The sequence below is a fragment of the Streptomyces sp. NPDC048566 genome (assembly GCF_043199735.1).
GTDB lineage: Bacteria > Actinomycetota > Actinomycetes > Streptomycetales > Streptomycetaceae > Streptomyces.
In genome coordinates this window covers 55,210-111,026 of the sequence record NZ_JBICWL010000008.1, presented here as the reverse complement: position 1 = coordinate 111,026, position 55,817 = coordinate 55,210, and the positions used below count along the sequence as shown (strand labels likewise).

General features: G+C 73.3%; 44 protein-coding genes and 4 pseudogenes. 22 read left to right on the top strand and 26 right to left on the bottom strand.

Annotated elements, in window-relative coordinates; genetic code table 11:
• The first annotated feature begins 199 nt into the window (after positions 1-199).
• The 3 genes from ACGFS9_RS15825 to ACGFS9_RS15815 all read left to right on the top strand — a co-directional run bounded on the left by ACGFS9_RS15825 (position 200) and on the right by ACGFS9_RS15815 (position 2,659).
• Positions 200-925: a TetR/AcrR family transcriptional regulator gene (locus tag ACGFS9_RS15825; protein WP_393253626.1), complete on the top strand. Its 726-nt coding sequence runs from the start codon at positions 200-202 to the stop codon at positions 923-925.
• A gap of 10 nt (positions 926-935) precedes the next feature.
• Positions 936-1,256: a hypothetical protein gene (locus ACGFS9_RS15820; protein WP_393253624.1), complete on the top strand. Its 321-nt coding sequence runs from the start codon at positions 936-938 to the stop codon at positions 1,254-1,256.
• Between the two features lie 110 nt (positions 1,257-1,366).
• The gene (locus tag ACGFS9_RS15815; RefSeq protein WP_393253623.1) at positions 1,367-2,659 is read left to right on the top strand and encodes an NlpC/P60 family protein; all 1,293 of its coding nucleotides are present in this window, start codon (positions 1,367-1,369) and stop codon (positions 2,657-2,659) included.
• A 178-nt stretch (positions 2,660-2,837) separates the two neighbouring features.
• Here the strand turns inward: ACGFS9_RS15815 and ACGFS9_RS15810 are convergent, their stop codons facing one another.
• From ACGFS9_RS15810 to ACGFS9_RS15780, 7 genes are all read right to left on the bottom strand, one after another.
• Positions 2,838-3,386 (bottom strand): hypothetical protein, encoded by a 549-nt coding sequence (locus tag ACGFS9_RS15810; RefSeq protein WP_393253622.1) that lies wholly within the window; start codon positions 3,384-3,386, stop codon positions 2,838-2,840.
• Positions 3,377-3,943, bottom strand: a complete 567-nt coding sequence (locus ACGFS9_RS15805; protein ID WP_393253620.1) for a thioredoxin family protein — start codon at positions 3,941-3,943, stop codon at positions 3,377-3,379. Before ACGFS9_RS15805 ends, ACGFS9_RS15810 begins: the two co-directional genes overlap by 10 nt.
• 428 nt (positions 3,944-4,371) lie before the next feature.
• On the bottom strand, positions 4,372-5,625 hold the full coding sequence (locus ACGFS9_RS15800) for a styrene monooxygenase/indole monooxygenase family protein (protein WP_393253619.1): 1,254 nt from the start codon (positions 5,623-5,625) through the stop codon (positions 4,372-4,374).
• Between the two features lie 30 nt (positions 5,626-5,655).
• Complete coding sequence (locus ACGFS9_RS15795; protein ID WP_393253618.1) at positions 5,656-6,294, bottom strand: ATP/GTP-binding protein; 639 nt, start codon at positions 6,292-6,294, stop codon at positions 5,656-5,658.
• The gene (locus ACGFS9_RS15790) at positions 6,275-6,685 is read right to left on the bottom strand and encodes a DUF742 domain-containing protein (RefSeq protein ID WP_393253617.1); all 411 of its coding nucleotides are present in this window, start codon (positions 6,683-6,685) and stop codon (positions 6,275-6,277) included. Before ACGFS9_RS15790 ends, ACGFS9_RS15795 begins: the two co-directional genes overlap by 20 nt.
• Positions 6,682-7,185, bottom strand: coding sequence for a roadblock/LC7 domain-containing protein (locus ACGFS9_RS15785; protein ID WP_393253615.1), 504 nt, complete (start codon positions 7,183-7,185; stop codon positions 6,682-6,684). Before ACGFS9_RS15785 ends, ACGFS9_RS15790 begins: the two co-directional genes overlap by 4 nt.
• Complete coding sequence (locus tag ACGFS9_RS15780) at positions 7,182-10,262, bottom strand: nitrate- and nitrite sensing domain-containing protein (RefSeq protein WP_393253613.1); 3,081 nt, start codon at positions 10,260-10,262, stop codon at positions 7,182-7,184. The genes ACGFS9_RS15785 and ACGFS9_RS15780 overlap by 4 nt, the downstream gene beginning before the upstream one ends.
• 358 nt (positions 10,263-10,620) lie before the next feature.
• On the opposite strand from ACGFS9_RS15780, the gene ACGFS9_RS15775 reads away from it, so the two are divergent.
• The gene (locus ACGFS9_RS15775; protein ID WP_393253612.1) at positions 10,621-11,406 is read left to right on the top strand and encodes a protein phosphatase 2C domain-containing protein; all 786 of its coding nucleotides are present in this window, start codon (positions 10,621-10,623) and stop codon (positions 11,404-11,406) included.
• Positions 11,407-11,434: 28 nt separating this feature from the next.
• Here the strand turns inward: ACGFS9_RS15775 and ACGFS9_RS15770 are convergent, their stop codons facing one another.
• Positions 11,435-11,953 carry a MarR family winged helix-turn-helix transcriptional regulator gene (locus tag ACGFS9_RS15770; protein WP_393253611.1) on the bottom strand — a complete coding sequence of 173 codons (519 nt, stop codon included), beginning with the start codon at positions 11,951-11,953 and terminating at the stop codon, positions 11,435-11,437.
• Positions 11,954-12,232: 279 nt separating this feature from the next.
• On the opposite strand from ACGFS9_RS15770, the gene ACGFS9_RS15765 reads away from it, so the two are divergent.
• Complete coding sequence (locus ACGFS9_RS15765) at positions 12,233-13,057, top strand: lysozyme (protein WP_393253610.1); 825 nt, start codon at positions 12,233-12,235, stop codon at positions 13,055-13,057.
• Between the two features lie 114 nt (positions 13,058-13,171).
• Here the strand turns inward: ACGFS9_RS15765 and lon are convergent, their stop codons facing one another.
• Complete coding sequence (lon, locus tag ACGFS9_RS15760) at positions 13,172-15,586, bottom strand: endopeptidase La (RefSeq protein ID WP_393253609.1); 2,415 nt, start codon at positions 15,584-15,586, stop codon at positions 13,172-13,174.
• A gap of 434 nt (positions 15,587-16,020) precedes the next feature.
• Positions 16,021-17,007: a rhomboid-like protein gene (locus ACGFS9_RS15755; protein ID WP_393253607.1), complete on the bottom strand. Its 987-nt coding sequence runs from the start codon at positions 17,005-17,007 to the stop codon at positions 16,021-16,023.
• A 261-nt stretch (positions 17,008-17,268) separates the two neighbouring features.
• On the opposite strand from ACGFS9_RS15755, the gene ACGFS9_RS15750 reads away from it, so the two are divergent.
• The 4 genes from ACGFS9_RS15750 to ACGFS9_RS15735 all read left to right on the top strand — a co-directional run bounded on the left by ACGFS9_RS15750 (position 17,269) and on the right by ACGFS9_RS15735 (position 24,080).
• Positions 17,269-17,946, top strand: coding sequence for a spermidine synthase (locus ACGFS9_RS15750; RefSeq protein ID WP_393253606.1), 678 nt, complete (start codon positions 17,269-17,271; stop codon positions 17,944-17,946).
• A 112-nt stretch (positions 17,947-18,058) separates the two neighbouring features.
• Positions 18,059-18,796, top strand: a complete 738-nt coding sequence (locus tag ACGFS9_RS15745) for a response regulator transcription factor (protein WP_393253604.1) — start codon at positions 18,059-18,061, stop codon at positions 18,794-18,796.
• A 70-nt stretch (positions 18,797-18,866) separates the two neighbouring features.
• Positions 18,867-19,979: an ATP-binding protein gene (locus tag ACGFS9_RS15740; protein ID WP_393253603.1), complete on the top strand. Its 1,113-nt coding sequence runs from the start codon at positions 18,867-18,869 to the stop codon at positions 19,977-19,979.
• 282 nt (positions 19,980-20,261) lie between these two features.
• Positions 20,262-24,080 carry a multifunctional oxoglutarate decarboxylase/oxoglutarate dehydrogenase thiamine pyrophosphate-binding subunit/dihydrolipoyllysine-residue succinyltransferase subunit gene (locus ACGFS9_RS15735; protein ID WP_393253602.1) on the top strand — a complete coding sequence of 1,273 codons (3,819 nt, stop codon included), beginning with the start codon at positions 20,262-20,264 and terminating at the stop codon, positions 24,078-24,080.
• Between the two features lie 128 nt (positions 24,081-24,208).
• Here ACGFS9_RS15735 and fxsT read toward each other — a convergent pair whose 3' ends face one another.
• From fxsT to ACGFS9_RS15695, 8 genes and pseudogenes are all read right to left on the bottom strand, one after another.
• Positions 24,209-27,220 (bottom strand): FxSxx-COOH system tetratricopeptide repeat protein, encoded by a 3,012-nt coding sequence (fxsT, locus tag ACGFS9_RS15730; protein ID WP_393253601.1) that lies wholly within the window; start codon positions 27,218-27,220, stop codon positions 24,209-24,211.
• 196 nt (positions 27,221-27,416) lie between these two features.
• Positions 27,417-29,102, bottom strand: coding sequence for an aKG-HExxH-type peptide beta-hydroxylase (locus ACGFS9_RS15725; protein ID WP_393253600.1), 1,686 nt, complete (start codon positions 29,100-29,102; stop codon positions 27,417-27,419).
• Between the two features lie 539 nt (positions 29,103-29,641).
• Positions 29,642-30,736 (bottom strand): annotated as a pseudogene (locus ACGFS9_RS15720) (FxsB family cyclophane-forming radical SAM/SPASM peptide maturase); the annotation flags it as partial.
• A gap of 454 nt (positions 30,737-31,190) precedes the next feature.
• Positions 31,191-31,421, bottom strand: a complete 231-nt coding sequence (gene fxsA / locus ACGFS9_RS15715; RefSeq protein ID WP_393253599.1) for an FxSxx-COOH cyclophane-containing RiPP peptide — start codon at positions 31,419-31,421, stop codon at positions 31,191-31,193.
• A 59-nt stretch (positions 31,422-31,480) separates the two neighbouring features.
• On the bottom strand, positions 31,481-34,798 hold the full coding sequence (locus ACGFS9_RS15710; RefSeq protein ID WP_393253598.1) for an SAV_2336 N-terminal domain-related protein: 3,318 nt from the start codon (positions 34,796-34,798) through the stop codon (positions 31,481-31,483).
• 7 nt (positions 34,799-34,805) lie between these two features.
• Complete coding sequence (locus tag ACGFS9_RS15705; protein ID WP_393253597.1) at positions 34,806-35,834, bottom strand: AAA family ATPase; 1,029 nt, start codon at positions 35,832-35,834, stop codon at positions 34,806-34,808.
• Positions 35,835-35,993: 159 nt separating this feature from the next.
• Positions 35,994-38,039: a trypsin-like peptidase domain-containing protein gene (locus ACGFS9_RS15700; protein WP_393253596.1), complete on the bottom strand. Its 2,046-nt coding sequence runs from the start codon at positions 38,037-38,039 to the stop codon at positions 35,994-35,996.
• Between the two features lie 68 nt (positions 38,040-38,107).
• Positions 38,108-38,554 (bottom strand): CU044_2847 family protein, encoded by a 447-nt coding sequence (locus ACGFS9_RS15695; RefSeq protein ID WP_393253788.1) that lies wholly within the window; start codon positions 38,552-38,554, stop codon positions 38,108-38,110.
• A 161-nt stretch (positions 38,555-38,715) separates the two neighbouring features.
• Between ACGFS9_RS15695 and ACGFS9_RS15690 the strand changes: the two genes are divergently transcribed.
• Positions 38,716-38,901 carry a DUF6104 family protein gene (locus ACGFS9_RS15690; RefSeq protein WP_037620917.1) on the top strand — a complete coding sequence of 62 codons (186 nt, stop codon included), beginning with the start codon at positions 38,716-38,718 and terminating at the stop codon, positions 38,899-38,901.
• A 204-nt stretch (positions 38,902-39,105) separates the two neighbouring features.
• Here ACGFS9_RS15690 and ACGFS9_RS15685 read toward each other — a convergent pair whose 3' ends face one another.
• Positions 39,106-39,972: a hypothetical protein gene (locus ACGFS9_RS15685; RefSeq protein WP_393253595.1), complete on the bottom strand. Its 867-nt coding sequence runs from the start codon at positions 39,970-39,972 to the stop codon at positions 39,106-39,108.
• A 163-nt stretch (positions 39,973-40,135) separates the two neighbouring features.
• Between ACGFS9_RS15685 and ACGFS9_RS15680 the strand changes: the two genes are divergently transcribed.
• Together ACGFS9_RS15680 and ACGFS9_RS15675 are read left to right on the top strand one after the other, a co-directional pair.
• A complete protein-coding gene (locus tag ACGFS9_RS15680) occupies positions 40,136-41,149 on the top strand; it encodes a DUF4097 domain-containing protein (protein WP_393253594.1) in 1,014 nt (337 codons plus the stop codon).
• 1 nt (position 41,150) lies between these two features.
• Positions 41,151-42,200 carry a helix-turn-helix transcriptional regulator gene (locus tag ACGFS9_RS15675; protein WP_393253593.1) on the top strand — a complete coding sequence of 350 codons (1,050 nt, stop codon included), beginning with the start codon at positions 41,151-41,153 and terminating at the stop codon, positions 42,198-42,200.
• Positions 42,201-42,303: 103 nt separating this feature from the next.
• Here the strand turns inward: ACGFS9_RS15675 and ACGFS9_RS15670 are convergent, their stop codons facing one another.
• The 4 genes from ACGFS9_RS15670 to ACGFS9_RS15655 form a co-directional block, all read right to left on the bottom strand.
• Positions 42,304-42,876, bottom strand: coding sequence for a Clp protease N-terminal domain-containing protein (locus tag ACGFS9_RS15670; protein ID WP_393253592.1), 573 nt, complete (start codon positions 42,874-42,876; stop codon positions 42,304-42,306).
• Positions 42,876-43,085 carry a helix-turn-helix domain-containing protein gene (locus ACGFS9_RS15665; protein ID WP_148010429.1) on the bottom strand — a complete coding sequence of 70 codons (210 nt, stop codon included), beginning with the start codon at positions 43,083-43,085 and terminating at the stop codon, positions 42,876-42,878. The genes ACGFS9_RS15670 and ACGFS9_RS15665 overlap by 1 nt, the downstream gene beginning before the upstream one ends.
• 174 nt (positions 43,086-43,259) lie before the next feature.
• Positions 43,260-44,225 carry a zinc-binding dehydrogenase gene (locus ACGFS9_RS15660; RefSeq protein ID WP_393253590.1) on the bottom strand — a complete coding sequence of 322 codons (966 nt, stop codon included), beginning with the start codon at positions 44,223-44,225 and terminating at the stop codon, positions 43,260-43,262.
• Between the two features lie 505 nt (positions 44,226-44,730).
• Positions 44,731-45,954 carry an NADP-dependent malic enzyme gene (locus ACGFS9_RS15655; protein WP_393253588.1) on the bottom strand — a complete coding sequence of 408 codons (1,224 nt, stop codon included), beginning with the start codon at positions 45,952-45,954 and terminating at the stop codon, positions 44,731-44,733.
• A 539-nt stretch (positions 45,955-46,493) separates the two neighbouring features.
• Between ACGFS9_RS15655 and ACGFS9_RS15650 the strand changes: the two genes are divergently transcribed.
• From ACGFS9_RS15650 to ACGFS9_RS15640, 3 genes are read left to right on the top strand one after another with little or no spacing between them, the layout of a single operon-like run.
• Positions 46,494-47,456: an ABC transporter substrate-binding protein gene (locus tag ACGFS9_RS15650; RefSeq protein ID WP_393253587.1), complete on the top strand. Its 963-nt coding sequence runs from the start codon at positions 46,494-46,496 to the stop codon at positions 47,454-47,456.
• A gap of 33 nt (positions 47,457-47,489) precedes the next feature.
• Entirely contained in the window at positions 47,490-48,419 is a 930-nt protein-coding gene (locus ACGFS9_RS15645; protein WP_393253586.1) for an amino acid ABC transporter permease, read from the top strand.
• A complete protein-coding gene (locus ACGFS9_RS15640) occupies positions 48,416-49,213 on the top strand; it encodes an amino acid ABC transporter ATP-binding protein (protein ID WP_393253585.1) in 798 nt (265 codons plus the stop codon). Before ACGFS9_RS15645 ends, ACGFS9_RS15640 begins: the two co-directional genes overlap by 4 nt.
• Before the next feature lie 113 nt (positions 49,214-49,326).
• Here ACGFS9_RS15640 and ACGFS9_RS15635 read toward each other — a convergent pair whose 3' ends face one another.
• Entirely contained in the window at positions 49,327-50,085 is a 759-nt protein-coding gene (locus tag ACGFS9_RS15635) for a class I SAM-dependent methyltransferase (protein ID WP_393253583.1), read from the bottom strand.
• 100 nt (positions 50,086-50,185) lie between these two features.
• Between ACGFS9_RS15635 and ACGFS9_RS15630 the strand changes: the two genes are divergently transcribed.
• Positions 50,186-50,815 (top strand): CGNR zinc finger domain-containing protein, encoded by a 630-nt coding sequence (locus ACGFS9_RS15630; RefSeq protein ID WP_393253581.1) that lies wholly within the window; start codon positions 50,186-50,188, stop codon positions 50,813-50,815.
• Here ACGFS9_RS15630 and sodX read toward each other — a convergent pair.
• The gene (sodX, locus tag ACGFS9_RS15625; RefSeq protein ID WP_164372014.1) at positions 50,719-51,150 is read right to left on the bottom strand and encodes a nickel-type superoxide dismutase maturation protease; all 432 of its coding nucleotides are present in this window, start codon (positions 51,148-51,150) and stop codon (positions 50,719-50,721) included. The two genes, ACGFS9_RS15630 and sodX, sit on opposite strands and share 97 nt — an antisense overlap.
• 145 nt (positions 51,151-51,295) lie before the next feature.
• Between sodX and sodN the strand changes: the two genes are divergently transcribed.
• Complete coding sequence (gene sodN, locus ACGFS9_RS15620) at positions 51,296-51,691, top strand: superoxide dismutase, Ni (RefSeq protein ID WP_393253580.1); 396 nt, start codon at positions 51,296-51,298, stop codon at positions 51,689-51,691.
• A 7-nt stretch (positions 51,692-51,698) separates the two neighbouring features.
• Here the strand turns inward: sodN and ACGFS9_RS15615 are convergent.
• Positions 51,699-52,626: pseudogene (locus tag ACGFS9_RS15615) on the bottom strand (tyrosine-type recombinase/integrase); the annotation flags it as partial.
• A gap of 1 nt (position 52,627) precedes the next feature.
• Between ACGFS9_RS15615 and ACGFS9_RS15610 the strand changes: the two are divergent.
• The 5 genes and pseudogenes from ACGFS9_RS15610 to ACGFS9_RS15590 all read left to right on the top strand — a co-directional run.
• Positions 52,628-52,907 (top strand): annotated as a pseudogene (locus ACGFS9_RS15610) (DNA mismatch repair protein MutT); the annotation flags it as partial.
• Between the two features lie 648 nt (positions 52,908-53,555).
• The gene (locus ACGFS9_RS15605; protein WP_393253578.1) at positions 53,556-54,092 is read left to right on the top strand and encodes a hypothetical protein; all 537 of its coding nucleotides are present in this window, start codon (positions 53,556-53,558) and stop codon (positions 54,090-54,092) included.
• Positions 54,093-54,182: 90 nt separating this feature from the next.
• A complete protein-coding gene (locus ACGFS9_RS15600) occupies positions 54,183-54,974 on the top strand; it encodes a NucA/NucB deoxyribonuclease domain-containing protein (RefSeq protein WP_393253576.1) in 792 nt (263 codons plus the stop codon).
• Between the two features lie 18 nt (positions 54,975-54,992).
• A complete protein-coding gene (locus ACGFS9_RS15595; protein WP_393253575.1) occupies positions 54,993-55,520 on the top strand; it encodes a hypothetical protein in 528 nt (175 codons plus the stop codon).
• A 115-nt stretch (positions 55,521-55,635) separates the two neighbouring features.
• Positions 55,636-55,713 (top strand): annotated as a pseudogene (locus ACGFS9_RS15590) (superoxide dismutase); the annotation flags it as partial.
• Positions 55,714-55,817 lie beyond the last annotated feature (104 nt).

Below are 55,817 nucleotides of genomic sequence, written 5' to 3'. Positions count from 1 at the left end.
TGGGGGGGGGGCGGGGGGCCGGCCGCCGGCTGGGTAAGGCCTCCGGCCGGCGGGGCCGCCCGGGCCCCCCGGGGGGCGCGGGCCGCCGGCCGCCCCCCCCCCCCCCCCCCCGCCGCCCGGCGGACCGCGGCGGGAGGCGGTCCGCCCCGCGCGCCGCCGTCACGGCGAGGCCGCGGGCGGTCCGGTTACGCTGCCCGACATGACCTCGCAGGCCTCCACTCCCGCGTACCGCCGGCTCAGCGTCGAGGAACGGCGCAGCCAGCTCCTCGACGCCGCGCTCTCCCTCTTCGCCCAGCGGGTGCCGGAGGAGGTCTCGCTGGACGACGTGGCGGAGGCGGCCGGCGTGTCCCGGCCGCTGGTGTACCGCTACTTCCCCGGCGGCAAACAGCAGTTGTACGAGGCCGCGCTGCGCTCCGCCGCGGACGAGCTGAAGCAGTGCTTCGCCGAACCCCCCGAGGGCCCGCTGACCGAGCGCCTCTCGCACGCCCTGGACCGCTACCTCGCCTTCGTGGACCAGCACGACGCCGGGTTCAGCGCGCTGCTCCAGGGCGGCAGCGTCATCGAGACCTCCCGCACCACGGCCATCGTCGACGGGGTCCGCCGGGCGGCGGCGGACCACATCCTCGACCACCTCGCGGTGCGGACCCCCGGCCCCCGGCTGCGGATGACCGTGCGGATGTGGATCACGGCGGTGGAGGCGGCCTCGCTGATCTGGCTCGACGAGGGCAAGGAACCGCCGCTGGACGAGCTGCGGGACTGGCTCGTCGAGCAGTTCGTGGCCGTGCTCGCGACGAGCGCGGGCCGCGACCCGCAGACCGCGGCGGTGGTCCGCGCCTCGCTGTCGATGGAGCGCCCCGACGGCGTCGTGGGCACGCTGGTGAGCCGGGTGCTGCCCGTTGTCGGGGACGCGGCGCACCTGCTGTGACACTGGTCCGGTGAAGAGCGAAGACACCCCCTTTGTCGGCGGCCCGCTGGACGGCCGCGTGCTGCCCGTGCTGCTCGGGATCACCGGCCACCCGCCCAAGACGTACCGCGTCCCCGTGCCCGCTCCGGACGGCGGACCGCCCACCGTGCTCGTGTACCGGCGGGTCCAGGCGGCGACCGGCAAGCGGCTCGGCCTGCACAAGGGATGGACGTACGAGTACGACCCCGCGGACGACGGTTCGGGCCCCCGGTTCGCCCTCCCCTGGTCCGCGCGCAGGCACAAGCGAGGCGGCGCGGGCGGCGACACGCCGGGCGGCAACGCCGACGAGTGACCTTCTTGCGCCGAAGCGGCCACCCGGCGCGCGCCCGGGAGGCGTCCGCCCGATCCTGCCGGTGCGAGAGGGGCGGTGGACGGGCCGCCCCGGGCACCGGAGGTGATGACGTGTCAGGACGGCTTCTGCGTCTGGTCTGCACGGCGGCGGTGGCGGCCGGCGCCCTGCTCGCGCCGTCCCCCGCGGCGGCCCTCCCCGAGCCGGGCCCCACGAGCGGAGCCGCGACCGGGGCCGCCGACGGCGCGCCCGGCCCCGCGGCGGACGAGGCCCCCCGCACCGGCGCCGAGGCCGGCACCCCCACGGCCACGGAATCGGACACCGGCACCGGCACCGGCACCGGCACCGGCACCGAGGAAGGCTCCGGGCGGTCGGCGGCCTCGCTGCTGACGGAGCTTCAGCGGCTGTACCGGGAGGCCGAGAAGGCCACCGAGGCGTACAACGGCACGGCCGAGAAGCTGAAGGAGCAGCGCGCGGAGACCGACCGGCTCGACGCCCGCCTCGCCGCGGCCCGCCTCTCGCTGCACGACAGCCGCGGCGCGGCCGGCCGGCTGGCCCGCCAGCAGTACCAGAGCAGCGGGGAGATCTCCTCCTACGTACGGTTGCTGCTGGCCCGCGATCCGCAGCACGCCCTGGACCAGGGCCATGTCATCGGGCAGTTGTCGCTGGAGCGGGCGGAGACCGTGCAGCGCGTCGCCGGGGGCGAGAAGCGGATCGACGTGCTGGCGCGGGCCGCCCGCAAGGCGCTGGACGGCCGGCTCTCGCTCGCCGAGCGGCAGCGCAAGGAGCGGGACGCGGTCCGGGAGCGCCTGGACGCCGTGCAGCGACTGCTCGCCTCGCTGACCGAGGACCAGCTCGCCGAGCTGGACCGGGCGGAGCGCGCCGGGACGGCCGCGGCGCAGCGGACGCTCATGGCCTCCGGGGCGCTCGACGACGACCGCGCCCCCACGGCGGCGGGCGAGCGGGCGGTGCGCTACGCCGTGGAGCAGATCGGCAAGCCCTACGTGTGGGGCGCCGAGGGGCCGGCGGCCTACGACTGCTCGGGGCTCACCTCGCGGGCCTGGGACCGGGCGGGACGAGCGGTCCCCCGGACCAGCCAGGAGCAGTGGGCCGAGCTGCGCCGCGTCCCCCTCGACGAACTGCGCCCGGGGGACCTGGTGGTGTACTTCCCCGAGGCCACACACGTCGCGCTGTACCTGGGCGGCGGGATGGTGGTGCAGGCGCCCAGGCCCGGCGCGCGGGTCAAGGTCTCCCCCGTCGCGGCCAACCCGCTGCTGGGCGCGGTCCGCCCGGACCCGGGCGGGGAGCCCCTGCGGCACTGGACACCGCCGAGGCTCCCCGGGAACGCCGCGGAGGGAGACGACGAGGGCTACGCCGCGCCGGCCCCGGCCAGCGAGGCGAGGTAGGCGCCCGTCGTCTCCGGGTCGCGATCCGGCACCCGCCCGCCGCTGTCATCGCACGCGGCGCAGCCGTCCATGGGGGGCGGCACCCCGCCGAGGCCCGTCCCACCCGCACCGTCACACCACTCCGCTCCCCTCTCCCAGCCCCCTGAGCGGCCGAGAACGGAGACGTACCGCCGGACCGCTAACTCGCAGGTCCCAGCGACAGGGTTACGGCGCGGTCGTGTACGGGAGGCAGACATCCCGCGCGTTCGCTGCATGCGCCGTACGTGAGGAGCACCCGCGCGCGGTCCTTCCCTCCGACGCGGCGTACGGGCAACTCGAGGACGACCCGTCCGTCCTCGTACACCGGCAGCCGAACGTCGAGGCCCGCAGGGCGGAGCACCCGCCGCTCGGCGTCGGTGGTCGCCGGGCCTGCGGCCCGCAACGCCGCCTCGGCACGGATACGGGTCGGGATGCCGATCCCGTCGACACCGCCGTCGGGAAGGTCGAGGCTGTACAGGTGGAAGCCCGCCTGCCGGGGCCGCAGGTCCGCGAGGACCCGCAGGCCGTCGCCTCGGGATTCGACCCGCACCGAGACCACCACGCCGCCGGCGGAGAACGAAGCGGCGTCCACCACGGCGTCGCTCGTCCCCGTTCCGGCGCAGCCCGCAAGCATTGCAGCAGCCAGGGCCAGGACCGCCCCGCGGTGCGCACGGCGGGTGCGGAGCCCGGGGCGGACGGCTATGTCCATCGCTTCAGGAACTCCTGGACCTGGTCCGCCGACATCGTGCGCGCGTTGGCGAACTCGCCCTTGTTCGTGGCCACCTTGGCCCGGCCGGAAGCGGGGTCGAGAACGACCAGGGCCGGTATGCCGCTCGTACGCAGGTCCACATAGCGTGCGGCGACGTCCAGATTGTGGTCGAAGTTGCCGACGTCCACCCTCACCACGTGGTAGTCGGCCAGCAACGCGGACGGCCCGGACTCCTTGAAACGGGCGCCCAGGACGCGGCAGTCCATGCACCAGTCGGCGCCGAAGTCGACGAGCACCGGGCGACCGTCCTTCTTCGCCGACTTGAGAGCGGCCGCGATGTCGGCGGCAGCGTCCGCCTTCGGGTCGTACTCGGGCTCGGCCTTCGCGGAGGAGGTGGTCGTCGAGGACGAGTCCGGTTCCGCCGACTTCTTGGCGGGCTTGGCGGCGACGGAGGCGGGGGCCGTGTGGGACGCGGTGGCCGTGCTGCCACAACCGGTGAGTGCCGGCGAGGCCATTGCGGTCAGTGCCAGCATCGCGGTGAACAGGGGACGTCTCACGTGGCTCCTCGCCGTCTCTTCCATCCGAGCCCGCGGCACAGGTGGGCGACCGCGATCCACACGCGGCCGCCTTCGGTGCTTCGGGGGTTCTGCCGGGCAATGGCAGATGTGCCCAGAGCTTTTCATACGACCGGGTCCGTTCGGCAGGCGCCGGGGATGATCTCCGGCCGGGCCGGGGCGGCGCCGTGTCCGGCTTCCGTCCTGCCCTTCCCGGGGGGGTGCCGCATTCGGCTGCGCCGTCGCAGGGCCGCAGACGGTCGGACGGAACGCGCCGAGATCCTGGGCCCGGTCCCGGTACGGAACCTCGGCGTTGGCGCTGTTCCGCCCGCAACCGGCTGCTCGGGATCTGACGCCGAGCCGCCTGTGGGCCGCCCGGGGGCGGCCCACGTCGACAGGTACCGACAGTCCGGCCGCGGGCCGGAGCGAGGTCAGGCGCCCGCGACCGACTCCAGGTACGCGCCCGTCTTCTCCGGGTCGAAGAAGAAGTTCTCGAAGTCGGCCGGGTTGTCGAAGCCGTTGGCGAAGCGGTCCGCGACCGGCTGGAGTTCGCCGGCGGCGCCGATGAGGTTGAGGACGTGCTCCGGCGGGACGCCGAGCATGGCGTTGGTCCACTTGGTGACGTGCCGGGCGGTGTCCCAGTAGCGGTCGAAGGTCGCCCGCATCCACTCCTCGTCGAAGGGCTTGTCGCCGCGTTCGACGATCGAGGAGAGGTAGGCGGCGGCGCACTTGGCGGCCGAGTTCGACCCCTGGCCGGTGATCGGGTCGTTGGCCACGACGACGTCGGCGACACCGAGGACCAGGCCGCCGCCGGGGAGGCGGCCGATCGGGTTGCGCACCGTCGGGGCGTACCGCCCGGACAGCGTGCCGCCCGCGTCGGTGAGTTCGACACCGGTGGCCCGCGCGTACTCCCAGGGCGTGAAGCGCTCCATGAGCTCCAGGGTGAGCGCGAGGTGCTGGCCCGGGTCCTTGACGCCGTTGAAGACGTCGAGCGGACCGCCCGGGATTCCCTCCCAGAAGAGGATGTCGGCGCGCCCCGAGGTGGTGAGGGTCGGCATGACGAACAGTTCGCCGACGCCCGGCACCAGGTTGCAGCGCACCGCGTCGACGTCCGGGTGCTCGGGGCGCGGGCCCAGGCCGTGCACGTAGGAGACCGCGAGGGCGCGCTGCGGCTCGGTGTACGGCGAGCGGGACGCGTCACGGCCGAACATCGAGACGAGTTCGCCCTTGCCGGCCGAGACCAGGACGAGGTCGTAGGCGCGGGAGAAGTAGTCGAGGTCGGAGACCGCCGCGCCGTGGATGACGAGCTGGCCGCCGCGCTGGGCGAACGTCTCCATCCACCCGGCCATCTTGACCCGCTGGTCGACCGACTGGGCGTACCCGTCGAGCCTGCCGACCCAGTCGACGGCGCGCTGGGAGGGGCCGGGGTCGAAGGAGCCGGGGGCGGCGACCGAGACGCCGAGGCCCTCGATGCGCGGGGCCTGGGACTCCCAGAAGTTCAGCTGGAGATCGCGTTCGTGCTGGAGTGCCGTGTCGAACATGCACTGGGTCGACATGACCCGGCCGGTACGGATCTCGTCGGCCGTCCGGTTCGACATCAGGGTGACCTCGTATCCCTGCGACTGGAGGCCGAGGGCGAGCTGGAGTCCGGACTGGCCGGCTCCGACGACGAGTATCTTCCGCATGCGGGTGTTTCTCCTACGGCCTAGGCGTCCCTATTCGGGGCTTGCTTCCAGCGCGTGGCCGACGAGGGCCAGCAAGGTCTCCACGACGGAGATCCGGCGACGCGCGTCCATGATCATGACAGGTATGTGCGGGGGCACGGTGAGGGCCTCCCGCACGTCCTCCGGCTCGAACCGCTCGCTGCCGTCGAAGTGGTTGACCGCGACGACGTAGGGCAGCCCGCAGCTCTCGAAGTAGTCGAGTGCCGGGAAGCAGTCCGACAGGCGGCGGGTGTCGGCGAGGACCACCGCGCCGATCGCACCGCGCACCAGGTCGTCCCACATGAACCAGAACCGCTGCTGGCCCGGCGTCCCGAAGAGGTAGAGCACCAGGTCGTCGTCGAGCGTGATGCGGCCGAAGTCCATGGCCACGGTGGTGGTCACCTTGTCCGGCGTCCCGGTGAGGTCGTCGGTGTCCTCGCTGGCCCGGGTCATCAGCGCCTCCGTCTGGAGGGGCGTGATCTCCGAGACGGAGGTGACCATGGTGGTCTTGCCGACGCCGAAGCCGCCCGCCACCACGATCTTGGTGGCGATCGGCGCACGGGTGCGGTCGGTCTGCCAGGCCTGGAGGTTCTCCTCCTCGTCGGGGAGGGAGACGACGCCAGGTGCGGCGTCAGAGACGACGGAGTCCACTCAGCACCCTTTCCAGCAGGGCGCGGTCCGGCTGCCCCGGCCCGTGCCCCGTTCCGTACACGCGGATCTTTCCCTGGTCCGCCAGGTCGCTCAGCAGCACACGGACCACACCGAGCGGCATGCTGAGGAGGGCGGCGATCTCGGCCACCGTGCGCATCCGCCGGCAGAGTTCGACGATGGCCCGCATCTCGGGCATCACCCGGTGGGTGAGGGAGCCGTTCGTCAGCTCCCTGCGCTCCTCCGGGGCGTCCAGCGCGGCCACGAAGGTCTCCACGAGGAGCACGTGCCCGAAGCGGGTCCGCCCGCCGGTGAGCGAGTAGGGACGGACCCGGGCGGGTTTGCGGTCGCCGCCGCGCACGGGAAGCCTGGAGACGCTGTTCGACACGGTCATCGGGCACTCCCGAGCGCTTCGGCCTCGAGGGACTGCCGGAGCTCGGTGCGCAGCTCGGGGGTCAGGACGTGTCCGGCGCGGCCGACGAAGAGCGCCATGTGGTACGCCACCACGCTCATGTCGCAGTCCGGGGAGCCGTGGACGCCGAGGAGCGAGCCGTCGCTGATCGACATGACGAACAGGCTTCCCTCGTCCATCGCGACCATCGTCTGCTTGACCCCGCCGCCGTCCATCAGCTTGGCGGCCCCGATGGTGAGGCTGCCGATGCCGGAGACGATGGTGGCGAGGTCGGCCGCCGACCCCTTGGGGCCGGCGGGCCTGGTGGTGTCCGCCGTCCGGACCTCGGCGTGGCGGCCGGGGTCGGAGGACAGCAGCAGCAGGCCGTCGGAGGAGACGACCGCGACCGATTGGAGGCCCGGCACCTCCTCGACGAGATTCGTCAGCAGCCAGTGCAGGTTGCGGGCTTCACTGCTCAAGCCGAAGGTACTGGGCGCGGTCAACTGCTTGCCTCCTCGACGGTGCCCCCCGATGCTTCTACGTCCTGTTCGGTGCGCGGACGCCCGATGGGCGTGGATTCGGCGGGCGCGGGTGCCGTGGGCGCGGGTGACGACGGGGTCCCGCCCGTGGGGGCGGGCGTGCGGTGCGTCCCGTCGGCGATCTCGGCCTCGACGTCCCGGCGGCCCTCGACCGCACCCCGGTGGAATCCGCCGAGCCTGCGCCGCAGGGCGTCGGCGTCGACGCCGCCCGCCCGGGGGCGCGGGGGCGCGGCGGGTGCGGAGATTCTCGGCGTCCGCTTGGGCAGCCCCTTGTCGGTGAGCCGGGGGCGCTCATCGGGGGCACGTTCGTGGCGGTCGGGGCCGATGGCGTACGTGTCGCCGGCGGGCCGCTCGGACTCCGCGGAGCCGGCCGGTCCGGACGCGGGGCGGGAGGCGGCCTCGGACCCGGCGGAGGCGGGGCCGGCCGGGGCGGTCGCGGCGGGGCCTGCCGGGTCGCGCCGGGGCAGCGGCTCACCGGCGGCGGCACCGGCCTGCGGGGCGGCGGGGCGGGCGTCCGGCCCGGCGGCGGGGCGGGGCCCGTCGGCGGCCGGGCCGGTCTCCTCGTCGGCGGGGTGCGGTGCCGGCGCGACCAGGTCCGGGAGCAGCAGCTCCATCGTGGTCTCGGGCGCGGTCTCCGGGAGCGGGTCCACGGCGGGCCGGGGCTCGCGGGGCGCCGGGATGACCGGGGCCGGGGCATCGGCCGCGGGGGCGGCCACCGGGGCGGGCTCGCCGTCCGCGGCGGGCTCTCCGGCGTCCCGTACGGCGGCCTGGGCCGCGGTGATCAGCGGGTCCTCGCCGGCGGCGGGCGGTGTCGCCGCCTGGTGCGAACGGCCGCGCAGGACATTGGAGTTGGCCTCCGCGTCGGCGCCGGGCAGGGCCACCGAGGGGACGGCACCCGCGAGCCGCGCGGCGGGCGCCGGCACGGTGGACGAGGGGGCGGGGGCCAGCAGGGACTTGGGCAGGACGACCACGGCGGCCACTCCGCCCTGCTTCTGCTCGCGCAGCTGCACGCGGACGCCGTGCCGGTGGGCGAGCCGGGCCACCACGTAGAGGCCGAGTCCGAGGCCCTCGCCGCTCTCCTGGTCGTAGGCGTCCTCGGGCTCGAAGTCGGCGAGCCGGCTGTTGAGCTGGCTCATCCGCTCCTCCGTCATGCCGATGCCCTCGTCCTGCACGGAGAGCATCACCTCGCCGCTCTCCAGCAGCCAGCCGGAGACCTCGACGGGCACGTCGGGCGGGGAGAACGAGGAGGCGTTCTCCAGGAGTTCGGCGACCAGGTGGCTGACGTCGTCGGCGGCGAACCCGGCGAGGTGGGCGTGCGGCGGCAGGGCGGCGATCCGGACCCGCTCGTAGCGCTCGATCTCGCTGACCGCGGCGCGGACGACGTCGACCAGGGGCACCGGGCCGGCGTGGTGCTGCACGTGTTCGGCGCCCGCGAGGACGAGGAGGTTCTCGCTGTGCCGCCGCATGACGGTGGCGAAGTGGTCGAGCTTGAAGAGGGTGGCGAGGCGCTCCGGGTCCTGCTCGCGCTCCTCCAGGTTCTCGATGACCCCGAGCTGACGCTCCACCAGCCCGAGGGTGCGCAGCGCGAGGTTGACGAAGGTGCCGTGGATGGTGCCGCGGACCTGCTGGAGGTGGCCGGTGGCCGCCGCGAGTTCGGCGCGGAGCCGGTCGCGCTCGTCGGCCATGAGCTGGCGCTGGCCGATGAGGTGCTTGCGGTCCCCTTCGAGGGTGGTGTGCCGTTCGTGCAGCGCGGCGGCGTGCTCGTGCAGCGCGTTGACGGAGCGGACGACCTCGGCGAACTCGTCGTTGCGGCCGGTGAAGGTGATCGGTTCCGTGGAGCCGGGGTCGGCGGCGAGCCGGGCCGAGCCGCGGCGGAGCACGGAGAGCGGCCGGGTCAGCGTGCGGGCCATGGCCATCGTGACGCCGACCGCGACGAGCAGCACGACGCCGAGGAGCACGACGCGGATCTCCAGGGCGGTGACGTCGTCGTCCCGGAGCTGTTCGAGGTCCTTGGTGCGGTGGTCGTTGAGGGAGGACTCGGCGCCGCGCATCAGGTCGACGCGGGCGGACAGCGCGCCGTCCAGCTTCGTGGGCGAGGTGCCGAGTTCGGAGTCGGCGAGTTTCGGCTCGTCGGTCAGGGACTTCAGGTACCGGTCGGCGGTGCCCACGTCGGGGCCGGTGACCGTGGAGTCGTAGGAGGTGACGGCCCGGTCGGGCGCCGTCTCCCGGAAGCCGGCGAGCGCCGCGTCGGAGCGGACCCGGGCCTGCTGGGCGGCGGCGGTGAGTTCGTCGCGCTGCTGGGTGCCGGCGGCCGAGGAGGCGGTCGTCGTGGTCGCCAGGCCGGTGACGGGGTCGATGACGGTCTGGGTGGTGCGCGGGATCGCGAGGGCCGCGAGGAGCAGTCCGCGGGCCGCGGCGGACTGCTGGACGGCGGTGTCGAGTTCGGCGAGCGCGTGGGCGCCGGAGCCGGCCCGGACCGGCAGGCGGTCGCCCAGGTCCTCGGCGAGGGCGTGCAGGTCGGCGATGGTCCGCGAATACGCCCGGTGCGCCGCGAGGGCGGAGCTCTTCCCGGTCAGGGCCGCGCGCCGCAGGGCGGCGATCGCGTCGAGGTCCTCGCGGAGCGCGGCGGGGGCGTCCTCGTCCGCGCGCAGTTCGTCGACCTGGCGGTCCACCCGGGCGCTGCGCTGCTCGGAGGGGGCCTTGGACTTGGGGCGGCCTGCGGCGACGTAGGCGGTGACGTCGTCGCGCTCGTCGGCCAGCGAGTGGGCGAGCGTGAGCGCCTGCTGGGTGCGCTGGGAGAGCGTCACCAGGTTCTGGGAGTCGTTCAGTTGCCGCGAGGCGGCCAGCACCGTGGGGGCCCCTGCTCCGGCGACGGCGGCCGCGACGACGGCCACCGCGACGATGAGCCGGTTGCGTACGTGGGCGGTCCTGCCGCGGCCCGCGGAGCCGGTGGCGTCGCCGACGGCGCCGCCCTCCGTGGAGCCGGAGACCGTCTTCTTGCCTGTGCGCCTCGGCCGCGTCTTCTGCACCGGTGCTCGCATTCCTGACTCGTGTACCCATCCGGGGTCCGGGTGACATCCGGTCGATCGGGGCGTCCGCCCGTACGGCTCCCGACCCTCCCAGTGCCGGTGGGCGGTGGTCCTGCATCGTCCGGGCCGCCACCCGAAGGAGTGAACCCCGGAGGGGAGTTGGCGGGCAAGTTCCTCCGGCACCCGCGAGGGGCCCGCGCGGTGGGCCGGTTGGACGTCGGGACCCGCCTTTGGCAGGATGCGCCGCCACGCCTTCCGGGAGTCGATCATTCCATGGCAAACCCGGCGTCCGGCCCGGTGGACGGCAGGAGTTCGGCGACGCTTGCCGACCTTTGGTGAGCCTTGTGAAAGGGTCGTGCAGACTGGCCGGATGCGCACTGAACTCGTGTCGGAGCCCGGCGACCCGGCCCGCCCCAACGAGGACTTCGCGGCGGTCGGAGTTCCCGCTTCAGGACAGGGCGGCGCCTTGGTGGTGCTGGACGGGGTGACGCCGCCCCGGAGCGGCTACGGCTGCCGGCACACGGTGGCCTGGTTCACCGCACGGCTGGGCGGCGCACTGACCGAACTATCCGTTTCGCAGGGCGATGTGCCGCTGCGTGAGGTGCTGGCCGAGGGCATCCGCAGGGTCGCCGGGGCCCATGCCGCGACCTGTGACCTTTCTCACCCGAGGACGCCTCAGGCGACCGTCGCCCTCGCGCGTTGGTCGGCCGCGGAGGTCGAGTACCTGGTCCTCTCCGACTCCCTCCTGCTGGTGGAGTCCCCCGCCGGCGAGGTCACCGCCCTGCTCGACGACCGGCTCTCCCGGGTGCCGCGGGCCTCGCTCGTATCGGACGAGGTGGCCGACGCCACGGTCCGCAACAGGGAGGGCGGTTTCTTCACCGCCGCGGCCGATCCGGCCGTGGCCGCCCGCGCGGTGACGGGCACCTTCCCCCGCGAGGCGGTGCACGCCCTGACCGCCCTCACCGACGGCGCCGCCCGCTGGGTGGAGCGGTTCCACGAGGGCGACTGGACCGACCTGTTCGGGCTGGTGCGCAAGGAGGGCCCGGCGGCGCTGGTGGAGCGGGTCCGCACGCTGGAGCGCGCGGAGGCGGCGAAGCGGTCGCCGGGCCGGGGCAAGACGCACGACGACGCGACGGCGGTGTTCGTGCAGCTGTGAGCGGCGCGGGAGACCGTCGCCGCTCCCCTCACTTCTCCATGCCCGAGTTCAACTGGTGCAGCAGCCGGGCGAGTTCGGCGACCTCGTCCTGGTCCCAGTGGGCGAGTTGACGCACGTAGCGGGCGCGGCGGGCCTCGCGGACACTGGTGACGCGACCGCGCCCCTCGTCGGTGAGGTGGACGAGCCAGGCGCGGCCGTCGGCGGGGTCGGGTTCGCGGGCGACCAGGCCCAGCTCCTCCAGAGCGCGCAACTGCCGGGACATGGTGGCCTTGCCGACGCCGATGTAGGCGGCGAGTTCGGTGGCGCGCTGGCGCCCGCACTCGTCGAGCCGGACCAGCAGTCCGTACGCGGCGGACTCCAGGTCGGGGTGGACCTCGCGGGCCATCTCGCCCTGGCTGGCGCGCGCCCGGCGCAGGAACAGCGTCAACTCGCGCTCCAGGGAGAGGAACTCGCGTACCCCGTCGCCCTGCTCCACCGGCTCCTCCGCCCCCTGCCCCACCGCGCCGGGCGGGCCCGGACGCCCGCCGCCGTTCTCGTGATCGTGCACGTCAGCACCCCTGACTCGGTTTCCCGATCCTGAAAGTTTCCGTCGGAACCAGCCCGTTACCGCAGCTCCGCCAGTATTTCGCAGGCGTAGACCAACGGCAGCGTCCGGCCCCTCTTCCCACGCCGCTGTCTACGTGCGTAGCTTCTTGGTCAGGCACTCGTTTTGGCTGGCATGCACACGCCATTCCGGGTCGACGGTGACCCGATCCCCGCGGCGCGCGTGCCCGCTCTCCCCCCACCGGGCTCCACTGGAGCTCCCTCGCCCTTCGGAGGCACGCACATGCCCGTGCACGGATCCGGAACGGCCCGCCGCCTGCGCCTGCTCGCGGTCGCCACCCTGTTCGCCGCGTTCTCGCAGCTCTGCACCCTGCCCGCCACCGCCGACGCCGCCGACGTCCCGGCCCGGGGCTCGGCCCGGATGGGCATGGGTGTCATCGCCCACGACGGCCGGGGCGGCCTGCCCGCCCCGGCGCTGGCCGCCCAGACCGAGGGCGTGGACGTCTCCGGCCACCAGGGCAACGTCGCCTGGTCGACGCTGTGGAGCAGCGGCGTCCGGTGGGCGTACACGAAGGCGAGCGAGGGGACGTACTACACGAACCCCTCGTTCGCCCAGCAGTACAACGGCTCCTACAACGTGGGCATGATCCGCGGCGCCTACCACTTCGCGACCCCCGACACCACGACCGGTGCCGCCCAGGCCGACTACTTCGTCGACCACGGCGGCGGCTGGTCCAGGGACGGCAAGACGCTCCCGGGCACGCTCGACATCGAGTGGAACCCCTACGGCGCGGCCTGCTACGGCAAGACCGCGAGCGCGATGGTCGGCTGGATCGGCAGCTTCCTCACCCGGTACAAGGCGCGCACCGGACGGGACGCGGTCATCTACACGGCCACCAGCTGGTGGAGCCAGTGCACCGGCAACTACGGCGGGTTCGCCGCCGCCAACCCGCTGTGGATCGCCCGCTACGACACCGCTCCGGGGACGCTGCCGGCCGGCTGGGGCTACTACACGATGTGGCAGTACACGTCGTCCGGCCCGACCGTCGGGGACCACGACCGGTTCAACGGCGCCCTGGACCGCGTGACGGCCCTCGCCAACGGCTGACCGGCGCCGGGCGCGGACCGGCGGCGGCACCCGACGGCCCCCGCACCGCACGGCGCACGGCGAGGGCCCGGGCCTCCCTCACGGGACCCGGGCCCTCACCGCCGGAGGCGTCCGTCACGCCGCCACCGGGACCTCCGGCACGGCACCGTTCGTCGCCGGCGCCAGTGCCAGCTCCAGGACCTGGCGGACGTCCGTGACGGCGTGGACGTCGAGCTTCTCCAGGACCTCGGCCGGGACGTCGTCCAGGTCGGCCTCGTTGCGCTTGGGGATGATCACGGTCGTGACCCCCGCCCGGTGCGCGGCGAGCAGCTTCTGCTTGACCCCGCCGATGGGCAGCACGCGGCCGGTCAGCGAGACCTCCCCGGTCATGGCCACGTCGGTGCGGACCAGCCGGCCCGACAGCAGCGACGCGAGGGCGGTCGTCATGGTGACGCCCGCGCTCGGTCCGTCCTTGGGGACCGCGCCCGCCGGGAAGTGGATGTGCGCGCCGCGGTCCTTCAGGTCGCCCACCGGCAGTTCGAGCTCGGCGCCGTGCGAGCGCAGGAACGACAGCGCGATCTGCGCGGACTCCTTCATCACGTCCCCGAGCTGACCGGTCAGGGTCAGACCCGCGGCACCCGTCTCCGGGTCGGCCAGCGACGCCTCCACGAAGAGGACGTCTCCGCCCGCTCCGGTGACGGCGAGGCCGGTCGCGACACCGGGCACCGCCGTGCGGCGCTCGGCCGGGTCCTGGGCGGACTCCGGCACGTGGTGCGGGCGCCCGACGAGTCCGCGCAGGTCCGCGTCGATCACCGTGAACGGCAGCTCCCGCTCGCCCAGTTCGTGCTGGGCCGCGACCTTGCGCAGCAGCCGGGCGACGGCCCGCTCCAGGTTCCGCACGCCCGCTTCCCGGGTGTACTCCCCGGCCAGCTTGCGCAGCGCGCTCTCGTCGAGGACGACCTCGTCCTTCTCCAGTCCGGCCCGCTCCAGCTGCCGGGGCAGCAGGTGGTCCCGGGCGATGACGACCTTCTCGTCCTCGGTGTAGCCGTCGAGGCGGACCAGCTCCATGCGGTCGAGCAGGGCCTCCGGGATGGCTTCGAGCACGTTGGCCGTCGCGAGGAACACCACGTCCGAGAGGTCGAGTTCGACCTCCAGGTAGTGGTCGCGGAAGGTGTGGTTCTGCGCCGGGTCGAGGACTTCGAGGAGCGCCGCCGCCGGGTCGCCCCGGAAGTCGGAGCCGACCTTGTCGATCTCGTCGAGCAGGACCACCGGGTTCATCGACCCGGCCTCCTTGATCGCCCGCACGATCCGGCCGGGCAGCGCGCCGACGTACGTACGGCGGTGGCCGCGGATCTCGGCCTCGTCGCGGACGCCGCCGAGGGCGACCCGGACGAACGTGCGGCCCATGGCGTGCGCGACGGACTCGCCCAGCGAGGTCTTGCCGACGCCGGGCGGGCCGACGAGCGCCAGCACCGCGCCGCCGCGCCGGCCGCCGACGACCCCGAGACCGCGGTCCGCACGGCGCTTGCGCACGGCGAGGTACTCGGTGATGCGCTCCTTCACGTCCTCCAGGCCGGCGTGCTCGGCGTCGAGCAGCGCCTGGGCGCCGGGGATGTCGTACTGGTCCTCGGTCCGCTCGTTCCACGGCAGTTCGAGGACGGTGTCGAGCCAGGTCCTGATCCAGCTGCCCTCGGGCGACTGGTCGCTGGACCGCTCCAGCTTCTCGACCTCCTTGAGGGCCGCCTCGCGGACGTTCTCCGGAAGGTCGGCGGCCTCCACCCGGGCGCGGTAGTCGTCGGACTCCTCCTCGCCGTCCTCGCCCTTGAGGTCGCGCAGTTCCTTGCGCACCGCGTCGAGCTGGCGGCGCAGCAGGAACTCCCGCTGCTGCTTGTCGACGCCCTCCTGGACGTCCTTGGCGATGGACTCGGCGACATCCTGCTCGGCGAGGTGCTCGCGGAGCTGCTCGGTGGCGAGCTTCAGGCGGGCCACCGGGTCGGCGGTCTCCAGCAGCTCCACCTTCTGCTCAAGAGAGAGGAAGGGCGAGTAACCGGAATTGTCGGCGAGGGCGGACACGTCGTCGATCTGCTGGACGCGGTCCACGACCTGCCAGGCGGCCCGCTTGCGCAGCCAGCTCGTGGCCAGGGCCTTGTACTCCTTGACCAGGTCGGCGACGCGGCCGGGCAGCGGGTCGGGGACGGTCTCGTCGACCCGGGTGCCCTCGACCCAGAGCGCCGCACCGGGGCCGGTGGTGCCCGCGCCGACCCGCACCCGCCCGCGACCGCGGATCAGCGCTCCCGGGTCGCCGTCGGCCAGCCGGCCGACCTGTTCGACGGTGCCGAGCACGCCGGTGCCCGCGTACGTGCCGTCGATGCGCGGGACCAGGAGTACCTGGGGCTTGCCGGACGTTGCACGGGCAGCGGCCTGGGCGGCCTCCACGGCGGCCCGTACATCGGGGTCGTTCAGATCGAGCGGAACCACCATTCCGGGCAGCACGACCTCGTCGTCGAGCGGCAGCACGGGCAGAGTGAGTGGTGCGGACGTCGAAGCCATGATCTTCCCTTCGGCATACAAGTTGAGCTATGTGCACTCAATGCATGGCGACCCTCGGATGTTCCCGCGCCGGCGTTCGCTGTGAGCGATCACTCCGGAACAGCGGGCGGGCATCGTCCGCGGCACCCGAGGAGGCAGACGGCCGGACGGCCGGACGGCCGGACAGGAGGGTGGCGGAGGGACGCCGGGAGCGGGTCCGGCAGGGGGCCCGACCCGCCGCCGAGGCCATGGCGGCGGGGCATCGGACGTCCCGTCGGCGGCCGGCACGGACGACTCGGCTCCGGCGCCCCGTCGGCGTTCGACTCCGGCGTCCCGTCGGCGGTCGGCGGTCGGCGGTCGGCGGTCGGCGGTCGGCGGCCGGCACGGACGACTCGGCTCCGGCAGCCGTTCCCGGTGCGGGTGATCTCGGCTCAAGCGCCCGTTCCGGTGCCGGTTCAGGACGACGCGGGCATCCGTCCCGGTGCCGGTTCCGTCCTGTTCGCGAGCCCGTGCCGGAGCGCTATGCCCGTGCCGGTGCTGGTGCCGAGCAGTCGCCGGTGCGGCGGGCCTGGTACGCCGTCGGCCCCCCTGCCGGCCCGCCACCGCAGCGGGTACCGGCGCCGGGGGACGGTGGTGGGTCGAGCGCACTTCCCGCGACGTACGAGCGGCCAGGTCGCGAGGCCGAGGGCCAGGGCGGTCAGGTGTCCCCAGTTGGTCAGCGGGTCGTCGATCGCGAGCAGGCCCCCCACGAGGGCCGCGGCGGCAAGGGTCAGCAGGGGCCACCGCAGCCGGGGCGCGAGCAGCCCGGCGAGGGAGCCCGCGCAGGCCGCCGCGCCGTAGCTGATGCCGTAGTCGAAGCGGTGCAGGGACGTGCCGGGCAACCGGCCCGCCCACACCGCGAGCCCGACCGGTATCTCGGTGGCCAGCGTCGCGCCCAGGTGACCGAGCAGGAAGACGCCGACCGTCCGCCCTCCCCCGATCCGGCGCTCCAGGGCGGTCAGCGCGAGCAGGCACCCGGCGGCGAACGGCGAGGCGATCCCGCCGGCGATCCACAGCGCACTCGCGAACAGCACCGCCACGGGATACCGCACGAGGTGCGCGACGTCCGTGCTGCACGCCTGATGCAGCGCCCGGACGAGCGAGGGGGCCGCGTGCGCGGCGACGGTGGAGGTGGCGGCGAGGACGAGCAGGTATCCGAAGGTGAACGGCGTGCGCTGCGGGGTCGGCAGCAGTCGCCGGACCGACCGCCCGGCGCGGCCGAGCGGCGACCGCCCGAGAAAGGCCCGGCGCCCCCGCGGGACGCCGGGAGGGGTCGGCACCGTGCCGCGCCGGCCGACGCCGGGGCGAGGTGCCCGCACCCGGACGGGTACGGGGAGCACCGGACCGGGCACCGCCCGGGGCACGGCCGCCGCGGTGGCCGTCCGGATACCGCTGCCGTCCACCGCGCCGCGCTCCTTCCGCCCCGCCCAGCCGTTCGGCGTCCCACCCGCCGCTGTGCACGACGGGTGCCCCGCGCCCGGCACTTCACAACAGCACCCGCGCAGATCGGGGCGGGCACAGGTCCGGGCGGGCGCGGGTCCCGGAGCGCAGAGGTCCGGGCGGGCGCGGGTCCGGGAGCGGGCTGCGGCGGGTGTCCGGGTGGGTGCGTCCCCGTGCGTCGGGGCGGCACGGGGACACCGGGCGCGGATGCCAGGATGGACGCCATGACTGCCTCGTACGACACCCCCGTGGTCATCGACCGGCGCCAGGGCCCGTACGGCGAGGTCGTGCTGCGGCGCCACGGCGCGCTGCTGCAGATCATCGCCAACGGGTGCTTCCTGATGGACACCTCGGACGGGCGCTCCGAGCGACTGCTGGTGGACGCCGCGCGCGACGCGCTGGACGGCCGCCCGGAGCCGAGCGTGCTGATCGGCGGACTGGGCGTCGGCTTCTCGCTCGCCCACGCCGCCGCGGACGACCGCTGGGGGCGGATCACGGTGGTCGAGCGGGAGCGGGCCATCATCGACTGGCACCGCGAGGGCCCGCTGGCGGAGGTGTCGGCCGCGGCGCTCGCCGATCCGCGGACCGAGATCGTCGAGGGGGATCTCGTCGCCCGCCTCCGTGAGATCTCCGACACGTTCGACGCGCTGTGCCTCGACATCGACAACGGCCCGGACTGGACGGTCACCGAGGACAACGCGAACCTGTACTCGAAGGCGGGACTGGCAAGCTGCGCAAGGGCTTTGAGGCCCGGTGGCGTACTGGCCGTGTGGTCCGCGCAGCCCTCTCCGGAATTTGAAGGAACCTTGCGGAATGCCGGGTTCCAGCAGGTCCGTACCGAAGAGATCCCCGTTGCCCGGGGCGTTCCCGACGTGGTGCATCTCGCGGTAAGGCCTGGATAGCCGGGGGCCCACGCCTGCCCGTACCCTGCTTCTCTGACGCGGATCATTCAAGCGTCAAGCGCAGTCATGGGATCACCCCACGGATTCCGGAAAGCACACTCAGGGGCGGGCGATGGAGCAGACACACACCTCCCAGAACGGCACGACGGCGACACCCGGCGCTCAGCGCCGGGTGCTGGTCGTCGAGGACGACCCGACGATCGTCGAGGCCATCGCGGCCCGGCTGCGCGCCGAGGGGTTCCTCGTGCAAACCGCGGGCGACGGTCCGGCCGCGGTGGACACCGCCGAGGCATGGCAGCCCGACCTGCTGATCCTCGACATCATGCTGCCCGGCTTCGACGGCCTGGAGGTCTGCCGCCGCGTGCAGGCCGCCCGCCCGGTGCCCGTGCTGATGCTCACCGCGCGCGACGACGAGACCGACATGCTGGTCGGGCTCGGCGTGGGCGCCGACGACTACATGACGAAGCCGTTCTCCATGCGCGAACTCGCCGCGCGGGTGCACGTCCTGCTGCGCCGGGTGGAGCGCGCGGTGGTCGCCGCCTCCACACCGCGCAGCGGCATCCTGCGGCTCGGCGAGCTGGAGATCGACCACGCGCAGCGGCGGGTGCGGGTGCGCAGCGAGGACGTGCACCTCACGCCGACCGAGTTCGACCTGCTCGTCTGCCTCGCGAACACCCCGCGTGCCGTACTGTCGCGCGAGCAGTTGCTCGCCGAGGTGTGGGACTGGGCCGACGCGTCCGGGACCCGGACCGTGGACAGCCACATCAAGGCGCTGCGCCGCAAGATCGGTGCCGAGCGGATCCGCACGGTGCACGGCGTGGGCTACGCGCTGGAGACGCCGAACCCCTGAGCGGGACGGCCGCCGGGACGGCGGTGCGTCGGCGGCAACGCGTCCGGGACCTTCCTGAGGGGTTGATGTGATGAGCGGGCTCGGCGACCGAGGGCGCGGGCGGGCGGGCGCCGGCCGCTGGGCGGGGGTGCGGCCCTTCTCGATCAAGACGAAGCTGGGCGCGCTGGTCGTCATCTCCGTGCTCATCACCACGGGCCTGTCGATGATCGCGGTGCACACCAAGACGGAGATCCGCTTCATCACGGTGTTCTCGATGATCGCCACGCTGCTGATCACGCAGTTCGTGGCGCACTCGCTCACCGCCCCGCTGGACGAGATGAACGCGGTGGCCCGGTCGATATCGCACGGCGACTACACCCGGCGGGTGCGCGACGACCGGCGCGACGAGCTGGGCGACCTGGCGCAGACGATCAACCTGATGGCCGACGAGCTGGAGGCCCAGGACCGGCAGCGCAAGGAACTCGTGGCGAATGTCTCACACGAGCTGCGCACTCCCATCGCGGGACTGCGGGCGGTGCTGGAGAACGTGGTGGACGGGGTGTCCGCCGCCGACCCCGAGACGATGCGTATCGCGCTGAAGCAGACGGAGCGGCTCGGACGGCTGGTGGAGACGCTGCTCGACCTGTCGCGGCTGGACAACGGGGTGGTGCCGCTGCGGCGGCGGCGCTTCGAGGTGTGGCCCTACCTGTCGGGCGTGCTGAAGGAGGCCAACATGGTCTCGTCGGCCCGCGCGGAACTCGCCTCGGGCTCCGGCAGCCACACCCGCACCGACGTGCACCTGCACCTCGACGTCTCCCCGCCGGAGCTGACCGCGCACGCGGACCCCGAGCGGATCCACCAGGTCGTGGCGAATCTCATCGACAACGCGGTCAAGCACAGTCCGGCGCACGGGCGGGTCACGGTGAGGGCGCGCCGCGGCGATCATCCGGAGGCGCTGGCGCTGGAGGTCCTGGACGAGGGGCCCGGCATCCCGAAGTCGGAGTGGCACCGCGTCTTCGAGCGGTTCAACCGGGGCGGGGTGCCCTCGCCGCACGGTCCCGGGAGCGACGGCGGCACCGGCCTGGGCCTGGCCATCGCCCGCTGGGCGGTCGATCTGCACGGCGGACGCATCGCCGTGGCCGAATCCGAGCGGGGTTGCCGGATTCAGGTCACTCTTCCGGGCCTCCCTTCTCTGCCAAGTTGACGTAAAGTTCGAAGCGGAGCCGCAAGATCCACCACGGTCGCCACCGGGTGCATCCGTGTGATCAGGCACAGGGCCGCGGGCGTCGCCCCGCGCCCCCGGGCTGTCGTAGGCCCTCCGAAGCGGAACCCCGCTTGTTTCCCGCCATTTCCCTGGGCGAAACGCGGATTCCGATGTGACTTGCACGACGTTGGACGGGCCCGGCCTGACCTTCCCGGCCAGGGAGGCGTAGCCTTTATTCCCGCTGTCCATCACCTTGTGAAGCGGAAGAGGGCGGTTGCCGCCGTGTCGCCACAGTCCACCAGTAACTCGAGCTCCCCCACCCTGCGGGCGGGAGGTGCCCCCCAGACCGAGGACCAAGCCGGGAAGAACCCCGCCGCCGCCTTCGGACCCAACGAGTGGCTCGTCGACGAGATCTATCAGCAGTACCTCCAGGACCCGAACTCCGTGGACCGTGCCTGGTGGGACTTCTTCGCCGATTACAAGCCAGGTGCGCCCGCCGCGCCGGCTCCGGCGGGTACTGCGGCCGCGGGGGCCGCAGAGACCACCCCGGCCGCTCCGGCCGCGCCCGCGCCGCCCGCGGCCCGCCAGGCGCCGCCTCAGGCGGCCCCCGCTCCGGCCGCCCCCGCTCCGGCGCCCGCTCCCCCGGCGCCGAAGCCCGCCGCCGCCCCGGCTCCCGCGAAGGCCGCGCCGGCCGCCGCGAAGCCGAAGGCCGAGCCGGCCGCCGAGGCGCCCGAGGGCCCCGAGTACGTGACCCTGCGCGGTCCCGCCGGTGCCGTCGCGAAGAACATGAACGCCTCGCTGGAGCTGCCGACGGCCACGTCCGTGCGCGCGGTCCCGGTGAAGCTGCTCTTCGACAACCGCATCGTCATCAACAACCACCTGAAGCGCGCCCGGGGCGGGAAGATCTCCTTCACCCACCTCATCGGCTACGCGATGGTGCAGGCCATCAAGGCCATGCCGTCGATGAACTGGCACTACGCGGACAAGGACGGGAAGCCCACCCTCGTCAAGCCGCCGCACGTCAACTTCGGCCTCGCGATCGACCTCGTGAAGCCCAACGGCGACCGCCAGCTGGTCGTCGCGGGCATCAAGAAGGCCGAGACGCTGAACTTCTTCGAGTTCTGGCAGGCCTACGAGGACATCGTCCGCCGCGCCCGCGACGGCAAGCTGACGATGGACGACTTCAGCGGTGTCACGGTCTCCCTGACCAACCCCGGCGGTCTCGGCACCGTCCACTCCGTGCCGCGCCTGATGCCCGGACAGTCGGTCATCATGGGCGTCGGCTCGATGGACTACCCGGCGGAGTTCCAGGGCACCTCCCAGGACACCCTGAACAAGCTCGGCATCTCCAAGGTCATGACGCTCACGTCGACCTACGACCACCGGGTCATCCAGGGCGCCGCCTCCGGCGAGTTCCTGCGGATCGTCGCGAACCTGCTGCTGGGCGAACAGGGCTTCTTCGACGACATCTTCGAGGCGCTGCGCATCCCCTACGAGCCGGTCCGCTGGCTCAGGGACATCGACGCCAGCCACGACGACGACGTCACCAAGGCCGCCCGGGTCTTCGAGCTGATCCACTCCTACCGGGTCCGCGGCCACGTCATGGCCGACACCGACCCGCTGGAGTACCGCCAGCGCAAGCACCCCGACCTGGACATCACCGAGCACGGCCTCACCCTGTGGGACCTGGAGCGGGAGTTCGCGGTCGGCGGCTTCGCCGGCAAGTCCCTGATGAAGCTGCGCGACATCCTCGGCGTGCTGCGCGACTCGTACTGCCGCACCACCGGCGTCGAGTTCATGCACATCCAGGACCCCAAGCAGCGCAAGTGGATCCAGGACCGCATCGAGCGCTCGCACTCCAAGCCGGAGCGCGAGGAGCAGCTGCGCATCCTGCGCCGGCTGAACGCGGCGGAGGCCTTCGAGACGTTCCTGCAGACGAAGTACGTCGGCCAGAAGCGCTTCTCCCTGGAGGGCGGCGAGTCCGTCATCCCGCTGCTGGACGCCGTCATCGACAGCGCCGCGGAGTCCCGCCTCGACGAGGTCGTCATCGGCATGGCCCACCGCGGCCGGCTCAACGTGCTCGCGAACATCGTCGGCAAGTCGTACGCGCAGATCTTCCGCGAGTTCGAGGGCAACCTCGACCCGAAGTCGATGCACGGCTCCGGCGACGTGAAGTACCACCTGGGCGCCCGGGGCACCTTCACCGGCCTGGACGGCGAGCAGATCGCCGTCTCGCTGGCCGCGAACCCCTCCCACCTGGAGACCGTCGACCCGGTCATCGAGGGCATCACCCGCGCCAAGCAGGACATCATCAACAAGGGCGGCACGGACTTCACGGTCCTGCCGGTCGCCCTGCACGGTGACGCGGCCTTCGCCGGCCAGGGTGTGGTCGCCGAGACGCTCAACATGTCGCAGCTGCGCGGCTACCGCACGGGCGGCACGGTCCACATCGTCATCAACAACCAGGTCGGCTTCACCGCCGCCCCGGAGTCCTCGCGCTCCTCCATGTACGCCACCGACGTGGCCCGCATGATCGAGGCGCCGATCTTCCACGTGAACGGCGACGACCCCGAGGCCGTCGTCCGGGTCGCGCGGCTGGCGTTCGAGTTCCGTCAGGCGTTCAACAAGGACGTCGTGATCGACCTCATCTGCTACCGCCGCCGGGGCCACAACGAGTCCGACAACCCGGCGTTCACCCAGCCGCTGATGTACGACCTGATCGACAAGAAGCGCTCGGTGCGCAAGCTCTACACCGAGTCGCTCATCGGTCGCGGCGACATCACCCTCGAAGAGGCCGAGCAGGCGCTCCAGGACTTCCAGGGCCAGCTGGAGAAGGTCTTCACCGAGGTCCGCGAGGCGGTCGCGCAGGCTCCCGAGGCGCACTCCCCGGACGTGCGCGCCGAGTTCCCGGTCGCCGTGTCCACCGCGGTCTCCCAGGAGGTCGTGAAGCGGATCGCCGAGTCCCAGGTCAACATCCCCGACACCGTCACCGTGCACCCGCGGCTGCTCCCGCAGCTCCAGCGCCGGGCGTCGATGATCGAGGACGGCACGATCGACTGGGGCATGGGCGAGACCCTCGCCGTCGGTTCGCTGCTCCTGGAGGGCACGCCGGTGCGGCTGTCCGGCCAGGACTCGCGCCGCGGCACCTTCGGCCAGCGCCACGCGGTGCTGATCGACCGGGTCACGGGCGAGGACTACACCCCGCTGCAGTACCTCTCGGACGAGCAGGCCCGCCTCAACGTCTACGACTCGCTGCTCTCCGAGTACGCGGTCATGGGCTTCGAGTACGGCTACTCGCTGGCCCGCCCGGACGCGCTGGTGATGTGGGAGGCGCAATTCGGCGACTTCGTCAACGGCGCCCAGACGGTCGTCGACGAGTACATCTCGGCCGCCGAGCAGAAGTGGGGCCAGACCTCCGGCGTCACCCTGCTGCTGCCGCACGGCTACGAGGGACAGGGCCCGGACCACTCCTCGGCCCGTATCGAGCGCTTCCTCCAGCTGTGCGCCCAGAACAACATGACGGTCGCCCAGCCGACGCTGCCGTCGAACTACTTCCACCTCCTGCGGTGGCAGGTGCACAACCCGCACCACAAGCCGCTGGTGGTCTTCACGCCGAAGTCGATGCTGCGCCTGAAGGCCGCCGCCTCGAAGGTGGAGGAGTTCACGTCGGGCGAGTTCCGCCCGGTCATCGGCGACGACTCGGTCGACGCGGCCGCCGTGCGCAAGGTCGTGTTCTGCGCGGGCAAGCTGTACTACGACCTGGAGGCCGAGCGGAAGAAGCGCGGCGCCACGGACACCGCCATCATCCGCATCGAGCGCCTGTACCCGCTGCCGGGTGCGGAGCTGGAGGCGGAGATCGCGAAGTACCCGAACGCCGAGAAGTACCTGTGGGCCCAGGAGGAGCCGGCGAACCAGGGTGCCTGGCCGTTCATCGCCCTCAACCTGATCGACCACCTCGACCTCGCGGTCGGGGCGGACGTCCCGCACGGCGAGCGTCTGCGCCGCATCTCGCGTCCGCACTCCTCGTCGCCCGCCGTCGGTTCCGCCAAGCGGCACCAGGCGGAGCAGGAGCAGCTGGTGCGTGAGGTGTTCGAGGCCTGACCGCCGTACCGGGCCGCCGCCTCCCCCAGGGGCGCGGCGGCCCGCCGGTACCGAACGAAGGGTCCGGCCCGAGTCCCCCGTGGACTCGGGCCGGACCCTTCGGCGTGCCGTCGTCGCCCGTCCGGGGCTCAGGTGGACTGCGGCTCGAAGTCCCAGTGGGGGCGGGTGCGGGAGCGGGCGGAGAGGGTGTGGACGTGCCGGGCGCCGAGGGTGGCGTCCAGGTCGGCGAGGGCCTCCTGCTCGATCTTCTCGGCCTCCTGGCGGGCCGCCAGCCCGCGCAGGTCGGCGGCGAGCGCCACCCGTGCGGAGAGGGTGAGCGGATGGGTGCGGCCGAGCATCTCAGCGGCCCGGGCGGCCGTCTGCCGGCTCAGCTCGGCCGCCGGTTCGGGGCCGGCGACGAGGTTGCGCAGGGCGGCGGCGTTCACCGCGCAGCCGAGCGTCCACGGATGCCGCTCGCCCACGGCGGCCGTCATGTCGGCCACCGCCTGCTCGATCAGCTCGTGGGCCTGGTCCCACTCGCCGACGGCGCGCAGTACCAGGGCGTGGTTGGCGCGGGCGCCGACGATGAACGGATGCCCCGCGGGCAGCATCAGCTCGTAGCGGGCGAGAACGGACTCGCCGATCTCGCGGGCCTGGTCGATGTCGCCGTGCTCGCGGTAGAAGCAGCCCGTGCCGACGGCGAAGCGCAGGGTCTGCGGGTCGGTCTCGCCGAGCACGCGCTCACAGCGCTCCAGCACGCCGGCGAACATCGGGCCCGCCGCGTTGCGGTCGCCGGTGCGGTACTGGCACAGGGCGAGGTTGTGCTCGGCGTCCAGGGTCTGCGGGTTGTCCCGGCCCATCACGTTGCGGTGCTCGCGCACGCTGGTGCGCTGCGCCGACTCCGCCTCGGCGTAGCGGCCGAGCAGGCGCAGGTCCGTCGCGTAGGAGATCTCCGAGTACAGCGTCCAGGGGTGGCGGCCCCGCAGCAGCAGGCGGCGCGACTCCAGGGTGCGCAGGTCGGCGTCGAGCGCCTCCCGGTAGCGGCCCAGCAGGCGGAGCGAGACGGCGAGGTTCTTCTGGGCGTTGAGCGTGCGGGAGTCGGCGTCGCCCAGGAGTTCTCGGTAGAGGACCAGCAGCCGCTCGGAGATCCGCAGGGACTCGTCGTAGCGGCCGAGGCCCCGCAGGTCGGCGGCGAGGCCGCCGAGCGCCCGCAGGTGGTCGAGGTCCTGCTCGCCGCGCTGCTCGCGCAGGTGCTCGACGGTGGCGCGCTCCAGGACCTCGGTGGCCTGGTAGTCGCCGGCGGCCCGCAGCAGGTTGGCGTAGTGGTAGGTCAGTTCCCACACGCGCGGGTGGTTCTCGCCCAGGAGCGGCTTCCAGGCCGCCAGGGCGCGCTCGCCGAGCTTGATGCCGGCCCGGTACTCGCCCGACAGGTACATGTAGCGCAGGCAGTTGAAGACCAGCGACTGGACCGCGGAGTCCTTGCTCGGCAGGACGTCGGCGAACTTCAGGTGCGGGACGATCTCGGCGTAGCCGGGCCACAGGCGGGTGTCGGTGGGCCGGCGGGGGTCGGCGGCGGCCAGCGCGCGCCGGACCACGTCGACGAACTCGCGGCGGTCCTCGTCCGGCATGTCCTTGTGGACGATCTGGTGGACCATGCGGTGCAGGTACAGGGACTCGCCGGAGGAGGCCGCCTCGTCGCCCGCCGCCTCGTGCGACTCCAGGCGGACGACGGAGTACTGGCGGAGCTGGTTGATGGCCCGGTTCCACAGCAGCGGGTCGTTGAGCAGGCCGGCGATCTGCTCGGGCAGCTGGTCGTGCGGCATCTCCTTCAGCAGGCGTACCGGGATGAAGCCGGGTGCGAAGAAGGTGCACAGGCGCAGCAGGTCGACGGACTCCGGGACGGTGTCGCGGAGTTTGTTCAGCAGTATCGACCAGGCGGTCTGGAAGGCGACCGGGAAGTCGGCGGAGATCTTGACGACGTCCTGGTCGATGCCGCCGTCGAGCAGGGCGATGTACTCCCGGACGGACAGGTCGGAGTCGTTGAGCCAGCCGGCGGTCTGGTCGAGCAGGAGGGGCAGGTCCTCCAGCGCCTCGGCGAGCTGGTCGGCCTCGGGTTCGGTGAGGCGGGGCGCGCGGCGCCGGATGAAGGCGACCGACTCGTCCCGGTCGTAGACCGGTACTTCCAGGAGCCGGCTGTTGTGCTCGCTCCACTCCGGGTTGCGCGAGGTGATCAGGACGTGCCCGGGGCCGGTGGGCACGAGGTCGTAGATCTGGTCGGGTTCGTCGGCGCCGTCCAGGACGAGCAGCCAGCGGCCGTACGGCTCGCCGCGGCGCAGCGCGTCGCGCACGGCCCGCAGCCGCTCGCCGTACTCGGCTCCCGTGGACAGGCCCAACTGCGGTGCCAGCTCGGCCAGTCGGCGGCGGTAGGTGACCCGTTTCTCGGCGTTCACCCACCACACGACGTCGTACTCGGAGCCGAAGCGGTAGACGTACTCGGCGGCGAGCTGCGTCTTGCCGACGCCGGACATGCCGTGCAGGGTGACGACGCCGGCGCCGGGCTCGGCGCCCTGGAGCAGGTGGTAGGCGTCGTTCAGGAGCAGCTCGCGGCCGGTGAAGCGGGTGTTGCGGCGCGGGACGCCGCCCCACACCTCGGGCATGGCGGCCGGATAACGCGGGCCCCGCCGGGCGGTCTCGGCGGCTTCCGGCAGCGGGGCGGAGGGCAGGTCGAGTCGGTCCAGGACGCGGCGCTCGGCCTCGTCGGCACCCATGTTGTTGAGGTCGACGGCGCCCAGCACGGCGGTCGCCGCGGGGACCGCGCCGGTGGTCACCGACACGGCGGCGAACCGGGACGGGTCGGGGGCGACGACCTCGCGCAGCGCGGTGTTCCACTCCTCCTGGCTGCGCGGGCCGAGTTGGAAGTACCACTCGCTGACGACGACGAGGATGCGGCCCCGGGCGAGGGTCAGGTCGCGCAGCAGGTCGGCGAGGGGGACCTCGGCCGGGGCGTCCCAGCGCTGGTACACCACGCGATGGCCACGCCGCTCCAGGCGGTCCCCGATCCAGGCGGCCCAGGCCCGGTTGAACCCGGCGAAGCTGATCGTGACGGTCTGCTTCGCGGCCTCCCTCTCGGCTGGCCGGACCGGCGTACGAGCTCCAGACATGCAGCGGCCTCCCCGCGCGTGATTTTAGAACCGCCGCGAGGGCCGGCGGTAGGGCGCCGACACGGCCGCCCGCCGCCTGCCCACGGTCCTGGGGCAAACGTGTTCAGCGCCGATCTTGGCGTACGGAGGGGCCCGCGTCCGGGAAGCCGCGGCTTTCGGCGAGGATGGCTCGATCCGGCCGGTGGCGGGAAGCCGTTCACCGGCCCGGCGCGTGCCGTCGGGCCCACAGCGTGCGGGCGGCGCGGACGTAGGCGGTGGCCCGTGCGGTGTGGTCGCGCGGCGCCGGCTGTTCGGCGAGCCGTTCGCACGTCTCGACCATGCGGTCGACGAACCGGCGTCCGCGCGGGGTGAGATCACCGGATCCGACGAGCGCGGGCAGGGCGGCCCGGACCTGTTCCTGGTAGTGGGCGTGCTGCGCCCAGGCGGCTTCCCGGCGGAGCGGGCTCGGCGCGGTGCGGGCCGTGCGCTGGAAGAAGTCGGCCAGAGCGAGGTGGGAGTAGGCGCCCTGCAACAGGCCGTCGTACGGGCGCGGGTCGGGGCGCCACGGCGCGAAGTACCGCTCCCGCGCGTCCGCGTGATGCAGGGTCACGAGGTCGCCGAGCGCGGCGAGTTTGGTGTGCTGGATCTCGTGGACGAGGGTGGCGGCGAACGCGGTGCCGTCGGCCGGGGTGCTGCTCAGTACCGCGCCGAAGGCCTCGCGCCGGGTGGCGCTGCAACTGCCGCCCGCCCCGCCCCGTGCGCCGGACGGCAGGGTGAGCGGCACGAGGCAGCGCAGCAGGGCCGCCGCTTCGGCGAGGCGGTGCTCGCCGCCGAGCCCGAGCGCCGCGGCCGTGCCGGACCAGGCGTGCAGCCACAGTTTGCGGTCGGTGTCGTCGAGGGTGGCCGGGCCGCCGAGGGTGCGCGGCCGGTGTCCCCCGCGCGCGGTCCGGTACGGGTCGAGGTCGTCGAGGGGCACGGGCCCGGTGCCGGGCAGCAGGCCCGGCAGCGCGTGGGCGGGTGTCCAGGCCGCGGCGTCCGACCACGCGCCGACGCCGCTCTGCGCGTGCACGACCACGTCCGCCTCGCCGGGCCGGCGGAACGTCAGCCGCCCTCGCCGGTGCACGAGGCCCACGTCGGTGTCGCCCCGCCCGGTGCGCAGCGCGCCGAGCGAGGGCAGGGTGAGGACGCCGTCGCGTGCCGTCAGCCGCACGGCGCAGGACACTCCGGCGCGGACGGCGGCGACGGCGGCGAGCGCGGCGAAGTGGGCCAGCGCGCGGGCCGGTTCGCCCGGGTCGCGGTCGGCGTCCGGCCCGCTCACCGCGCCGAGCCCGCGCAGCGCGTCGCGGGCCCAGGGGCCGATGAAGGGGTGCAGGAGCAGGGACCGGACGCCGGTCGGGGACGGTACGGGGAACGCGGCCCCGGTGGTGGGGTCGGCGGTGCGGGGCGGGGAGTGCGGCGGGGACGGGACATAATCGCCCGGTCCGGCCGGGCAGGGGACGGCGAGGGGGAGGTCCGGGGCCGGGGCAGGCGGCGCCGCTGCGGCTTGAGGCGCGCGGCCGTCCGCGATGCCGGACGCTCCGGCCCGCGCGCCCGCCGCGTCCCGGTGTGCCCGCCCGGCGCCGGGCGGCGCACCGGAGTCCGGCCCTGCGGCCCGGTGCGCGGGGCGGCCGGCCCGCTCCAACCGCTCCGTCTCCTCCAGCAGGGCCCAGTCCTCGTGCAGCCGGGTCAGGGCGGCGGCCGGCAGGACCCGCGGGCCGGCGGCCTCGGCCGCGTCGTGGACGGCGCGGACCAGGAGCAGCCGGCGGGTGTGCTGGTCGCGGACGAGGAGCCCGAGCGTCTCCGGTCCGCCTCCGGTACGGCCCAGTTCGTCCAGGGCCCGCTCCGGGACCGGCGGATGGATCACCGCACACCTCCTTCGGCGGCGGCCGGGGCGGTGGGAGGCGCGGGAGCGTGCGGGACGCCGAGCGCCGCGGGAACGGCAGCCGGGGTCACGCCGGCCGGCGCACCGGCGGAGGCGGCGGCGGAGGCGGAGGCCGGCGGCACGGCGGGCACCACGGAGGCGGCGGCCGGAGGCACATCGGGCGACCCACTCGCGGAGGCCGGGACGACGAAGGCAGCGGCGGGGGCCGTCGGCACATCGGCCACCACGTGGACGGCAGCCGGGGACGCACCGGCGGAGGCCGGGACGACGGAGACCGCGGAGGCTGCGGCGGTGGCGACGGAGGCCGTCGCGGCGGTAGCCGGGACGGGGTGGCCCACAGGGAGCGCGGTCGGGCCGCGGACGGCGGGGGCGGCCGGGATCGTGCCGGGACCGGTGGCCAGCTCCGCGGCGGGGCTCGTGCCGGGACCGGTGGCCGGCCCCGCGGCTGTGGCGAGTCCCGCGGCGGGCGCGACGGGGCGCGGAGGCACCGCGGCGGGCGCCGCCCGGCCTGCCGTCACGGTCGGCGGCGGGGGCGGGGCCGCCTCGGTGAGTCGTGCGGCGACGTGCCGGATGAGGCGCTGGAGGTCGGCGCAGTAGACGGACGGGTTGGCGAAGCCGTGCCCGGCCCGGTAGCGGTGGGCGTAGTGGCCGCCGCCGCAGACCGTGAGCAGCGGGCAGGCCCGGCACGCGGCAGCGAGCGCGGCGGTGCCCGCCTGCCGGGCCGCGACCCCCGGATGGTCGAGGGCGGCGTCGAAGGGGTGCCGGAAGACGTCCAGTCCGGTCTCGGCGGCCCCGGCGTAGCAGGACTTCAGGGAATCGACCTGCTCGATGGAACCGTCGGTCTCCACGACGAGGGCGTCGAACGGCGCGAGTCCGAGCGATTCGGTGGCGGCGGGCAGCCCGAGCAGCAGCGCCAGGCACTCCTCGAAGAGACGGACGCGCGTCTCCCGCCGCCCGGCGCTCCACCAGCGGTCGAAGACCGCGCTCAGCCAGTCCCCGTACGGCGTGCCGCCGGGTCGCCAGCCCCGGGGCGGGGCGGACCAGTTGCCGTGCGGGAGCAGCAGGTCCACGGCGGGGGGCCGCAAGCCGAGCAGCGACTCGTACAGCTCGACGGGGTCGGACGCGGGGTCCACCACGGTGAGGATGCCGGCGTAGGCCCGCGGGTGGTGTGCGGCGAGCAGCCGGGCCCCGCGGGCGGCGGCGGGCCAGGAGGGGCGTCCGGCGTGGTCGGTGCGCTGCGTGTTGTGCTCGGCCAGGCCGCCGTCGAGGCTGATGCCGACGCGGACGCCGTGCCGGGCGAGGACGGCGAGCCGGCGTTCGGTGAGCAGGGTGGCGTTGGTCTGCACGGTGGCGTGGACGGCGCAGTCGTCGGGGACGAGCCGGCGGACGCGGCCGGCGAACCGGGCGAGGGTGCCGGCGCCGGCGAGCAGCGGTTCGCCGCCGTGCAGGACGAGGGACAGGGCGCGCAGGCCGTGGGCGCGGGCGTGCTCGGCGATCCGCCGCGCGGTGCGCTCCAGGACGGCGGGCGGGGCGGCGGCGGGGCGGTCGCGCCAGCCGTGGTCGGGGCCCGCGTAGAGGTAGCAGTAGCGGCAGGCGAGGTTGCAGCGGCCGTGCATCTTGACGACGAACTGCCGGAAGGGGAACGGCGGTCCGCCGGAGGGGACGGCGTGCGGGTGCGCGGGTCCGAGGTCCGCGGGGCGGGAGGTCGCGGTGGCGCGCGGTCCGGGATGTGGGGTGTCCCGGTGCGGGGCGGGCGTCGTGGGATGCGCGGGGGCCGCCTCTTCCGACACTCCGGCACCCCCATGACGTACGGCCTCGCGGTTCCGCGGCGCGCACCGCGCCCCGGCCCCTGCCCGTACGGGGCGGCATTCCCGGGCGGGGCCCGGACACAAACGCGGGGCGCCCGAAGTTGTCCGGTTCCGTCGCGGGAGGGGACCGGAACGGACGTCCCGCGCCCTCGCCGCGGGCGGCCGCGGAGGCCGCCCGGCGCTCCGCCGGGCGCGGCCGTCGGCCCATCGCATCGCGTCCGGCCGGTCCGTGCGGTCGGCCGCCGCGCGTCCGGGGCCCGGTTCAGAAGGAGTTGTTGAACCCCCACAGCGTCTCGCTCGGCAGCCCGGCCCGCTCCCTCAGGTCGGCCAGGACCTCGTCCAGCACCGGGTGCCGGAGGGACCGCAGGTGCGCGAGGTCCAGTTCCAGCAGGTCGGGCACCTCCGACCCCGCCCGCCGATCCGCCGGCACCGCCGGTGCCGACGGCTCGTCCCCCGTGCCGTCCGCGTCGCGCGCGCCGTCCCGTACGCCCATGTCTTCCCCCTCGGGTTCCCTGTCGCGCGCCGGCGGAGTCCGGCGCGGCACCTGCTCGCTCACCCCAGCTCGGCCAGCCGCTGGGCCGTCTGCCGGGCCGTCGGCTCCCCCGTGCTCAGGGCGTCCTCCGGGAGCCTGGCCCAGTCGTCCCGTGCGGCCCGGTAGGCCTCCCGGGCGGCCCGGGGCCGCGCCGCCGCCTCGTAGGACATACCCCGCCAGTGCTGGGCGCGCGCCCGCAGTTCCACGGCCTCCCGGCGCCGCCGGTCGGTCTCCGCCTCCTCCTCGGCCTCGCGCGCGGACTCGGCCGCCGCTCGGAAGGCGTCGACGGCCTCGTCGAGACGGGCCTTGCGGCCGAGGCTCTGGTACGCCTCGAACTGGGCCTGCCCGAGTTCCAGCCAGCAGTGCGCGGTGGTCAGCGGCGGTCCCTCCTCCAGGGCCGCGAGCCCGAGCAGGTGCTCCGCCTCCCGCAGGTCGACCCGGTCGCCGCGGGCCCGGTAGCGCAGCATCAGCGCGCGGCCGAGCAGCAGCAGCCGGTGCGCCAGGGAGCGGTTGCCGGCGGGGGTCTCGGCCCGGCAGTCGCGCAGCACCCGGACGGCCCGGGACAGCGCGTCGGGCCCGCGGTCCAGGACGGCCAGGTGCAGCAGTGCCTCGCCCCATTCGGCGAGCACGTCCGCGTGCGCGGGGTCGTCCCGGGGAACGCCGCGGGACGCCCGCCGGAACAGGTCGGCGGCCTGCCGGAGTTCACCGGGGTCGCCGGTCTCGGAGTACCGGGCGACGTGGACACGGCCCGCCCGCACGTGCAGGGCGGCGCGCAGCCCCTGGTCGCGGGTGAGGGAGAGCGCCTCGTCGAGGTGGGTCCGGGCGTCGTCGAGGGGGCCGCCGGAGCGGAGGATCGCGTCGACGAGGTCGAGGAGGACGCGGACGCGACCGGTCTCCGCGGCGGCGCCGGGCAGGGCGGCGGGGCCGGGTTCGAGGGCGGCGCGCAGGGAGTGCGCGCCCTGCTCCGCGTAGAGCCGGGCCTGCTCGTGATCGGGGGTGGCTCCGGAGAGCCGCAGCAGGACGCGGCCGTGGGCGAGCGGGAGTTCGGGCGGGCGGGGCCGCTCGTCGGGCCAGGCGTCGGCGAACGCCTCCAGCATGCCGACCGCGCCCTGGAGGACGGCGCTGTCGCCGCCGAGGCGCCACTGCTCCTCCAGCGCGCGCACCCGCTCCAGGGTGAGCCGCAGCGCCTCGGCGTCCTCCAGGCCGGGGGCGGCGCAGGCCACCGCGTACTCGCGGTCGGCGCGGCGCAGCAGGTCGAGGGCGCCCCGGGGGTCGCGGCGCCGCCGCCGGTCGGTGGCGGCGGCGTGCAGCACCCGGGCGAGGGCGGCGCGTTCGCGCAGCGCCCGGGGGTGCGCGACGGCCCGTTCGGCGGCGGCCTCCGCCTCGCGCAGCAGGTCGGCTCCGCCCTGCACCTCCCACAGCCGCAGGACGCAGGTGGCGTACTCCGCCCACAGTTCGGGGTCGGCTCCGGCGGGCCGTTCGTGTTCGGTGGCGCCGCGCAGCAGCTGGACGGCGTCGATGAGGTCCTGCACCATGCCGTCGCTGTCGAACCGGCGGGCCAGGGAGCGGGCCCGGACCACGGCGGCGTGGCTGGGCCGGTCGCCGGGCAGGGCGTCGCGCCCGCGGGCGCCGTAGGGCGCGAACTGCTCGGGCAGGGGCATGAACCGTTCCAGGACCCGGGCCGCGACTTCGGCGAAGGGCTGCGGCACGAGGGTGGCGCCGCCGCCGTCGCCGTTCTCGCCCGGGTAGCAGGAGCCCGGCGGGTGCGTCCGTCCGGAGCCGCCGTCGCCGAGCTGGGCCAGCGCCAGGGCGGGGAAGTTGGGGCCGCCCCGGCCGAAGCGGTGCTCGATGTACTCGGAGCAGTGCTTGAGCACGAGCATGGCCTCGTCCCGGCCGAGCGGGGAGAGCAGTGCCTCCTGGACGCCGGGCGCGAACGCGTACCAGGGGGCGCCGTCCTCGCCCTGCTCCTCGGCCGTGGCGCGTGCGAGGAGCCCGCTGAGCAGGACCTCGGCCAGCTCGGAGGGCCCGGAGTCCGGGAGCATGGTGCGCTGGACGAGCTGCATCACCGGGAGGCTGAGCGGGGCCGCCGCGAGATAGCCGGCCAGCCGGCCGGCCGCCTGGGAGGCGTTGGACCGGAAGCGGCTGACGCGTTCGAGTCCGGACAGCCGTCGCCCCGCGCGGGGTCCGCGGGCCGGCGCGTGGTCGGGCCGGACCCAGCCGACCGCGCCGGCGACGGGTCCCGCCCCGGTGCCGGACAGCAGTCGTGCCCAGGCGCCGAGGGCGGCCGGTTCGGGCGGCAGGACGGGGACGGGGAGGGCGCCGGCGTGGGCCTCCGGTGGTGGCCCCGCGGGCAGTCGGACCTTCAGCGTGGCCGCGCCGGCGAGGGCCTCGCCACGGGTGAGCCGGCCGTGGGACACCGGGAGCCGGGTGCGGTTCCACAGGCGCTGGGGCAGCGGCTGGAGCACGGCCACGGGACCAAGCCGGGAGAGGTGGTGCAGCAGCCGGTGGGCACGGCCGCTGTGCCACAGCGGGCCCGCGCAGTCGCTGACGACCAGGGTGACCCGGCGGCCGGTGGGGTCGCTGAGCCGGTCGGCCGAGTGCAGCGGGCCGGCTTCGGGGTCGGGGCCGCGGCCGACGGCGGGCTCGCCGTCCGGGCCCTGGTGCAGGCAACCGACCTCGATGCCCCGGAAGGCGCCGAGTTGGCCGAAGACCTGCTCCAGTTCGCCGAACATGCGGTCCCACACGCGCATCGAGGAGGAGGCGTCCATCACGAGCTGGAGCGTGGCGTCGCCGCGGGTCACGCCCCGGAAGACGGGGAGCACCAGGCCGCCCGCGCGGGCGCTGAGCTCGGCGGTGGCCGTCTCGTCGAGCCTGCGGCGCAGCGGGGGCGCCGCGGTCCGGTATCCCTGCAAGGGCCGTAAGGCGCGCTGGAGTTCGAGTGGGGAGGGGAAGGCGGGGGCGGCGGGGACGCCGACCGGCAGTTCCGCCGCGCGGTCGCCGTGCGGGCGGCGGGGGGCGCCGTCCCGCCGGACCGGATACAGCGCCACACGCCGGTCCGTGGCGGGGTCCGGCCGGTGCGGTCCGGTGGTGCCGCCGTCGGCGGGCGGGCGGGTGGCGGCCGGCGGGCCGGTGCGGGCGGGGGGCGGCTCCTGCCCGGCGGGCCGCGCACCGGTCGGCGGTTCGCTCCCCGGCCCGCCGGCCGGCCCGCCGTCGGCGGTGTCCGACGGACGGGACCAGCGCGCGAGCCAGAGCGCGTCGGCGAGCTGCGCGGCGTCGGGGTCGAGCCCGGTCAGCCGCAGCCGGGCGACGAGTTCGGCGATCGGGTCGCCGCCGGTCATCAGCCCGTCACCTCGGACGGTCAAGTCGCTGGATGAGCAGGTCGGCGAGCCGGTCCCGGCTGGGCGGTGCCGCCGCGTCGGTGAGGTAGATGGCGTTCAGGAGCTGGTCGGCGGCGACGAGTTCGCTGCGCGAACGCTCCAGGAAGTGGGTGATCAGGTCGTCCCCGGCGCGGGCCGCCTCGTCGCCGAGGTGGGCGCGGACGAAGGTGGCGAGCCGCTTGTGGTCCGGGCGGCCCAGTTCGAGGTGGATGCAGCGGCGCATCAGCGGGGCGGGGAAGTCCCGTTCCCCGTTGCTGGTCAGCACCACGAAGGGGAAGGCGCGGCAGCGCACCCGCCCGTCGCGCACCCGTGCCCTGGAGCCGTCGGCGGTGAGCACCTCGGCCTCGCCGCCGGGCAGCCGGTCGGCGACGCGTTCCAGCTCGGGAATCGCGAACTCGCCCTCCTCCAGGACGTTCAGGAGGTCGTTGGGCAGGTCGATGTCGCTCTTGTCGAGTTCGTCGATGAGCAGCACGCGCGGGGTGTCGGACGGCAGCAGCGCGGTGCCCAGCGGGCCGAGGCGGATGTAGCCGCCGATGCCCTCGACGGACCCGGGGGCGCCGGGCGCGGCCGGTCCGGCGCCCTGGGGAGCGGCGATCTGGACGTCCTGGAGGCGGGCGATGGCGTCGTAGTGGTACAGCCCGTCCTGGAGCGCGGACCGGCTGACGATCGGCCAGCGCAGCACGGTGCCCAGGCCCAGCTCGTAGGCCACGGAGTGCGCGAGGGTGCTCTTGCCCGCTCCGGGGCTTCCGGTGACGAGCAGCGGGCGGCGCAGGTAGAGCGCCGCGTTGATCATCTCCAGTTCCTCGGCGCCGGGCCGGTGCAGTTCGGCCAGGTGGCGGTGGGCGCCCAGCCGGCGGTCCTCGGAACCGTCGGCTCCGGACGCGGCGGTGGCGCGGCCGGCGAAGTCGCGCCAGGGCGGCGGGGGCGGGAGGCGGTCCAGCCCGTCGTGGGGTTCGCCGGCGCCCCGGTAGATGAGCCACTCGCTGGATTCGGTCATTGCCCCGTCCTCGTCGTCACTCGTCCACCACGGCAACAGTCGGAGTCGCCCCACCGTATCGACCCGGGATGGGCCCCGTAAGGTCCCACGGAGGGCTCGCGGTGGCCCGCCCGGGCTCTCCCCGGCGCGTCGCGCGAGCGCGCCCTCCGGCGGGCGGCGTCACGGCGCCTCCAGCAGGTCCCCGGTGCCGGGCAGCGGCCGGCGCGGGTCGTCGTAGAAGAGGGCGATCCCGTCCGCCCAGTAGGTCTCGGGTCTGCCCGCGCGCAGTCCGGCCCGCAGGGCGAGCACCAGCTCCGGGAGCCGGTCCGCGCCGCCCGCGCCGGCCACCGTGTCGCCCGCCCTGCGGTGGAACTCGCCGCAGACGGCGTCGGCCTGGCCCCGCCAGCGCCGCCACAGGGCCACGCCGTACCCGCCGTGCACGATGCGGACGAGGGCCACCCGGTCGTCCTCGAAGCGGTCGTCGCCGTAGCGGCAGAGCACGGGGACGGTCCGGTGCGGCAGCCCGCGCAGCGACTCGGCGGCGGGGACGGGGACCCGCAGCCCGTCCTCGCAGTCGAGGACCTCGGCCTCGGCGCCGTGCGCGTGGATCCACCGCCACCGTGCCTCCCGTTCGTGCCGCTCCTCCCGCGCCGGCGCATCCTCGGCGTCCGAGAGGCCGCTCCCGTCGCCGGGCGGCCACTCCCGGTCGGCGCAGCGCACGACGACGGGGCGGTGCGCGCCGAGCGGCGGCTCGCCGGGGCCCAGCCGCCAGGTGTCGACGTCGAGTCCGAGCAGCAGGTGGGGCAGCGCGACCTGGAGGTGGGCGGGCCGTCCGGGTTCGTCGCACTGGCGGAATGCCTCCGCGAGGGCGGGCGCGAGGAGCGCCGGCAGGTCCTCCACCGGGGCGCGCTCGCCGTCGCGGAGCCGCAGCGCCTCCCCGCTCGGCCGGCCGACCGCGACATGCCAGTCGCAGCGGCCCGGTTCCCAGCCCCGTTCCTCCAGTTCGAGCAGGACGAACAGCCGGGGCGCACGGTCGGCGCTCCGTACCGGGTCGCGCGCGGTGCCCGCCCCCGGTGCCGTCGGTCCGCGCGGCGGGAGCTGGAGCCGCTCGATCCACTGCTGGCCGAGCCGGCGCCGGAATCCGGGGCCCGGACGGCCCTCGGCGGTCTGCCGCACCCATTCCCACAGGGCCCGCTCGGCGGGCCGGGTGCCCGGGGTGACGAAGGGGCGTTCGGCCGACATGGCCCGCATGGCGTAGTCGAGGACGAGGTCGAGCGCGGCGTCCTGGCGGGCGCTCTCGTAGAGCGCGCCGAGTCCGTCCCGCCAGCCGCGCGGGGCCGGGTGCGGGATGGCGGTCCGGTCGCCGACGAGGGATTCGAGCAGGTCGAGGAGGGCGCGGGTGCCGGCGGGCGGCGGCAGGTCGGCGAGCCGGCCGAGCAGTTGGGTGCGCTCCTCGGGGCTCAGCGCCCGGCCCGGCCGGGCACCCAGCTGGTTCTGCACGTCGGCCCACGTGCTGCGGCGGGTGTCGGGGTGGCGCTGGCGGTCGCGGTGGTAGCGGTCGTGGGCGTGGAAGACGGCCTGGTAGGCGTCGTCGTGCTCGGCGGCGGCCGGGGCCGCGGGCACCGGCAGCGACCGTAACTGCTCGACGCCGGTGCAGGTGCCGCCGAGTCCGCGGTCCGCGCGGGACTTCAGCACGCCGACGACCTCTCCGCGTACGGGGTCGACGACGGGGCCGCCCGAGACGCCGGGCGGCAGCACGTCGCCGCCCAGCCGGATCTGCTCGTCGTCCGACCAGCCGCCGAGGGTGCCCTGCACCGTGCAGGTGCCGCTCAGCCGGCGCAGTTCCCCGCCGACCACGGACCAGCCGGAGTAGAGGACGACGGACTCCTCGTAGTAGGCCGCCGGGCGTTCGGTGACGTAGGCGCAGTCGTGGTCCGCCGGTTCGCCGAGCCGCACAAGGGCGAGGTCCGGGGCGGGCCAGGTGCCGCGCACGGGCAGCCCGGCGCGGTCCGGGAGCGCCGCCGCCACCACGCCCGCGACGGCCGAGCTGCCGCCCGGCCCCGTCTCGTACACCACCGTCACCTCGCACCCCTCCCCGCTCGGCACCACGTGCGCGCAGGTCAGAACCCAGTTCGGAGCGATGAAGAAGCCGCTGCCGAGGAACGTGCCGGGTTCGTCGGGGGCATACCCGGCGCCGGCGCGGTGGATGCGCACGGTGGCGGCCATGACGAGATCACGCAGCGCACGGTGGGCGTTCCCGGGGCCTCCCGGTGCGCCCGGGGCGTGCCCTTGCGTCATGCTCCGCCCCCGGCGGGGGCGTCGCCCGCACCGCCGTGCGCCGGGGCGCCGGGAGACGCGCCCGCGCCGGGCCGGCCGCCGGTGCCGTCCAGGTCCGGCGGGCCGCCGTTCCAGGTGAGCGTCACGGTGATGCCCGCCTTGGTCTCCCCGTCCGCGAGCAGGCCGACCACCTTGCCGGCCTTGGCGGTCAGTTCGATGCCGAACGCGACGCTCACCTCGTCGGGCCGGACGGCGCGCAGCGGTCCGGCGAGGGAGCGCGCGACGCTGGTGACGACGGACCGCAGGCTCTCCACCCGGGCCTCGACGCGGTCCTCGAAGGCCACGTCGCTCAGCGACAGCTCGCCGGACGGCTCCTCCAGTTCGTCGGCGCCCGAGATCCGCGCCCACACCGGTGTTCCGTCGGGCATCTCGATCCGTGCGATCCGGGTCACCGCGTCCCCCATGACATCCCCCGTCTCCCCCACGCCCCCGTGGTACCGCCGGCCTCGCAGGCTAGCGGCAGGTCCCCGTACAGGACAGGGGCCCTTCGCGGGCACGGCCGCCCGCCTATCCTTTTCCCAGCGTTCCAGCCTTCCACCTCCCCATCACCGACGGAGCACGATCCATGTACTTCACCGACCGCGGCATCGAGGAACTTGAGAAGCGGCGCGGCGAGGAAGAGGTCACCTTCGAGTGGCTCGCCGAGCAGTTGCGTACGTTCGTCGACCTCAACCCGGACTTCGAGGTCCCGGTGGAGCGGCTGGCGACGTGGCTGGCGCGGCTGGACGACGAGGACGAGGACGACGCGTAGCCGTCGCCGCGCGCCACTCCTCGCTCGGCACCTCCCCCTTCCCGGCCGTCCTCGTCCCGCCCCTCTTTCGTCGTGCCTTCCGCCCCGCCCCGCCGCGCCCCCGATCGGGCCCCGCCCCGCCGCCCCCTCGCCCCGCGTCATCCGGTTCGCGGGCTCCGGGGCCGCCGGCGCGCACCGGCCGTCCGTGCCGCGGCCGGGGACCCCTCAGGCGCGGGTGCGCAGCCGGTCGTACGCCAGACCGAGGAGGCCGCGCGCCGTCAGGACCGTCCCGGCGACGACCCAGCCGCCGCCGCGGTGCCGCAGGCCCCAGGCGGCGAGCGGGACGCCGAGGAGCACCTGGGCGGCGGCCAGGGCGCGGGCCCGGGGCCCGCGCAGCCAAGGCCCGAGCGGGCCGCCCTCCACCGCGTGGAGCCCCGCCTCGACGGCGCCGCGCCGGTCGGCCCACTCCACCGGCTCGGCGTCGGGCAGGGCGCCGGCCGCGGCGTGCAGCCGGTCGGCCGGCGTCCCCGGGTCGAGGCCGGGAGGGAGCAGCAGCCCCGCGCGCGTGAGGACGGCGAGCAGCCCCCGCACGCGTGCCGCGGCGTCCGCCTCGGGATCGGGCCGCGTCAGCGGTTCGAGGGCCTGGACGTCGAGGACCGGGTCGAGCCCGAGACGGGCCGCGAAGGTGCGCACCGCCTCGTCCTCGCCGACCGGGGTGCCGTCCGCCAGCCATTCGTAGCCCACGGGGCGGCGGAATCCGGACGCCAGCGTGAAGCCGCCGCGGTCGGCGTCCCACCACAGGGCGAGCACCGGCCAGGACGACCCGACGGCGAGCGCGGTGGCCCAGCCGGTCAGGACGCGGTCCACCGGTTCGGCGTCGTGCCGCCAGGGCCGCCCCTCGGGGACCAGCACGCTCCACCCGGCTCCCGCGCCGACGAGGACCGCCCGCTCGCGCAGCAGTGGAGCGGCGGGGGCGACCGACCCGGGGCGGGCCCGGCAGAGCAGGAGGGCGCCGGCGGAACCGGCCGGGCCGTCGTCCGGCGGGCCGGGCGGGCCGTCGTGGTCCCGCGGCGCGTCGGGGGCGGTCGGCATGGTCCGACCTTAGGGCGTTTTGTCCGTATCGGCGCTTCGATGCCCCCGAAACGAGTGTCTTGACTTTCCGCATCCGCGATATATCGTGAATGACGAGGACGCGATATGGCGCGTCCGTCCCGGGCCCGGTCACGGGCCCGGCCCGGTGGAGGAGGTCCGCACCATGTCCGAGTGGTCCGTGGCAGAGCCGCAGAAGCTCTCCTTCGACGACCCCGTGACGGCACTGCACGTGCGCGTCGTCAACGGAACGGTGAACGTCGTGGGGACCGACGAGGGTTCCGCCCGCCTCGAAGTGTCCGCGCTGGAGGGGCCCCCGCTCCAGGTGACCCAGCAGGACGGCACCCTGACCGTGGCCTACGAGGACCTGCCCTGGAAGGGCTTCCTCAAGTGGTTCGACTCCAGGGGCTGGCACCGCTCGGCGGTGGTGTCGCTGGCCGTGCCGGCCGGCACCCGGGTGGAGGTCGGCCTGGTGGGAGCCGCCGCCGTGGTCTCCGGCATGGAGGGACGGGTCGAGGTGAAGGGCGTCACCGGCGACACGACCCTGGTCGGCGTCGCGGGGCCCGCCCGGGTCGACACCGTCTCCGGGAACCTGGAGGCCCAGGCCGTCACCGGCGACCTCCGGTTCAAGTCCGTCTCCGGCGACCTGACCGTCGTCGAGGGCTCCGGCCCCTCCGTGCGAGCCGACTCGGTGAGCGGTTCGATGATCGTCGACCTGGACGAGACGGGCGCCCCCACCGACGTCAGACTGTCGAACGTGTCGGGCGAGATCGCCATCCGGCTCCCCCACCCGGCCGACGCCGAGGTGGAGGCCAACACCGCCAGCGGCACCGTCTCCAGCGCCTTCGAGGACCTCCGGGTCACCGGCCAGTGGGGCGCGAAGAAGATCACCGGCCGCCTCGGCGCGGGCAACGGCCGACTCCGGGCCGTGACCGCCTCGGGCTCCATCGCCCTGCTGCGCCGCCCTCCGGCGGAGGAGGAGCCCCCCGAGGGCACGCCGGCGCCCGCCCACCCGCGGCAGGAGACGGCCGCCCCGGAGGCCGCCGCCGAGCAGGAGCCACCCGTGGCCCGCGAGCCCGCCGGCCCGCCCGCCGCGGCCGGGCAGGACGGCAGCACCGCGAGCGGCGACGCCACCGGCGACCGCCCGGCCGACGCCCCCACCGACAAGAAGGTGCTCTGAGATGCCCCCCGTCTTCGCCCACGGCCGACTGCGCCTGTACCTCCTGAAGCTGCTGGACGAGGCGCCCCGCCACGGGTACGAGGTGATCAGGCTGCTGGAGGAGCGCTTCCAGGGGCTCTACGCGCCCTCGGCCGGCACCGTCTACCCCCGGCTCGCCAAGCTGGAGGCCGAGGGACTCGTCACCCACACCTCCGAGGGCGGCCGCAAGGTGTACGCCATCACGGACGCGGGCAGGGCGGAACTGGCCGACCGCAGTGGCGAGCTGGCCGACCTGGAGCTGGAGATCCGTGAGTCGGTCGCGGAGTTGGCGGCCGAGATCCGCGCCGACGTGCGGGGTGCCGCCGGTGACCTGCGGCGCGAGATGCGGGCCGCGGCCACCGAGGCCCGGCGCGGCCCGTCCGCCTCCGCCGGGCAGCACGCCGCCTCGGCGGCGGGCGCCGCCGGCGCCGAGGAGTTCGCGGACAAGGAGTCCTGGCGGGCGGCCAAGGAGGAGATGCGCCGCGTCCGCCAGGAGTGGAAGGAGCAGGCCCGGCGCGCGAAGGACGAGAGCCGGCGCGCCCGGGACGAGGCCCAGCGCGCCCGGCGCCAGGCCAAGGAGGCCCAGGAGCGGGCCCGCGCCCAGGCCCAGGCCGAGATGCAGCGCATGGCCAAGCACGTCCAGGACCAGGTCCAGGACCACTTCGCGCGGGGCGACTGGCCGACGGGCGTCCGCGAGGGACTGACCGAACTGGCCAAGGAGTTCGGCGACTTCGGGAAGAACATGGGCAAGGACTTCGGCTTCGGCCGCACCCCGTCCGGCGCCCCCACCGAGCCGGAGTACACGGCGACGCCGGAGGACTTCCCCGCGGAGTACGCGCCCGCCTGGGCCCACGAGGAGTCGACGGGTGATCCGGCCCGGGACCTGGACCGCCTGCTGGACCGCTTCCGTGACGACATCCGCGACGCCTCCCGGGACCACGGCGTGACGGAGGCCCAGCTCCGGCAGGCCCGCGGCCACCTGTCGGCAGCCGCGGCCCGGATCGCGTCGACGCTGAGAACCGAGCGGGGATAGCCGGTCCCCTCCGGGGCTCCATGATCCCGGCACCCTCTCCCGGGCGCGCGGCTCTCCCGGCGTCTGCCGATCGCGGCCGGCCGGGGCGCGCCGCCCCGGCGGGTCACCCCGCCTCGGCCACCCCGCCTCCCTCGCCGTACAGCAGGCGGGTCACCGAGCCGTGGGTGACGCCGTGGTCGGCGAGCGCCTCGGAGGCGAGGCCGCCCTGAAGCGTGAGGGCCAGGAGCAGGTGCTCGTCACCGATATGGCGGTCCCGGCGGGCCACGGCGACCCGGAGAGCCCGGGCCAGGACGTCCTTGGCTCCCTGACCGAAGGGCCGCCGGCCGCCGCGGCGCCCGGAACCGCTCCGCCCGCCCCGCTCCAGAGCCCCTTCGCCGTGCGCCTCCTCGACCCGGGCGACGATCTCCGACAGGTCGATGCCGAGGCCGGACAGCGCGTCCGCGTCGGCGCGGGACAGTCCGCCGCGACGACGCGCCGCGGCGAGGTCCCGCTCCAGCGACTCCCTCGGCGCGCCCGCCCTGAGCGACCCCAGGGCGAAGGAGCCCCGGCTGCCCTCACGGTCCAGGAGGGCGAGCAGCAGGTGCTCCTCCTCGACCGCCGCCGCGCCCGACCGTTCGGCGTGCGCCACCGCCCCCGTGACGACGGCCCGCGCATCCCGTGTGAAGCGTTCGAACATCACTGCCTCCCGTACTTCTTGTGCACGGCCTGCCTGCTCACTCCGAGTTCCGCGGCGATCTCCTGCCACGACCAGCCCTGATGGCGCGCGCTGCGCACCTGGACCGCTTCCAGCTGCTCCAGCAGCCTTCGCAGCGCGGAGACCGCCCGCAGGCCGATCCGCGGATCGCGATCACCGGCACGCTCGGCCAGATCCGTTGCTTCGGTCATGATGTCAACTTACGTTGACACCCGCCACATGTCAACCGTGATTGACACGCGGCACCCGAGAACGACCCGCGCAGACGCGGCGACGGGCCCGGACATCCGGACCCGTCGCATGGAGGGCGCCACGATCGGCCGCCCGGCGCCTGCCTGATGCCCGCTCGGCCGGCGGGCCGGCCGTCAGCCCGACGTGAGCACGATCTTGCCGAAGTGGTCGCCCGCTTCGAGGCGCCGGAACCCTTCGCGGGCCCGGTCGAGCGGAAGCACCTCGTCGACGACGGGCCGCACGCCGGTGGTGGCGCAGAAGGCCAGCAGATCCTCCAGCTCGTCCTTCGAGCCCATCGTGGAACCGACGACCTTGAGTTCGAGGAAGAAGATGCGCGTCAGCTCGGCGTGCGAGGGACGGTCGCCGCTGGTGGCCCCGGTGATGACGACGGTGCCACCGGGACGCAGCGACTTGATCGAGTGCGACCAGGTGGCCGCGCCGACGGTCTCGATGACGGCGTCCACGCGGTGCGGCAGCCGGGCTCCGGACTCCAGCGCCTCGACGGCGCCGAGTTCCAGCGCCCGCTTCCGCTTGGCCTCGTCCCGGCTGGTGGCGAACATCCGCAGCCCCGCGGCCTTCCCGAGCACGATCGCGGCGGTGGCGACTCCGCCGCCCGCCCCCTGCACGAGCACGGAGTCGCCCGGCCGCACTCCGGCGTTGGTGAACAGCATCCGGTACGCGGTCAGCCAGGCGGTGGGCAGACAGGCCGCCTCCGCGAAGGACAGCTCGGGAGGCTTGGGCAGGACGTTCCAGGTCGGCACGGAGACCTGCTCGGCGAACGTGCCCTGGTAGCGCTCGGTGAGGATGGAACGGGGTTCTCCGGGGCCGACCCCGTGGCCGGTCTGCCCGATGACGGAGTGCAGGACGACCTCGTTGCCGTCCTGGTCGACCCCGGCCGCGTCGCAGCCGAGGATCATCGGGAGCTTGTCCTCGGCGAGGCCGACTCCGCGCAGGGACCAGAGGTCGTGGTGGTTGAGGGAGGCGGCCCGTACGTTCACGGTGGTCCAGCCGGGCCTCTGTTCGGGAGCCGGACGCTCCCCCAACTCCAGGCCGTTCAGCGGCTGGTCACGGTCGATTCGGGCGGCATAGGCAGCGAACATGGCCCTGACGATAGGCTCCGCCCCCGCCCGGCGGAACCGCCTCCCTCTGTGACACGCGTCCCGCACCTGCGGCGATCTCGCTCTCACCTCCCTCGCGCCGCCCGCCACCCGGCCACGAGGGCGCCGGTGGACGGGACCCCCGGACCCGAAGGCCCCCGGTCCGCGCGACCCCGGGGGACGGAGGCCCGAAGACCCGGCACCGGGCATCGCGCACCGCGCACCGCGCACCGGCGATCGGTCATCGGGGGGGGCCGGGGATCGAGGACTGGGGATCGTGCACCGGGCGCCGGTGACCCAGGGGGCGGGGGCCGGGGGGCCGGGGATCGGAGACCGCGCACCGCGCACCAGGGGCCGGGGACCGGGTGTCAGGACCCCGGCTTCCGGGACGGTGACGGTCCCCGCTTGAGTGGGCGGAGGCGGCACCGGACAGGGACAGGACGGCGGAAAAGCGAGAACCCCGCCGGAAGGAGGAACCCTTCCGACGGGGTCACGGCGAACGCGGGCCTCAGCGGCGGGCGACGCCCTCGGCGCGGGCCGCGGCGGCCACGGCGGCCGTCACCGCCGGCGCCACCCGCTCGTCGAACGGCGAGGGGATGACGTAGTCGGCGGCGAGATCGTCACCGACGACGGCGGCCAGCGCCTCGGCGGCGGCGATCTTCATGGCCTCGGTGATCCGGGAGGCCCGGACCTGGAGGGCACCGGCGAAGATGCCGGGGAACGCCAGCACGTTGTTGATCTGGTTGGGGAAGTCCGACCGGCCGGTCGCGACGACGGCCGCGTACTTGTGGGCGACCTCGGGGTGGACCTCGGGGTTCGGGTTGGCCATCGCGAACACGAAGGCGCCCTCCGCCATGGAGGCGACCGCCGGCTCCGGCACCGTGCCGCCGGACACGCCGATGAACACGTCGGCACCCGCGAGCGCGGACTCCAGGGAGCCGGAGATACCGGCCTTGTTGGTGATCTCGGCGAGCTCGCGCTTGACGTCCGTGAGGTCGTCCCGGTCGCGCGACACCACGCCCTTGCGGTCGGCGACCGCGACATCGCCGATGCCCGCCTCCAGCAGGAACTTGGCGATGGCCACACCGGCCGCGCCCGCACCGGAGATCACCGCGCGCAGCGACCCGATGGAGCGACCCGTCAGCCGGGCCGCGTTGCGCAGGGCCGCGAGCGTGACGATCGCGGTTCCGTGCTGGTCGTCGTGGAAGACCGGGATGTCCAGGCGCTCCTGGAGCTTCCGCTCGATCTCGAAGCACCGGGGTGCCGAGATGTCCTCCAGGTTGACCCCTCCGAAGGAGGGCGCGAGCCGTTCCACGGTCTCGACGATCTCGTCGACACCCGTGCAGCCGAGCGCGATCGGAACGGCGTCGACGCCGCCGAACTGCTTGAACAGGATGGCCTTGCCCTCCATGACGGGGAGCGAGGCCTCCGGGCCGATGTCACCGAGTCCGAGGACGGCCGTGCCGTCGGTCACGACGGCGACCACGGACGACTTCCACGTGTAGTCGTGGACGAGGTCCGGCTGCTCGGCGATCGCGCTGCACACTTTCGCGACGCCGGGCGTGTACGCCAGGGACAGGTCGTCCTTGTCGCGGACCGGCACGGTGGCTTGCACTGCCATCTTGCCGCCGCGGTGCAGCGCGAAAGCCGGGTCGAAGGAGTCGAGGGGCTCGGCCCCGCCCTCCTGATCCGTACTGCTGTCGCTGCGAGGATTGACGATCTCCGCTGCCACTTTGTTTTACCCCTTAAGTCTTCATTGTCTGAGGGTGAACCACTCCTGGTTGAGGGGTGGGCGGGCACCGCGCAGGCCCTGCCGCCGTGGTTGCGTACGGGCGGCTGCGCGACGGGCGCGCCGCACACGCGCCCTGAGCCCCGGATGAGGGGTGTAGAGAACCTTCTTACCCGACGCACGGTGTCGCGGACGAGCCCATAACGCCAAGATCACACGCCGGTGACATGACTCATGCCCTGATCCATTGACAATTCCGGACATGCGCTCGTTCGACAGAGGGTGCGTAGGAGCGGCCCTCCGCATCGCGCGGTACACCGAAGATTTTCCGGCCGGAAGCGGGGATTCCCGCACAGGATCCGGTCAGGACCTACCGGCGCGTAGCGGTTCGGGGGTCACCCGTTATCCGATTTTGACATAGCGGTCACCCTGAATGGCGCAGTCCGAATGGCAGGATGCCGTCATCACACGAGGTCGCGACACTCGAAGGTGTGTGTTCTCGTCGACCTGTCGGCTACTCCCTCATCCGCCGGAGGACCCTCATGACCGCTCGCACCACCCGTCGTACCACCGCCGCGCACTCCCGGATAGCTGCGGTCGGTGCGATCGCGGTCGTCAGCGCCCTTGTGCTCACCGGCTGCGGTGACCAGACCGACAAGAGCGGCAGCTCCTCGGACACCTCGTCCAGCACCAAGGCGCCGCTCGCCGACAAGCTCCCCAAGGACATCAAGCCCGGGAGCACGCTGAAGGTCGGCTCCGACATCGCGTACCCGCCGGTCGAGTACATCAAGGACGGCAAGGCCGTCGGCATCGACCCGGACATCGCGGACGCGCTCGGCAAGCAGCTGGGCGTGAAGCTCGAATTCCAGAACGGCAAGTTCGATCAGCTGATCGTCGGCCTCCAGTCGAAGCGTTTCAACGTGATCATGTCGGCGATGAACGACACGAAGGACCGCCAGAACGGCATCGACTCGGACACCGGCAAGAAGGCCGGCAGCGGTATCGACTTCGTCGACTACTTCACCGCCGGCACGTCGATCCTCGTCCAGAAGGGCAACCCCAAGGGCATCCAGTCCCTGGACGACCTGTGCGGCAAGGTGGTGGCGCTCCAGAAGGGCACGACCTCCGAGGGCATCGCCAAGGCCCAGAGCACCAAGTGCAAGAAGGACGGCAAGAAGGCCATCACGCTGCAGACGTTCGACACGGACCCGGAGGCGCTGCTCCGCCTGAAGCAGGGCGCTTCCGTGGCCGACCTGAACGACTTCCCGGTCGCCGCGTACAACGCGAAGACGTCGGGTGGCGGCAAGGACTTCGAGGTGGTCGGCGACCAGATCGAGGCCGGACCGTACGGCATCGGTGTCAGCAAGGAGAACACCGAGCTGCGGGACGCCCTCCAGGCCGCGATGGACGCGATCATCAAGAACGGCGACTACACGAAGATCCTGGAGAAGTGGAACGTCACGGACGGCGCGGTGACCGAGGCCAAGGTCAACGGCGGCTCCTGACCGTGCCCGACGCGACACTGAAGGGCAGTCACCGTGACTGACACTGTCGACAAGGCTCCGGCGGCCTCCGTCCCGCCGGAGCAGATCAAAGCCATACCGGTGCGCCACTACGGCCGCTGGGTGGCCGGTGTCCTGGTCATCGCCGTCCTGGCGCTGATCGGGCTCGCGTTCTCCAACGCGAAGATCAACTACGGCATCATCCCGGACTACCTCACCGACAGCACGATCCTGTCGGGCGTCTGGCACACGTTGTACATCTCCGTGCTCGCCATGGCCCTGGGACTCGTACTCGGCGTGATCCTCGCCGTCATGAGGATGTCGTCGAACCCGGTGACCAGCACCGTCTCCTGGCTGTACATCTGGTTCTTCCGCGGCACTCCGGTGCTCGTGCAGCTGCTCCTCTGGTACAACATCGCGCTGGTGTTCCCCGTCCTCAACCTGGGGTTCTACAAGGACGAGATGAACCAGGTGATGACGCCGTTCCTGGCGGCGTTGCTGGGCCTCGGCCTGAACGAAGCGGCATACATGTCCGAGATCGTCCGGGCCGGCATCCAGTCGGTGGACGAGGGGCAGACGGAGGCGTCGCACGCGCTGGGCATGACCCAGAGCAAGACCCTGCGCCGCGTGGTCCTCCCTCAGGCCATGCGCGTGATCGTGCCGCCCACCGGCAACGAGTTCATCAACATGCTGAAGACCTCGTCCCTGGCCTATGCGGTCCAGTTCAACGAGACGATCAAGGCGGCCACGGACATCTCCAGCACCTCGCTGGCGGTGGTGGAGATGTACTTCGTCGCGTCGATCTGGTACCTGATCCTGACCAGCATCTTCAGCGTCTTCCAGTACTACCTGGAACGTCGTTACGCCCGCGGGTCGTCCCGCAACCTGCCCCCGACCCCCCTGCAGCGTCTGAAGAAGAACATGCGCCTCTTCGGATCGTTCCGCCGTCCGGAGGTGGCCCGATGAGCGGCATCACCGACCTCAGCAAGGCCACCGACGGCCGTCCCATGGTCAAGGCCGAGGGGGTCCACAAGTCCTTCGGGCCGGCGCACATCCTCAAGGGCATCGATCTGGAAGTGAACCCTCGCGAGGTGTTCTGTCTGATCGGCCCGTCGGGCTCCGGCAAGTCCACGTTCCTCCGCTGCATCAACCACCTGGAGAAGATCAGCGCCGGACGCCTCTATGTGGACGGCGACCTGGTCGGTTACCGCCAGAAGGGCGACAAGCTGTACGAGCTGAAGGAGCGCGAGGTCGCCGCCCAGCGGCGAGACATCGGCATGGTGTTCCAGCGCTTCAACCTCTTCCCCCACATGACGGCGCTGGAGAACGTCATGGAGGCGCCGGTCCAGGTCAAGGGCGAGGCCAAGGCCGTGGCGCGGGAGCGGGCGCAGAAACTGCTGGACCGCGTCGGTCTGGGCGACCGCAAGGGGCACTACCCAGCCCAACTCTCCGGTGGTCAGCAGCAGCGCGTAGCCATCGCCCGGGCGCTGGCCATGCAGCCGAAGCTCATGCTCTTCGACGAGCCGACCTCGGCTCTCGACCCGGAGCTCGTCGGCGAGGTTCTGGACGTCATGCGGGACCTCGCCGAGGACGGCATGACGATGATCGTGGTCACCCACGAGATGGGCTTCGCCCGTGAGGTGGGAGACTCACTGGTGTTCATGGACGACGGCATCGTGGTCGAGTCCGGTCACCCCCGCGACGTCCTGACCGACCCGCAGCACGAGCGCACGAAGTCGTTCCTGTCGAAGGTCCTCTGACCTCGTCGCCGCCCCGGATGCCGCCCCCGTCGAGGGGGCGGCATCCGGCGTTTCGGGCCCCGTCCGGGGTGCGCCGGCGCCGGGGCGAGGGCAGCGGCGGACCGCCCGGGCGGCTAGCGCAGCGCCAGTACCAGCGCGTCCGACGGTGAGCGCCAGACCGGGCGGGCCTCCTTGAAGCCCTTCTCCCGGAGTACGCGGGCGTGCCAGTCCGCCGAGGGGGTGTCGCCGTCGGCGTGTTCGCCGTAGATCTCGAAGCGGCGGGCGGTGGGTTCGGCGAGGACGGGGTCCTGGGCGGCCGTCTTCCACCATTCGGCCCAGTCGAGGGCACCGGATCGCCGGGCGTCCTCCATCCGGGCGTGCCGCAGGGCGCGGTCGGCCGCGTTGATCCCGGGCGTCGACTCGTCGACCATGTGGTCGGCGTTCATGAAGACACCGCCGTCGCGGACGAGTTCCGCGATCTGACCGTAGAGGGCCACGAGGGGTTCGCTGTGCAGCCAGTGCAGGGCCGTGGCGGTCAGCACGGCGTCGTAGCTGTCGTACGGCAGCCGGGTGCGCCACGCGGGGTCCTTCAGGTCCGCCGTCACGAGCGTGACCCGGTCGTCGCCCGCGAAGGTGCCCTCGGCGATGGCGAGCAGCGCGGGGTCGAGGTCGACTCCGGTGCTGGTGGCGCCGGGGAGGCGGTCGAGCAGCCGGGCGGTGATGGTGCCGGTGCCGCAGGCGAGGTCGAGCACGCGGGGCGCGGGCCCGACGAGCGCCTCGGTCATGTCGAGCATCACCCGGAAGCGGTCCTCGCGGTCCGGCATGTACCACTCCTGCTGCCGGTCCCAGCTCCGCTGCCAGGCCTGCCAGTCCGTTTCGGTGCCGATGGCCATGAAAGCCCCTCTCCCACGCGACCGCGTAATACCCTGTAGGCGCGATCATCTATTACCTGACCGCCGTCACGACGATAGAGCCCCTCCGTAAGGACTACAAGTGGAACTGGCCTATTACGCGGATTACGCCGTCCGTCTCGTCAACAGCGAGGAGCCGGCCCGCGGCAAGGACACCCTGACCTCGGTCGAGGCCGTCCGTGACCTGTTCGGGAGCAACGCCTCGGCGGCCCGGCGCGCCACGGAGGCGGACGTCACCCGCTTCCGGTCCGTGCGGGCCCGGCTGCGCGCGGTCTTCGAGGCGGCGGACGGCGGCGACGAGACGCTCGCGGTGGACCTGCTGAACTCGCTGCTCCTGGAGTTCCCGGTGAGCCCGCAGATCTCGGGCCACGACCACCGCGACGACGACGGCCGCCCGCTGTGGCACATGCACCTGGCGGACCACCCGTCGAACGCCACCGCCGGCTACGCGGCGATCGCGTCGATGGGGCTCGCCTTCCACCTCACCGAGCACGGCGTCAACCGGCTCGGCCTGTGCGAGGCCGCCCCCTGCCGCAACGCCTACCTGGACACCTCGACCAACCGCTCCCGGCGCTACTGCTCCGACCGCTGCGCGACCCGCGCCAACGTCGCCGCCTACCGTGCCCGCAAGCGCCTGGAGGCCGACCGGGCGGACAGCACCGGCCTGGCCGCGACCAGCACCCAGCGGGCGACGGCGAACGGCGAGCGCTGACCGGCCGGCGGGCGGAACCGGAACCGCACCTTCCCGAGGACCAGGTCCTCGGGGACGGTTCCGTAGTCCGTACTGTCCCCGCCGGCGAACGCGTTGTCGCCGAGCACCCACCAGCCGCCCTCGCGGCGCTCGGCGATCCGCTTCACGACCAGCAGGTCCTGCTGGAAGGGGTGCCGCAGGACGACCACGTCACCCGGCCCCACCCGGGCCCCCCACTGCACCACGAGCCGATCACCGTGCTGGAGCGTGGGCACCATGGACGGGCCCGTCACCTCCGCCGCCCCGAAGGGCAGCAGGGCCCTCCCCCGCTCGGTCTCCTGCGACAGCTCCGGCATCACCGGCACCTCCCCGGTTCCATCGTCCACCAGTCCCAGTCTCACCCTGGACTTTTGTCCTAAGCCCACGGGGGCACTCGCGAAAACAGGTCTCCTACGGAGTAATGTCCCACCTGAGAAGACGATCACGAGGAAGGACAGCTCAATGCTCTCCCGCCTGTTTGCCCCCAAGGTGAAGGTCAGCGCGCACTGCGACCTGCCCTGCGGCGTGTACGACCCGGCCCAGGCCCGCATCGAGGCGGAGTCGGTGAAGGCCGTCCAGGAGAAGATGGCCGGAAACGACGACCCGCAGTTCCAGACGCGCGCCGTCGTCATCAAGGAGCAGCGCGCCGAGCTCGCCAAGCACCACGTCTCGGTGCTCTGGAGCGACTACTTCAAGCCCCCGCACTTCGAGAAGTACCCGGAGCTGCACCAGCTCGTCAACGACGCGCTGAAGGCCCTGTCGGCCGCCAAGGGCTCCGCCGACCCGGCCACCGGCCAGAAGGCCCTGGACTACATCGCCCAGATCGACAAGATCTTCTGGGAGACGAAGCAGGCCTGATCTATGGCTAGGCCGTCTGACCTGCAATTACGTGGGTCGACTCGCCTACGTGTCCGCACCCGGTCCGCATGCCGCCGAACACGGCGTCCATGACGGTCCGGGTGCGGTCTTCTTCGCCCGGCCAGAGGTGGGCGTGGATCCGCAGCGTGATCACGGCGGACGCGTGGCCGAGGACCGGCTCGACCTGCTTGACGCTCGCCCCGCCGACGATGAGGGCGGAGGCATGGAACTGCCGCAGGTCGCGTGTCACCATGCACGCCAGCTCGACGGGCTTGCGGCCCTCGCGCGCCCAGCTGCCTCGTTTCCGCTGCCTGGAGGGCCCTGCGGGTGCAGTTCCACTCCGTTCTTCCAGCGGCGGCGGTTCAGGGGCTCACCCTCCTCCATCATGAACAGCCACGTAAACAGCCACTCCTTGGAGGGGCGTGCGGCGAGGTGCGCGAGGAGAGCATCGGTGGCGACCTCGACCTCGCCGACCGGCACCGTAATCCGGGACTTCGCGGTCTTCGGCGGGCCGGTCTTCCCCGACTGGAGCCGCTGCCGCTCAACGCGGATGGTGCCCCCGCCTTGAAGTCGACGTCCGACACCTTGAGGCCGAGCAGCTCGCCTGCGCGCAAGCCCGATCCGGCGAGTGACGATGGCCGCCCGGACGTACGGCGGCATGACGCGGGCCATGGACTCTGCCTGCGCAACCGTGGGCGGGCCGACCTCCTCGCCCGGCATGGGCGGAAGGGTGATCCGGAGGCACGGGCTGAACGCGATGACCTTGTCCTCGACAGCCACGGTCGTGATCGCACGAGGACGTCGCATACGTTGCGCACGCTGCCGGGGCCGAGCGGTTCGGAAAGGCTCTTGAAGAGCACCCGTATGTCGTTCCGGCGTATCGCCGCCATGGCGCGGGAGCCGAGCGCAGGGACGAGGTGCATCCGTAGCGCATCGTACGAAGAGACCGATCTGACCGTGAAACCGGAAGCTCTGAAGGTCGCCCACGTCGTCCACGGTGCCTGGGGCGTGGAGGCCCCCCAACGGCTTCCTGACGGTCGTCTTCGTCGTCCACGAATGGTCCGGCAAGCCCGAGAACGGCCAACCGCGCCAGCCCTCCCAGGCCTGCTGGGCAGATGCCGATGCCCTCCCTCAGGACTTCGTGGAGACCACCGCCAGCACCCTCCACCTCTACCTCCGCGGCGGGCCGCAGGTCTCCCTTGATGGCGGGCGGTAGCGCGAAGCACCCCCCCTGGCCCCTCAAGTGGCCGTCACGCCGAGGCATCAGGCCCCTGGACGTGCCCTGTGCCGACGTGACACGGATCATGTATCGAGATCAAGTTAACTCCTCTTATCTACGAGCACATTGAGAAAGGTGCGGCTGTAGGTTCCCCCGTGACCACTCTTGATCGTTCCTAGGGGGAACCTTGTCGCGTTCGCGCGCGAGATTCTTGGCTTCGGTCTGCGCCGGAGTCACCACACTCACTGTTCTTGGCGTCGCTCCGTCGGCGAGCGCCGCCGCACCCAAGGAAGCCTGCACCGGGCTCTACAACGCCCGCATCACCTTCTGGGCGATGACATGCAGCCAGCCGGGCGAGCCGATGATCGGCGGCTTTGCCACGTGGCGGAACATACCGATCACTTTCGATCGAGCTGACACAGGGTCGGCGACCGTCGAGGCGGCCAACATCTGCGCGTCAGCCCGAACACGTCGAGCGGCCCGCTGGCCCCCAACATCGAAATCGGCCTGTACGCGGCGAAAACAGGGAAAGGCGCCTCCACCTACGGTCCCCGCTGGTCGGAGCTGACCACCAGCGGTGGCCGCACTCAGGCCATCAAGGCCGGTGTCAACCCGACCAAGCCGGACAAGCGCAATCACACCTACATGACCGTCCGTCAGGCCAGCGGCGATCAGTGGGATGTGCTCTACGACTTCAACAAGGTCGGCTCCACCACCAAACAGCTCAACGTGATCGGCGGCAACACCAGCCGCATCGACATCGGCCTTGAGGTGACCGGACCCAAGTACGTCGACGTCCCCTCGTTCGCGAACCGCCTGCAGTTCATGACAGGGAACAAGGTGTGGCAGCAGGTGGCGACGGCCAACGTGGCCAAGTCCGTCACGCTGCCCGCGTGCAGCACGAGCCACAAGCCGCCGACCTGCTTCACCACCAAGCTGACCGACAACAGCAAGTTCACCCAGTGGTCCGTGAGCAAGCCCCGTCGGCAAGCCGCCGCCGGCAGCTCGCCGACCACCCTGACGGCGGCTCCTGCGGCCGCTAGGTCAGTGAGTCACCTGGGACGTCGAATCCGGCTGTCGCACGCTCCCGGACATCGTCGGCCGATACGCTCGTATCGGGTTCGGTCTCCGTTGAAGGCTCACCGGAGGACAGAGCGGAGGCGTTGCAGACCCGTACGGTGACCACGCACTCCGACAGGCCGGGCACGGCGGTCAGGCAACTGGCGGGGGTCGGTCTCCATGCAGGACTGCAGAGCCTGCTGGTCCACTCTGTTGAATGAGGCGGTCAGGCCGCCGACCCGGGTCACGAAGTGGAGACTTGGCCAGCACTTCCGCCACAACATCAACGCATCAAAGAGCGACCCCGACCCCGAGGTGACCGCACCGCAGATCGAGGAGCGAGACGAATTGCTCGGAGGATGGGACCGCAAGCCCCAGTGGACCCTCTCCTACACTTCCCCGGACAAGGGCGCCCTGTTCGACCAGGGCAACCAGCAGCGCGTCTTCTCCACCGTGTCCATGGACTTGAGCGCCGACTCCCCCAACGCCGCCCCATTCACTGGAGGCGGAAGCGTCTACAGCTCCAGCGTCCGCTACGACTACGCCGGAAAGATCGCGGGCAAGCACAAGGGGACGGTCTTCACGCAGGCCCGCGTGGAACTCGTCATGAGCCAGAAGGACTCGGCCGTCAACGAAAGCGCCCTTCACATCTACGACGCCCTGAACCGACCTGAGCGAACCTTCCCCTCCTGGCCCGGCAAGAGTGTGCCGGGAGCGAAGGAGCCTTTGCACCGGCTCGTCAGCCAATCCAAGATCGACGAGAACCGCGAGAAGTCGATCCGGGAATGCAGGAAAGTCTGGGGTGACTACGCCGGGAGTGGCCTGCAGTGTGACGAGTACCCCTTCGCCTCCACCAAGGAAGGTTCCAAGAAGGGGGACAACCGTTTCTCCGTCCGCCTGATCGACGGCAAAGACAACCGCAAGGGTGGGGAGCGTCTCGCAGCGATGTATACGCTCAACCGCATCCTGGACGGCGACGCCTTCTATGTGAAGATCACCAACTGACGGAGGGGCAGCGGCACCATGGCGCTCCTGACTGAGTACCGTTGCAAGGCCACCCCGGCACGCTGCGTTGTGGAGGTCTACGACGCCGATGCCTACCTCGGTGACGAAGCAGCCCTGAACGCCGCTGAGGTACAGGTGGTCGCCGGCAACGGCTACCACCTGTACCTCCTCAGCCTGCAACCCGACATCGACGTCGAAGTGGCCATCCGCGTCTGGGGCATCGCTCCGGACCCGCCCCCCGAAGCGGAAGGCCATGTCCCTGTCAGTATCGAGTCGGAAACCGGCGTTCTCGTCGTCAGCCAACTCGAATACGGCCCCGCAGGGGAGATGACCCTGCCCCGTCCCGGCGTCTACGAAGGCCACGCCTGGTGGGAGAACCGGCAAGCGACCGCCGACTACTACGCGACGACGCTCGACCACCCCACCGACGACACCTTCGAGGACCACCTCACCCAGGCGTGGAACAGCCCCCCGGTCACCGAACGCTACGTCCTGGAGCTCGCCTACATCCGCGAACCCGAACCCGTCGACGAGGAAGATCTGTGAGCCGCAGTCCGCACACAGTCCGCAGGACACCCGGTCGGGACCGTCGTACACCATCGCCGGCCATCTGGTAGTGGGCCGGGTCAGCCACCTGCGGCCATCATCACCGCAGGTAACCGACCCGGCCACCGGCCAGAAGGCCCTGGACTACATCGCCCAGATCGACAAGATCTTCTGGGAGACGAAGCAGGCCTGACCCGGCTCTGCGGGTCGCCGGGCCCTACGGGTCCGGCCGTGTGGTCCCGCGGTTCGTCCGGCCGCAGGACGCGCAGAACGCACCCGGTCCGCGGGTCGCCGACC

Bases quoted from the DNA above. Each gene is read 5' to 3' on its own strand.
- ACGFS9_RS15825 (WP_393253626.1), top strand. From the start codon at position 200: ATGACCTCGCAGGCCTCCACTCCCGCGTACCGCCGGCTCAGCGTCGAG.
- ACGFS9_RS15810 (WP_393253622.1), bottom strand. From the start codon at position 3,386: ATGGACATAGCCGTCCGCCCCGGGCTCCGCACCCGCCGTGCGCACCGC.
- ACGFS9_RS15800 (WP_393253619.1), bottom strand. From the start codon at position 5,625: ATGCGGAAGATACTCGTCGTCGGAGCCGGCCAGTCCGGACTCCAGCTC.
- ACGFS9_RS15790 (WP_393253617.1), bottom strand. From the start codon at position 6,685: ATGACCGTGTCGAACAGCGTCTCCAGGCTTCCCGTGCGCGGCGGCGAC.
- ACGFS9_RS15780 (WP_393253613.1), bottom strand. From the start codon at position 10,262: ATGCGAGCACCGGTGCAGAAGACGCGGCCGAGGCGCACAGGCAAGAAG.
- ACGFS9_RS15775 (WP_393253612.1), top strand. From the start codon at position 10,621: ATGCGCACTGAACTCGTGTCGGAGCCCGGCGACCCGGCCCGCCCCAAC.
- ACGFS9_RS15765 (WP_393253610.1), top strand. From the start codon at position 12,233: ATGCCCGTGCACGGATCCGGAACGGCCCGCCGCCTGCGCCTGCTCGCG.
- lon (WP_393253609.1), bottom strand. From the start codon at position 15,586: ATGGCTTCGACGTCCGCACCACTCACTCTGCCCGTGCTGCCGCTCGAC.
- ACGFS9_RS15750 (WP_393253606.1), top strand. From the start codon at position 17,269: ATGACTGCCTCGTACGACACCCCCGTGGTCATCGACCGGCGCCAGGGC.
- ACGFS9_RS15745 (WP_393253604.1), top strand. From the start codon at position 18,059: ATGGAGCAGACACACACCTCCCAGAACGGCACGACGGCGACACCCGGC.
- ACGFS9_RS15740 (WP_393253603.1), top strand. From the start codon at position 18,867: ATGAGCGGGCTCGGCGACCGAGGGCGCGGGCGGGCGGGCGCCGGCCGC.
- fxsT (WP_393253601.1), bottom strand. From the start codon at position 27,220: ATGTCTGGAGCTCGTACGCCGGTCCGGCCAGCCGAGAGGGAGGCCGCG.
- fxsA (WP_393253599.1), bottom strand. From the start codon at position 31,421: ATGGGCGTACGGGACGGCGCGCGCGACGCGGACGGCACGGGGGACGAG.
- ACGFS9_RS15710 (WP_393253598.1), bottom strand. From the start codon at position 34,798: ATGACCGGCGGCGACCCGATCGCCGAACTCGTCGCCCGGCTGCGGCTG.
- ACGFS9_RS15705 (WP_393253597.1), bottom strand. From the start codon at position 35,834: ATGACCGAATCCAGCGAGTGGCTCATCTACCGGGGCGCCGGCGAACCC.
- ACGFS9_RS15700 (WP_393253596.1), bottom strand. From the start codon at position 38,039: ATGGCCGCCACCGTGCGCATCCACCGCGCCGGCGCCGGGTATGCCCCC.
- ACGFS9_RS15695 (WP_393253788.1), bottom strand. From the start codon at position 38,554: ATGGGGGACGCGGTGACCCGGATCGCACGGATCGAGATGCCCGACGGA.
- ACGFS9_RS15690 (WP_037620917.1), top strand. From the start codon at position 38,716: ATGTACTTCACCGACCGCGGCATCGAGGAACTTGAGAAGCGGCGCGGC.
- ACGFS9_RS15685 (WP_393253595.1), bottom strand. From the start codon at position 39,972: ATGCCGACCGCCCCCGACGCGCCGCGGGACCACGACGGCCCGCCCGGC.
- ACGFS9_RS15680 (WP_393253594.1), top strand. From the start codon at position 40,136: ATGTCCGAGTGGTCCGTGGCAGAGCCGCAGAAGCTCTCCTTCGACGAC.
- ACGFS9_RS15675 (WP_393253593.1), top strand. From the start codon at position 41,151: ATGCCCCCCGTCTTCGCCCACGGCCGACTGCGCCTGTACCTCCTGAAG.
- ACGFS9_RS15670 (WP_393253592.1), bottom strand. From the start codon at position 42,876: ATGTTCGAACGCTTCACACGGGATGCGCGGGCCGTCGTCACGGGGGCG.
- ACGFS9_RS15665 (WP_148010429.1), bottom strand. From the start codon at position 43,085: ATGACCGAAGCAACGGATCTGGCCGAGCGTGCCGGTGATCGCGATCCG.
- ACGFS9_RS15660 (WP_393253590.1), bottom strand. From the start codon at position 44,225: ATGTTCGCTGCCTATGCCGCCCGAATCGACCGTGACCAGCCGCTGAAC.
- ACGFS9_RS15650 (WP_393253587.1), top strand. From the start codon at position 46,494: ATGACCGCTCGCACCACCCGTCGTACCACCGCCGCGCACTCCCGGATA.
- ACGFS9_RS15640 (WP_393253585.1), top strand. From the start codon at position 48,416: ATGAGCGGCATCACCGACCTCAGCAAGGCCACCGACGGCCGTCCCATG.
- ACGFS9_RS15635 (WP_393253583.1), bottom strand. From the start codon at position 50,085: ATGGCCATCGGCACCGAAACGGACTGGCAGGCCTGGCAGCGGAGCTGG.
- sodX (WP_164372014.1), bottom strand. From the start codon at position 51,150: ATGCCGGAGCTGTCGCAGGAGACCGAGCGGGGGAGGGCCCTGCTGCCC.
- sodN (WP_393253580.1), top strand. From the start codon at position 51,296: ATGCTCTCCCGCCTGTTTGCCCCCAAGGTGAAGGTCAGCGCGCACTGC.
- ACGFS9_RS15605 (WP_393253578.1), top strand. From the start codon at position 53,556: ATGACCGTCCGTCAGGCCAGCGGCGATCAGTGGGATGTGCTCTACGAC.
- ACGFS9_RS15595 (WP_393253575.1), top strand. From the start codon at position 54,993: ATGGCGCTCCTGACTGAGTACCGTTGCAAGGCCACCCCGGCACGCTGC.